The sequence below is a fragment of the Microbispora sp. CSR-4 genome (genome assembly GCF_008033685.1).
In the GTDB taxonomy this organism is placed as follows: Bacteria; Actinomycetota; Actinomycetes; order Streptosporangiales; family Streptosporangiaceae; genus Microbispora.
Genome location: NZ_VJVX01000005.1, coordinates 112,061 through 167,682, shown reverse-complemented (window position 1 = coordinate 167,682; position 55,622 = coordinate 112,061). Strand labels below are relative to the sequence as shown.

The window sequence follows — 55,622 nt, the reverse complement described above, 5'->3', positions numbered from 1 at the left end:
CGGAATCGAACCGTTGACCTTCTCCTTACCATGGAGACGCTCTGCCGACTGAGCTATAGGGGCGGGTCCGCCTGCCGCTCTCGCGCTGCGGACAGGTGTAACCATACACGGCCACGGCGGTGTACGCGAACTCGAATCGCCCCTCCCGCGCAGGGGCTCAGGGCGTCGGCAGCACCCCGGACAGGTCGGCCTCGGGACGCTGCCGTACGGGCACGTCGGCCGTCACGGCGTAGCGGCTGAAGTAGCCCTTGCCCTTGACCGGGATCACGCTGCTCAGCGTCACCGTAGCGGCGTACGGCGCGTCCGCGCACTCGGGCAGGCACCAGGTGCCGCTGATCTTCCCGGCGCCGGTCGCCCTCGTCGGCCCCCACGTCCGCCAGGTGACCCCGCTCATCGTGCTGAACTCCGAGAGCACGAGGTTCGCCGGCCGCTGCTCCGCCCTGCCCCGCTCGGAGTCTCGGAGGTTGAGCACGTACACCGGCGTCTCGGCCACGGAGCCCGTGGTCGCCGACCCGCAGCCGCCCACGGCGGCGCAGAGCGCGATGGCGGTGAAAGACAGTGCGACGAAAGACAGGCAGACAGGCAGACGGACAGGCAGACGGACAGGCAGGCGCATCGATTCCCCCTCGGCATCTGAGTGCCCAGGGGCCACCCCTGTTACGCCTGCGGCCTCCGTGTGACCAGGCTATTTGACGGCCGTACGGGCGTCGCGGGTCCTGACGGGCAGCGGGATCACTTCGCAGAGGTCGGCGAGATCGACATATCGGGCGACCTCCTCGACCGAGAGACAGTCGGCGATCACCTGGCCGTTGCGCCGCACCCGCAGCACCTGCCGGTCACGGCGGTACGCGGGGACGATCTCATAACCGTCCGGTCCCACCCATCGGCTGTCCATAGGGGAACAAGCTATCGGGTTTTCCCCATGGCTACCTCCCGTCCCAGGGGAATCGGTTTAAGCGGAGTCTCAATCGACTCCAAGTGGGGAGCCGCACGATGAGCCCATGTCTGATACTCCCAACCTGCTGGGCTTCCGCATCGCGCACCGGGCGATGCGCACCGACTCCCGGCGCCTCGCCGACGTCACCGCCGAGATCGCCGCCGGCCGGCAGCCGTGCGGCCCGGAGCGCGCCGCTGCCATCCGCGACTACGCGACCAAGCTGTGCCGCGGCATCCACCCCCACCACAAGACCGAGGACGACCGCCTGTGGCCGCTGCTCGTCCGCTCGGCGGGCGCCGAGATCGACCTGAGCGAGCTGAGCGAGGACCACTCCGAGCTCGACCCGCTGTTGGAGGAGATCCAGGCCGTCGCGGGCGACCCGGCCGAGCTGGCCAAGCCGCTGCGCCGGCTGGCCGACCTGCTCGACGAGCACATCCAGGAGGAGGAGCGCACGATCTTTCCGATCATCATGCGGCACGTCTCCGGCAAGGACTGGGAGGAGTTGGAGCAGCACGTCCGCAAGGGTGGCGACGTTCGCTTCGAGCTGCCCAGGATCGAGCAGCACGCGCTGCCGGAGGAACTGGCGGAGCTGCGCAGGCTGGCCGGGCCCGTCCTGGTCGTCATGTTGGCGCTGATGCGCCGCGCCCACCGTCGCCGCGAGCGGCTGATCTTCGGCTCCGCATGAGCGCTGCGTTGTCGGCTTCGCGGCGGGCGGCCTCCTCCCAATGCGGAGAGCCGGCCTGCCGGGCGACCTCGGCGGCCCGCAGATAGTGGGCCCCGGCGTCGCCGGACCGGCCCAGGAACGCCGCCAGGTCGCCGAGCGTGTGGGCGACCGGCCCGAGCGTCACCGAGCCCGAGTGCAACCCGGCCAGCTCGCCGTCGGACGGCAGCAGCAGGCGATAGCACTCCTCGGCCTCCGCCCGGTGACCGAGCGCGATCGCGTTGTCCGCACGGAGGGACAGGAACACGAGCCAGTAGTAGTCCCGGCGGGGGACGCGTGCGGAGGCCCACACCACGCGGGCCTCCTCCAGCCGGCCGGCCCCGACGAGCGCCCGCGTGTACAGCTCGCCGACGTCCTGTGGCAGGCGTTCCCACAGGGCGGCGAGCTCCTCCACCGACTCGTGGACCCGCCCCGCGGCCAGCGTGACCACGAAACGGCCGACCGTCCCCACCATCGCGCCGTTGGCGTCACCGGTGCTCGCCAGCCGCTCGCCGAGCTGCGTGTAGGCGCTCTCGGCCCGCTCGAACTCGCCCCTGACCAGCAGGTGCACGGCGTCGAGGAACGCGAGGATGCCGAGGGCCAGGCCGAGCTGGCCGCTCGTCGACAGCTCCATCGCCTTGTCGGCGTGTCGGCGCGCCGTGGCCCAGTCGTTGCGGCCCAGCGCGGCCATGAGCAGCGAGAAGTGACCGAGCGTCTGGTAGCCGAGGAGCCCGGCGGCGGCCGAGGCGGCCAGCAGGTCGTGCCCGAGCCGCTCCAGGTCGTCCCGCCGTTCCGGGGTCAGGCAGACCCAGTAGCGCCCGTTGAGCGCCATGCACCGCAGGCGTGGGTCGCCGAGGGCGTCCGCGATCGCCAGCGCCTCCGCACTGGCGGCCTCGATGCGCGCCGCGTCGTGTCCTTCGAGCGCGTGGCAGAGGGCGACGAGCATCCGGCAGCGCAGCTCGCCTGCCTCCGCGGGCAGCGCCTCCTCGATCGCCTCGACGAGGTCGGCGTCGAGCACGCGGTCGGGCTGGATGGTCCAGATGACCGGCGCGTCGAGCGAGGACACCGCCCGCGCGACCGCGCCGCGATCCTCCGTCTGGCGGGCCACCGCGAGCGCCTTCGTCCGGTTGCGCACCGCCGTGATCACGTCGCCCGCGTGCGACTGCGCGGACACCAGGCGGCACAGGAGGTCGAGGCGAAGGTCCCGACCGGCGCCGTCCGCCCCCTCGCTCACCAGGTCGAGCGCGCCCAGCGCGCCCTCCAGCAGGGCCGCCGCCTCCTTGTGCGCGTAGAGGGCGGTCGCCTGCCCGGCGGCCCGCGCCGCGTACTCGGCCGCAGTGAGGGCGGTCGCGGTCGTCGCGGCGGCGAGCGCGTGGTGCCCGAGCGCCCCCACGTCGCCGGGGCGCACCCGTTCGAGCGCCGCCAGGGCCTTGCCGTGCATCCGCGTACGGCGCAGCCGCGGGATGTCCTCGTACAGCGTCTCGCGCACGAGCACATGGGCGAACCGGACGCGGCCGGGGCGCGGCTCCTCCAGCAGGCCGGACAGCACACCCGCCTCAAGGCCGTCGAGCACGGACTCCTCGTCGGCCCCCGGCATGGCGATCAGCACGTCCGCATCGGCCTCCCGGCCGAGAACGGCGGCGTTGCGCAGCGTCGTCCGGGCCGTCGCGGGCAACCGGGCGAGACGCCGCCGGATGAGATCGCGCACGCCGGGCGGCAGCGCGTGGGCCGCCGACGGGCCGTCCACCGCGAGCAGCCGGGCCGTCTCCGTCACGAACAGCGGGTTGCCGCCGGTCCGCTCGGTGACCGTGCGCACCGTGGCCTCGTCGACCTCCGTACCGGAACGCTCCGCGAGCAGCCGGGCCACCTCGCGTTCGCCCAGGCCGCCGAGGGTGATGTTCTCCACGGCCTGCACGGCGAGCGCCGCCCTGGTGGCCGTGAGGTCATCGCCCGCCTCGGCCGGCCGGTGCGTGAGCAGGACGAGGACCGGCGTCCGCGTCAGGCGGCCGGCCAGGTGACGCAGGAGCTGGAGCGTCTCCTCGTCGGCCCGGTGCACGTCCTCCAGGACGATCAGCAGCGGTCCCGGTACGCCGTCCAGATAGTCGCCGGCCGCCCGCGCCAGCCAGAACTGCCCCACGGGCGCGGCGTCGTCGGTCAGCAGTGGCGCCAGCCTGGCAGCGGTCCCAGGCTCGGGCGGGCAGGCCGCGGACAGCTCCCGCAGCACCTCGCTCCACGCCCATGCGGGCGGGACGCCGCCGGTCGTCTCGGGGCAGCGGCCGATCACGGTCTGCCAGCCGTCCGCCGACAGGCGCCGCACGAGCGCGTCGGCCAGCGTGCTCTTGCCCGAGCCCGCCTCGCCACCGAGCCAGGCGATGCGGAAACCGGCCCTGGCCCGCTCCGCCGCGGCGGCCAGCCGGGACAGCTCGGCCGTACGGCCCACCATGCGGACGGGCTCGAAATCCCCGGCGGGTGCCGGGGCGGGTGCCGGGGCGGGCACCGGGGCGGGCACGGGGTGCTGCGCCGCCGACGGGACGGGTATCGCGCGTACGGGGGTCGCGTCGAGCGACTCGGCCTGCGCGAGGATGTCCGCTTCCAGCGCGCGCAGGGCGGGCCCGGGATCGATGCCGAGCTGGTCGGCGAGCTGGTCGCGAGTCCTGCGCAGGACCGCCAGCGCCTCCCCTTGCCGCCCGGCCCGGTAGTAGGCGAGCGCGAGCAACCGCACGGCGTTCTCGCGCAGGGGGTGGGCGGTGAGGTGGCGCTCCAGCTCGGGAACGACCTCGCCGTGGCGGGCGAGCGCGAGCCCGGCCTCGGCGCGGTATTCCACCGCGACCGCCCGCAGCTCGTCCAGGTGGACCACCTCGGGGACGGCCCACTCCTCCTCGCCGAACTCCGCGTACGCCTGGCCGGTCCACAGGGCCAGCGCCTCGTCCACGACCTCCAGCGCCCGCGCGTGCCGCCCCTCGGTGAGCAGGCCGGCGGCGGACTCGACCAGCCGGGGGAAGCGCCAGGCGTCCACGTCGCCGGGCTCCAGCGCCAGCCGATAACCGGGGGGAGTGGTGACCAGCACGCGGGCGGCGGCGCGGGGGGCGCGGCCCGGCTCGAGTGCCCGCCTGAGGTTGGAGACGTAGACCTGGAGCGCGCCCAGCGCGCGCGGCGGCGGCTGGCCCCTCCACAGGTCGTCCACGAACCGGTCGGTCGACACCACGTGTCCGCGGGCGCAGACCAGCCGGGCCAGCACGGCGCGCTGGAGCGACGTCCCGAGGTCCGCCGGACGCCCGTCGACCTCCGCCGCGATTCGCCCCAGAACCCGCAATCTCACCATTACGGGGCAAGCATAGGGATCAGGGTCGGTAGTGGTAATAGCCGAGCAGGTCGTCCAACACGGACACGTCGTCCATGCGGATGCGCGTCCCGGTGGCGAACGCGTTGATCATCTTTCCGCCGCCGACGTACACCCCGACGTGGTGCGTCCTGCCGGGCCTGCCGTGGAAGACCAGGTCGCCGGGTTGCGGCACCGCGACCCTGCGCAGCCGGGCGACGTGGGCGTCGGTGTTGCCGGGGCCGAGCACGTCGTCGCCGAACGCCTGGTCGTACACCCAGCGGGTGAACCCCGAGCAGTCGAAGCCGCGCGTCCGGTCGGCCGGGCAGGGCCTGACCGAGCCGCTGTATCCCCGGCAGGTCCCCTTCGAGGGACCCGGCCGGGCCGCGTGTCCCCCGCCCCACGAGTACGGCAGCGCGCCCTGGGCCGCGTACGCGACGGCGACGGCCCTGGTCAGCTCCTCGTTGAGCGGCGCGGATCCCGCGGCGGCCAGTGCGACGATTCCCCCGATCAGGACCAGCCGGCGCCGCAACGTGCGCTCAACCCCCATAAACCGTGACGATAGCCACTCGATTCCGCCGGTGCCACGGAAGCTTTACGTGAGCCGATCGACGCAACGGAGGGGGATTGTTACCCTGGGTGCGGCTCGTACGGTCATCGGCGCGTCGGTCGAAACGCTTCGTCGGTCGCCCCGGACCTCCCCGTCCCGCTCACCCGGTGGTCCCCGGCGCCAAGAAGAGCGAAGGGAACCACCGTGGAGACGTGGACGGCACAACCCCCTTCCCCCACTCGCTGGTGGGTGCTCGGGCTGCGCGGAGAGCTGGATCTCCACGCGGTGCGGCGCCTGCGCGAGCCGCTGCTCATCCAGATCGAGGCCCACGGCCCGTGGCTGGCCGTGGACCTCAGCGAGGTGCGGTTCATCGACACCACGGGCGTGGGGCTGCTCGTGCGCCTGGTGCACAACCTGCGTGACAGGGACGGCGATCTCGCCCTCATCGCGCCGGCCGGCCAGGTGCTGCGGATCCTCCGCTGGACGAACCTGACCCGGCTGTTCCGCGTCCTGGACACGGCCGACGCGCTGACGGACTAGCTGACGGACTAGCTGTGGACTAGTCGTTGGGCAGGACCTCCACCGGCACGTTGTCCCCCGGCATCGGACCGCCGTCGTCCCCTGTCGGGGGCGTCACGGACACCAGGCTCCGGCAACTGTCGCCGCAGCCGCCGAACCGCGCGCTGTCGACCGGCGTGAAGTCGGTCGGCGGCACGTTGCGCAGCGCCCGCAGCATGGTGTCCTTCCAGATCGGGCCGGGGATGCTGGCGCCGAACACCGAGCCGTAGTAACGGCCGCCGATCGTCACGTTGTTCAGCTTGTACTTCGACGTGCCACGGGGGTCGCCGAGGCTGACCGCGCCGGCGAGGTCGGGGGTGAACCCGGCGAACCAGGCGGAGGAGGAGTCGTCGTTGGTCCCGGTCTTGCCCGCCGCGTCACGCCCGATGCCGCCGACCGCCGCCATCGTGCCCTTGGTCAGGACGCCCGACAGGATGTGCGCCGCCGCGTCCGCCACCTCGGGGTCGATGGCCTGACGGCACTTGGGGCTGTAGTTGGTGGTCTTGCCGGTGCTGTCGGTGATCTGGGTGATCGCCATCGGCGCGCAGTACTTGCCGCGCGCGCCGATCGCGGCGTACGCGGTGGCGACGGTCACCGGGTCCATCTCGTTGATGCCGAGCGTGAACGTCTCGAACTCCTTGAGCGGATTGCCGTCGGCCCGGTGGATGCCCAGCGACTTGGCCGTCTTGACCACGTCGCAGAGCCCGACCCGCTGCTCCAGCATCATGAAGAACGTGTTGACCGAGTGCCAGGTGCCGGTCTGCAGGGTCAGCCAGCCCGGTGATCCCTCGTCGTTGGTGACGGTGTGGCTCGGGTCGCCGATGGGCTGGCCCGCGCAGTTCTTGAACGTCGAATAGCCCGGCGCGGTGTAGCCGGCGCCCGCGCTGAACCCGTCGTTGATCTTCATGCCCTGCTTCAGCGCGGTGAGCAGGGTGAAGGTCTTGAAGGTCGAGCCGGCCTGGAAGCCGATGCCGCCGCCGTGCGCGACGTCGGCCACGAGGTTGTAGGACACCTCGTTCCTGGTCTTGTGCGTCCCGTACGGACGGCTCGCGGCCATCGCCTTGATCGCCCCGGTGCCGGGCTGCACCAGCGCCTCGGCGGCCACGGGGTTGTCGGTCGGGTGGACCCACTTCCTGATCGCCTTGTCGGCGGCGGCCTGCATCGAGGGGTCGATCGTGGTCTTGATGGTCAGGCCGCCGCGGTTGAGGAACGCCAGGCGCTGCTTGGCCGTCTTGCCGAAGTCGGGGTTGCTGAGGATCTCGTTGCGCACGTAGACGCAGAAGTACGGATACTTGCTCGACTCACAGCCACCGGGCAGCGGGGTTCCCTTGTAGCCGAGCCGGGTCTTCTTCGCCTGGGCCGCCTGATCCTTGGTGATCTTGTTCAGCTCGGCCATCCGGTCGAGCACGACGTTGCGCCGCTTCAGCAGCCGGTCGCGGCTGGTCTTGCCCAGGTTGGGGTCGGTGGCGTTGGGGTCCTGCACGGCTCCCGCGAGCGTCGCCGCCTGCGGCAGCGTCAGGTCCTTCGCGCTGACCCCGAAGAACCGCTTGGCCGCCGCCTCGACGCCGTACGCGCCCGCGCCGAAGTAGGCGATGTTGAGGTACTTCTCCAGGATCTGGTCCTTGGAGTACTTCTCCTCCACGCCCATCGCGTAGCGCAGCTCGTTGAGCTTGCGGGCGTAGCTGGGCGCCAGCGCCTCGTTCTTCTCCTGCTCGGTCGTGGCGGCGTTGAGCAGCACCTGCTTGACGTACTGCTGGGTGATGGAGGAGCCGCCCTGGGCGACCCCGCCCGACTGCAGGTTCTTGGCCAGGGCGCGGATGGTGCCCTCGATGTCGATCGGGCCGTGCTGGTAGAACCGGTAGTCCTCGATCGAGATGATGGCCGTCTTCATGATGTCGGCGATCTGGTCGAGGGGGACGACCTCGCGATACTGCTCGTAGAACCGCGCGATCTCGTGGCCCTTCACGTCCTGCACGACCGAGACCTGCGCCAGCGGAGGCTCGGTGAGGTCGCGGGGTTTCAGGTCCACGTCCTCGACGGCCGACACCACCCCGACGCCCGCGCCTCCCACCGCCGGCAACGCGATCCCCGCGACCAACACGCCCGCCGCTGCTCCCATGGCGATCAGGCGCAACACCTTCCCCGTGGCGTTCACACGAACCTCCCCCAAATGGCTATAGACAAGGTTATGGGGCCGCAAAACAAGGTCGGCCCCATAACGCGGTGGTTCACGAGAGCCTGCCGAGGCCGCGCGCCAGCAGGGTCGCCGTCCGTGCGACGACCGAGTCCGCGGTGGCGCCGTCGGCCGCCCGGCGGTTGGTGTAGATCGCCATGATGATCGGGGCGGCGTTCCTGGCCGGCCAGATGACGGCGATGTCGTTGGCGGTGCCGTACGTCCCGCCGGTGCCGGTCTTGTCGCCGACGATCCACGTCTTCGGCAGCCCGGCGCGGATGCGCGCGTCGCCTGTCGTGTTGTCGCGCAGCCATCCGATCAGCCGGGACCGGTCCTTCGCGCCCAGCACGCCGCCGGTCGTGAGCCCCCGCAGATCGCGGGCGGCGGACGCGGGCGTGGTGGTGTCGCGCCGCTCCTTGGGCGACCAGATGTTGAGGTCGGTCTCCCAGCGGTCGAGCCGGGACACCGGGTCCTTGAGCGTGCGGAAATAACGGGTGAGGCCCCGCGGCCCGCCGATCCGCTTCAGCAGCATGTTCCCGGCGGTGTTGTCGCTGTAGATGATCGCCGCCCGGCACAGCTCGGCGAGCGTCATCCCGTCCTTCACGTGCTTGCCGGTCTCCGGCGAGTTCGACTTCACCTCGTCGGCCGTCCAGTGGACGACCTTCCGCGTCAGCTCCCGGTCGGTCGTCCGGGCCAGCACCGCTCCCGCGGCAACCGCCTTGAAGGTGGACAGCAGCGGGAACCGCTCGCCCGCCCTATAACCGATCGTCTTCCCGGTCGCCGTGTCGATCGCGTACGCGCCGATGCGGCCCTTGAACGACGCCTCAAGCGCGCGCAGCGCGGCGGCCACGTCCGTCCGGGGCGCGGCGGCGGCCTGGGGTGCGGCGGGTACAGCGGCTGCGGCAGCGGGGCCCGCCGCGGGCACGGCGCCGGCCAGGAGGGCGACCGTGATCGTGGTGGTCTTCAGTGCGACCGGCAGTCTCCAAATCATGACATGTCCTTGCTCTCATGCGTCACAGGGGCGTTAGACGCAGGAGCCAAGCAAAGTGTTCGGAACATGTCCAATATTCATATGGACCACCGACCGATATGCGTTCTCGTATAAAAGCAGCTCACAACGGCGGGGCGAACGCGCGGCCGGTAGCGACGAGATCGTCGACGGCCCGTACGGCGGCGGCCAGCCGCTCCTCGGGCGGCCCGGAGACGACCACGTGCGGCAGCCCGCGCCCGGCCAGCTCCGCGCGCAGCCGGCGGTCCATGCCGTGCCGCACGTGCTCGCCGTCGCGCCAGCCGTCCTGCTCGAACGGCACGCCGTCCACGGACGTGTGGATCCACAGGTCGTGCCGGGCCCGTTCGTGGACGCGCAGGACCTCCGAGCTCACCGTGCCGAGATAGCGCTCGTGCCACAGCGCGGTGGCGAGCGCGTCGGTGTCGCAGAACAGCACAGGAGACCCGGTCCGCGCCGCCGCGTCCTCCCAGTCGAGCTGCCGGTGGGCGATCAGCGTGAACTCCTCCGGCCGCCACTCCAGGTCGTCGAGCCACGGCTCCGGCGCTCCCGCCGCCTTGGCCGTACGGCGGGCCAGGGCGAGCTTCTCCTCGCAGTAGGTCCTGCCGTATTCGGGCACCCACCGGGTCGCGGCCCAGACGCCGCCGCGTGCCGCGTAGTGGGCGGCCAGCGCGCGGGCGAGCGTGGTGGTGCCGGTCGACTCGGCCCCGGTGACGACCACCCGCCGGGCGAGATAGGCGCGTACGGCGGGGCTCAGCCAGGGCCACGCGGACACCGGGTCGTCGCGGACCATCGTCCCGCTGACCGGATAGCGGACCCGGCCCGGATCGACCGCCACGTGCGCGCCGCCGAACCTGCGGGCCAGCTCGGGCCCGTACGTCTCGGAGGAGAAGACGGCGTCGACATCGGGCGCGAGGCCGCCGTGGGCCGACTCCAGCGCGTGCCGGAAGACCTCGACGTGCGCGGCCCAGATCTCCGGGTCGTCGTAGTCGATCTCTATGTCGTCCACGACCGGCGCCACCACCACGTGGGGCTGCGGGTGGGCCTCGCGCAGCCACGCCGTACGCAGGGCGAGCGGGATGCTCTCCACGCTGCTGGCGGCGACGACCACCGTGACCAGCGCGCACCGCTCGGCGGCGGTGTCGACCAGGTGGTGGTGACCGGCGTGGGGCGGGTAGAACTTGCCGATCACCAGCCCGTGCGCGTATCGCGCGCTCATCGCGTCACCACCGGAGCGGCGGCGGGCCGGGCGGCCTCGTCGCGCCGCCACGCGAGCAGCCCGGCCACGCACAGCGCGAGGAACAGCACGTAGAGCACGCTGGTGAGGTAGAGCTCCTTGTAGGCGTAAAGCGGGATGTAGACCAGGTCGACCGTGATCCACAGCCACCACGACTCCACCCGCTTGCGGCACTGGCCGTAGGTCGCCATCAGCGACAGCGCGGTCGTCAGGGCGTCCCAGAACGGCACGGCCGAGTTGGTCCAGGTCGTGAGTGCGGCGGTGAGCAGCGCCGTCGCCGCCGCGCCCGCGAGCACGAGCCATCCCCACTCCGCGCGGCCTGTCCTGGTGACGGTGAGCGTGGTCCGCCCGGCCCCGCCGTACAGCCACTGCCACCAGCCGTACAGGCCGAGGAGCACGTAGACGATCTGCAGGGCCGCGTCGGCGTACAGGCCCACGGCCAGGAAGACGAGACCGAGCAGGACGACGTTCGCGACGCCGATCGGCCAGTTCCACACGTGCTGGCGGACCACCAGCCAGACGGTGAGCGCTCCCGTCGCGAAGCCGAGCAGCTCGGCCCAGCTCGTCGAAACGCCGCCAAGGGTGATCGCGGGCTCCAGGAGGGGCCCAAGCAGATCGGTCAGCGCCACCGCGACCTCCTTAATCGTCACTGTGACGATAACAAGGGATCGTGATCAGGGATAGAGCGGTGGATCATCCGGCGCGCGCGGCGGACGCCCGGCAGCGGGTGCTCCACGACCTGCTCCAGCGATGAGCGGGCTCTTCCCGATCGTGCCGACCAGCACCACCTCACCGGTCTCCGGCACGGTGTCGGTGAAAACCGCGGGCCTCACCCCGGTGACCCGCTCCACGTCGGCCCGCAGGTCGCCCCCGACCCGCGTGACACCGGGGAAGTCGCTCGCGCTGACGACGATCGGAGCCGCCCTGCCCTGGGCCACGAGAGGAAACCGGCCGGCGCCCGGTGTGAAGACGATGCAGGAGTCGGTGCGCACGAGTAAAGGGATGTGAACTTTGCCCGCAGAAGTGGTCAATGGCTATTTCGCGCGGATCGAATCAATTGCGTAACCGACGGCCGCGCCCACCGCGTACCAGAACAGGTCGGGCGCGTTGAACGTCGTGCCGAGCACCAACCGCGCCAGCGTGCTGTGCGCCGACAGCTCGGCCGGCACTCCGGTGAGCTGGGCGAACTCCACCAGCCAGCTCACCCCGAGCGCCACGGCCGCCACCACGAGCGGCCGGGCGCGCGGCACGGCCACGACGACCAGCGCGTACACGAGGAGGGTGTAGAGGAGATCGCCCGCGTACTTGGCGACCGCGCCGGGCAGCAGCGCCCGGATCGCCAGACCGGCGGCCACGACGACCACGGCGGCGGCCAGAGCGGCGATTCTGCGCTTCGGCATCCCGGCACCCTATCGAGAACCCGACATTCCACGATCATCAGGGCATCCAGGTGTCGCCGCCGATACGCCCCCAGCCTTGAGCGTGAAGGTAATAATGCTCGTGAGCTGCGGAGATCAGCTCTTACGTCGTTGCCTCGCCTCCTGGATTATGAGGAGGCCGATCGGAAGGATCATGCCGAGCGCATAGTCTTTCCAGTCGAAACGGCCGACGCCGGCCTCAGTCGGCGAGGGCGATCTGGGCGCGTACGGCGGGGCTGAGCCCGGCCAGCAGACGGGCGGCACGGCCGTCCGTGGTCGCCCGGAGCAGGCCCGCGGTGACCGGCGGCGGCACATACTCCAGCACCTGCCTGGAGACCCCGCAGGAGAGCTTCTCCCCTCCGCCCATGGCCGTGGTCGTCCAGGCGCCGGACGCGCCGCGACGGCTATGCCCCCGCCGTCGTGCCGATCGACCCCACGACCGTCACGCCGCCCGTGGGCAAGCCGGCCGTGACCATCGCGTACGACCTCGACGTCCTCGAGTCGGTCAGCGGCGGCCGGTACTCCGGCAAGGACGTACGGGAGGACCTGCGGCAACAGGGCCTCAGCGAGCTGGCGGACCTCGGGGTGGAGAGCAGCGACGTCCTGCTCGTCAGGGACGGCGTCAAGCCGCAGCGGAGCCGAAAAGCGGATCCTCCGTGCTGTGGATCCTCTTCATCGTGGTGATCGTCCTCGCCTTCGTGGCGGTGGTGCTGTTGATGTGGCGGCCGGCCCGGTTCGACGGCCCGATCAGCCGCCACCGCGGACGACCGTGAGGAGCGGACCGTCATGTGATCGACCTGCGGAAACGGCCCACGGCCGGAGGCCGTGGGCCGTGGCTCGGCGAGCCCCTGCACATGCGTGGTCATGGCGCGGTGGCGAGGCGGCTGACCTGCAAGCTCGGCCACATGCCCACGGTGCTCGGCGAGCACTCCGACGGCATCGCCCTCGTGCCCGGGGTCACCGCCTCCACCTCGCTGGGTGAATCCCCCTGGGAATGTTGTGAGTCCTCGGTGCTTTCTCAGAGATCGAGCGCGAGCGTGGCGAGGTGGCGGGCGATCCCGGCGGTGTCGGTGTTCATCACGTTGCTGAGCACGACCACCTGGATGTCGTCGGCGGGCAGATACATGTTGCTCGCCGTGTAGCCCATGAACAGACCCGGGTGATACCGGAGCGGGTGCCCCTGCAGCCGGTCGACGAGCCATCCGAAGGCGTACGCGGTCGACGGCAGGTTGAGGCAGCCGGTGGAGGGGCACTTCGCCTGCGGCGTGAACGCCAGCTTGACCGTGGCGGGCGGCGCGACCGTGAACGAGCCGAACGCCCGGTCCCAGCGGGCGATGTCGTCGACGGTGGTGTAGAGACCGGTCGCGGAGAACAGTTCCGAGCCGTTGAGGGGCGCGGCCGGCTTCCCGTGCAACAAGTAGCCCTTCGCGAACCCGCGCGGCGGATATGTCGGGCTGTAACCGGTGTGCCGGAGGTTCAGCGGCTCGGTGATCAGCTTGCGCAGCACGACCCCGTACGGCTGGTGCGTCACCGCCTGGATGATCGCGCCGGCCAGGACGTAGCCGGAGTTGGTGTACTTCCAGCTGGTGCCGGGCTTGAAGTCCAGCGGCAGGTTCACGAACTGCTGGATGAGTTTCCGGGGCGTGGTCGGTCGCGAGACATTGGCGAGGTAGCCGGGCAGGTTCTCGATGTTGGGGATGCCCGAGGTGTGCGTGACCGTCATACGGACCGTGATCGGACGCCACGCCGCCGGGCAGGCCTTGATGTAACGCGGCACGAGATAGGGGCAGATCGGGTCGTCCAGCTTGAGCAGCCCGCGGTCCTGCAGCTTCAGCACGAGCATCGAGGTGAACTGCTTGGTGATCGACATGACCCGATAGACCGTGTCGGGCCGGTTGGGGATGTGCCTTTCCTCGTCCGCCTCGCCCGCGGCGAAGCGTGCCAGCACCTGCCCACGCCGTACGACCAGCGCCGAGCCGGTGAACTGGTCTTTTGCGGCCAGATCCTTCAGATACGCCAGCATCGCGGCACTGGCGGCGGCACCGGTCCCGTCCCTGGTGGGATCGTCCTCCGGCCCCGACGGCCCGCCCTCGGGCGTGCTTCCGGATTGGTCCGAATTCTGGACGGGCCGGTTCGTGATGTCCGACAGGCTGTTCTGGTCGCTGACGGAGTTCGCCGTCGCGTCCGTTTTCTGCCAGTTGTACGGCAGAGCCCGGGAATCCGTGGCGCCCTTCTGCATCGGCGTGAGGGCGAGCGTGAGATCGCGGAGCATGTTCTGCTTCTGGCGCTCGCTTTCGTTCCCCGACTGCCGCTGCTTGTTCCGTTGGGCATTGTGCCCGCGCCCGTGCGCCCGGCCACGATCGCGATCGGACGGATGATCGGAATCGACGCCGGTCACGACGGTTTCGCCGCCGGACGCGGCGACGGCGGGAGCGCCCACAGGCATGGCCCCACCGACCAGCGCGGTCCCGAGCATCAAAAAGCCGACAGCATTAGGACACTTGGGCATTTTCTCCCCCGCGAAATGTACCACTGTCCTCAATTCAGACATTTCCCGAATTGATGGAATCCGAGAATGTCCGGCGGACCATTATTTTCGAGGGGGCTGTTTTCCGTTCACCGGCGCCGCAAACGCCGAATGGTGCGGTTTTCCTTTTCCGTTAGAACCTCAATGCGCGGGCTCCGCACGCCAGCCGTGAACCAGCAGGTCGAAAACGGTCTCCACGGCCGCACGCGGGTCGTCCCGGCCTCGCACCAGGGTCGGGATTTCCACGACGAACCGCGCGAGAGCCGCACATTCGAGGTCATCCGCCTCGCGCCCGAGCTCCTCCGCGATCACGGTGCCGAGGGCGGCCGCGTGCCGCATCCACATGCGTTCCGCGTACTCCCGGAGCGCGGGCGTCCGGTCCACCAGCGCGTGGAGCTCGTGCAGACGAGGATCCGACACGACCCGCACCCAGGACTCCAGCGCGTGGGCGCGGAGCGCCTCGATCACACTCTGTCCCTCGGGCCGTTCGCGGACGGCGGCGGTCAGCGCCGCCTCGACCTCCTCCTCACGGTCGAAGACCAGCGCCTCCTTGCCCGGGAAGTGCGCAAACAGGGTCGTCGTCGACACGTCGGCCCTTTCTGCGACGTCGCGGACGCTCACGCGTTCGAAACCGTGCTCCAGGAAGAGCTCCAGGGCGGCGTCGGCGATGGCCTGCCTCGTCGCGGCCTTCTTGCGCTCGCGACGGCCAATGGCCGGAGAGTCGGGCATGGCGTCACCCTACTCCACAACTGGACTGAGACAGAAACTGTAACGGTTGCACTTTTGGACTCGTTTCTGCTTTGGTGGTCCCCGCAGGGGTCCCGCCTCGCCCCCGAGGCACCGGTCGTCGCCGTAGGTCGCCGTACGGCGGTGTCACCGGGCACCCCGCCGACGACGAAAGGGATCGACCATGAAATCTCCGGCACCCGCGAACGCGCGGATCAGCATCATCGGCGCCGGCCCCGGGGGCCTCACCTGCGCCCGCATCCTGCAGCGGCACGGCATCGCGGTGACCGTCTGGGACCGGGATCCGGACGCGGACGCCCGCGACCAGGGCGGCTCGCTCGACCTGCACGAGGAGGACGGCCAGCTCGCCCTGCGTGAAGCGGGCCTGCTCGAGGAGTTCTTCGCGCTCGCCAGGTTCGAGGGGCAGGAGATGCGCCGCCTCGATCCGGCGGGACGCGTCCTCGCCCACCATCTGCCGGCCGAGGGCGAGATGATCAGCCCCGAGATCGACCGCGGGCAGCTTCGCGATCTCCTGCTCCGCTCACTCGCCCCGGGGACGGTCCGGTGGGGACGCACCCTCGAATCGGTGAGCGGGCCGATCGGCGGGCCGCGAACCCTGACGTTCGCCGACGGGACGGCGGTCGAGGCGGATCTCGTGATCGGCGCGGACGGCGCCTTCTCCCGCGTCCGCGCCGCGGTGTCGCCCGCGACCCCGCGCTACACCGGGGTCGGTTTCCTGGAGGCGTGGTTCGACGACATGGACAGCGCACGCCCCGAGCTCGCCGAACTCGTCGGGAGGGGCAGCGCCCACGCCGCAGACGGGGACCGCGGCCTCTTCGCACAGCGCAACAGCGGCGGCCACATGCGGGTCTACATCATGCGGCGCGTCCCCCTGGACTGGATCGCGGCGAACGGGCTCCGCCCCGAGGACACCGAGGGAATCCGCGCGCTGCTGCTTCGCGAGTTCGCCGCCTGGTCGCCACGGCTGCTCCGGATGATCACCGACAACGACGGCCCGTACGTCGACCGTCCGATCTTCGCCCTGCCGGTGCCGCACACCTGGGAGCACTCGCCCAGCGTGACGCTCCTCGGCGACGCCGCGCACCTCATGCCGCCGTTGGGCGTCGGCGTCAACCTCGCCATGCTCGACGCCGCCGAACTCGCGCTCGCGCTGGTCGGCTCCGCCACCGTCGGCGACGCCGTACGCGGCTACGAGAAGACGATGCTGCCGCGCTCGGCCGAGACGGCCAGGCTGCTCGAACCCGGCGCCGAGTTCCTGCTGGCCGTGCCCGACCCCGGCGAGCATGTCAGGCTGGGTGGTCCCGGCTCCATGTGAGAAGGAGCGTGGCCTGGCGCGGAAGGATCGGCAGCATGCCTGACGGATGGGAGTGGGACAGCACCCTGTTTCAGGGATGCGCGTCCTACTACGAGCGCGGCCGGCTGCCGTACGCTCCGGGGCTCGCCGAAACGCTGGCCGCGGCGCTGGGCCTGGACGGGCGGGGCCGGCTCCTCGACGTCGGCTGCGGGCCGGGCACGGTGATCCTCGCTCTGGCGCGGTTCTTCGCCGAGGTGATCGGCGTCGACCCGGACGAGGACATGCTGGCCGAGGCCGCGCGGCAGGCCGGGCGTCGCGGGGTGACCAACGCGCGCTGGGTGGCCGCCCGCGCCGAGGACCTCCCGGCGGGTCTGGGCACGTTCCGGGTCGTGGTGTTCGCCCAGTCATTCCACTGGACCGATCGCGACCGCGTCGCCGCGACCGTGCGGGACATGCTGGAGCCGGGAGGCGCGTTCGTCCACATCAGCGATTTCAAGAACGCCCCCGCCGACCCGGCGCCGGTGCCGCTGCCCGCTCCCCCGTACGCGGAGATCGGCGAGCTGGTGCGCCGATATCTGGGGCCGGTGCGCCGTGCGGGGCAGGGGACGCTCGTCAACGGCACCCCGGATCGCGAGGACCTCGTGCTGGCACGGGCCGGGTTCGAGGGCTTCGAACGCCATGTCGTGCCGGCCGGAGCGGTGGCCGACCGCACCGCGGACGACGTCGTGGCGTGGGTGTTCTCCCAGTCAGGCTCGGCCCCTCACCTGTTCGGAGACAGGCTGACGGACTTCGAGCGGGACCTGCGCGCAGTGCTGCGGCGGACGTCACCCGACGGCCACTTCGCGGAGCGCCTTCCGGCGACCGAGATCATGGTCTGGCACAAGCCGCATGGAGTGCGATGACTCGTGTTCCGCACCCTGACCACGCCGCTCGACCGGCTGCCGCGCCGCACCGTGCTCCAGCGCGTGGTCGCCGACCACCTGAATGCCGGCCGCCACTGGCACTGGCGCCGCGGCCGCTTCCCCATCTAGAGGCGCACCACCCCAGGTTCCGTCTCCCGGGCGGGCGCGCGTAGCCGCGTCGCGAGTTCGCCGGTGGCGCGGGTCGCGTGCTGGTGCATGCCGGGGCCGAAGGTGATGCGTGTCGCGCCCAGCCGGGCCAGGCCGGTGATGGAATCGATCCCCGGCTGGGCTGCCATGTTGATGGGGCCCTCGATGCCCTCCCGCAGTACGGGCAGCACCTCGGGCGGCGCCAGAAGGGGATAGATGCAGTCGGCGCCGGCCGCCAGATACAGGCGGGCCCGTGTCAGGGCGTCGGCCGGATCGCCGGAACCGAACAGGAAAGTGTCGACGCGCGCGTTGATGAAAAGCGCGTCACCTGCGTGTGCGCGGACATCGGCCAGCCAGTCCGCGTGCCGGTGTGGGTCTTTGAGCGTGGCGTTCTCGGAGTCCTCCAGGTTGCAGCCGACGACGCCGGCCTCCAGGAGGCGCCCGACCAGTTCTCCGGGGGCGAGTCCGTAGCCGTCCTCGACGTCGGCGGATACGGGGACGGTGACCCCCCGGGCTATACGCGCTATCGCGTCGAACATTTCCTCCGGCGGGGTCGAGCCGTCCGCGTAACCGAGGGAGGCGGCGATCCCGGCGCTCGGTATGGCGAGCGCGGGAAAGCCGGCGTTGGCGAAGACGCGGGCACTGGCCACGTCCCAGGGTCCGGGCAGGACGAGCGGGTCGCCGGGGGCGCGCCCGTGGTGCAGGGCGCGGAAGGTGTGAGCGGTCATCTTCATCGATGTCCGGGATGGCACATGCATGCCCGCAACACTAGGCATCAAATGGCCCTGGGGTATGGTCCATTGTTATGACAGATTCCCGGGCCAATTCGGCGGCTGCCGCGCCTTCCACCTTCGGCGCCGACCTGCATCTGGAACTGTCCGGGCCTGGGCTGCGGGCCGGGCTCACAGACGCTCTGCGCGAGGCCGTACGCACGGGACGCCTGGCGCCCGGCACTCGGCTGCCGTCGTCCCGTTCGCTTGCCGCCGATCTCGGCATCGCCCGTAACACGGTGGCCGACTCCTATGCCGAACTGGTCGCCGAGGGCTGGCTCACCGCCCGGCAGGGCTCCGGAACCCGGGTGGCCGAACGGTCCGAGCCGCACAGGACGGCACCCTCCGCCCCCCGGACGCGACGGGCCCGTCCCCGTCCCACCTTCGGCCTGCTGCCGGGCGCGCCGGACCTCGCGACGTTTCCTCGCACGCAGTGGCTCGCCGCTGCCCGCCGCGCTCTGACCGCGGCTCCACACGACGCCTTCGGCTACGGCGACGCACGTGGCCGGGCGGAACTGCGCGCCGCCCTGGCGGACTATCTGGCGCGGGCCCGCGGGGTGTACGCCGCGCCGGAGCGGATCGTCGTCTGTTCCGGTTTCCACCATGGCCTGACGCTGATGGCGCAGGTGCTCCGGGCCCGGCGGGTTCGGGCCGTAGCCGTCGAGTCGTACGGACTTCACATCTATCGCGACCTGCTGAGCGACGCCGGCCTGCGCATCCCGCCCCTCTACGTCGACGAACACGGCGCCCGCACCGACGATCTGGCGCGGTTGAACGGGGCCGGCGCAGCACTGCTGACACCGGCGCATCAGTACCCGACAGGGGTCGCGCTGAGCCCGGCCCGGCGCACGGCGGCCGTCGACTGGGCGCGTGCCACCGGCGGGCTGATTTTGGAGGACGACTACGACGGAGAGTTCAGGTACGACCGTCAGCCGGTGGGTGCTCTGCAGGGCCTCGATCCAGAACGGGTGGTGTACTTCGGCACGGCGAGCAAGTCACTGGCTCCGGGACTGCGGCTCGCCTGGATGGTGCTGCCCGAGGAACTGGTCCCGGAGATCGTGGCGGCCAAGGGGCACATCGACTACATGTCCAGCGCGTTGGAACAGCTGACGCTCGCGGAGTTCATCACGTCGGGCGCGTACGACCGCCATGTGCGCTCGATGCGGCTGCGCTACCGGCGTCGCCGCGACCAACTGGTCGCGGCCCTGGCGCAGCGCGCCCCCGGCGTCCGCGTGACCGGCTTGGCCGCCGGGTTGCAGGTGGTCCTGGAACTCCCGCATGGAACCGAGCGCTCGGTCGTCCAGGCGGCGGCCCGGAAGGGTCTGGCGGTCAGCGGGATGGCGCCGTTCCGCCACGACGCGGCGGGCTCCGGCCGGCGGTTGCCCGAGCGGGACGCGCTGGTGGTCAACTACGCGGCCCCCTCGGACAGCGCGTGGGCGGGCGCGCTGGACGCACTCTGCCAGGTGCTGCCGTAGCCGGCCGACAGGCCCGCCCGCTGCCGGGCCGATGATCCACCGTGGTCAGCTCCCCGCGGGCTGCGTATCGGCGTCGAAGGTCTGTTGGTGGCGTCGGATTTCGGCCTGGTTGTCGGCCGACCACGCGGCCAGCGCCAGCACGGTCGAAAGCAACGACGTGCCCAGGCCGGTCAGCTCGTACTCGACCCTGGGCGGGACCTCGGGGTAGGCGGTTCGGCTGACGATCCCGTTGCGTCGCAGTTGCTTCAACGTCAGCGTCAGCATGCGCTGCGAGATGCCGGGGATCGCGGCGGCCAGGTCGGAGTAGCGTGTCGCGCCGTCGGCGAGGGTGCCGATGACGAGCACGCTCCACTTGTCGCCGACGAGGTCGAGAACCTCGCGGATGAAGTCCGCGTCCTGGTCGTCCCAATGGGCGCAGGGTCCCGGCGCGGCGCGCACGTCGGCCCGCACTCCGGTCCTGACCTTCCGTGTCTTCTCCGCCGCCATGCACGCCGCCCCTCTGGCGTAACCGCTTCTACACACATGAATGTGCCTTTTGTACGGGTTTTGATTCTAATGCACGATGTCGCTACGAACAGAAGGTATGTAGCCAGGAAGCGAGGGCGATTCCCGTGAAGATCGAGTTCTGGTCGGACATCGTGTGCCCGTACTGCGGGCTGATGGACCACAGGCTGCGCCAGGCACTGGACCGCTTCGCGCACGCCTCGGACGTCCACGTGGTGCATCGCTCTTTTCAGCTGCATCCCGACCTCCCTCGTGAGGGAGTGACCCAGCGGGAGCTGTTCCGCATGGCCGGAATGCCCGAGGCGACCGGCGAGCAGGTCCTGCGCCGGATCGAGGCGGCCGCCGAGGCCGAGGGACTCACGCCGTACAACGCGCTCGAACGCCGGCTGGGGCCGACCGACTTCGCCCACGAGCTTCTCGCGTACGCCGCCGGCCAGGGCCGTTCGGGCGAGATCTGGTCGGCGATGTTCCGCGCCCACTTCGGGCAGGGCCGCGACCTGTGGACCGTTGAGCAGGTGCTCGACTTCGCCTCGGAGGTGGGACTGGACCGCGACGGCGCGGCTGCCGCGCTGCACGACGGCAGATACCGGGCGCGGGTGGCCGACGACCAGCACACGGCCCAGCGCCTCGGCGCCCGCGGCACGCCGTTCATCGTCCTGGACGGAAAGTACGCCATGTCCGGCGCGATCGGCCCCGGCGAACTGCTCTCGGCCATTGGTTCCGTCTGGGAGGAGGGCCATCCGGCCGCCGTCTCCCCTCTGCCTCCGATAACCGGCGGCGACGGGGTGTGCACCCCGGACGGCTGCGTGGCCCCCGCCCCCAGCGGCGAATGATCCGTCCCGTCTCGCCGAATCCGATCAAAGGGAGAGTCTCATGTCCACAGCGTTCGAACCGATCACCATCGGCCGGCACACCGCCCGCAACAGGGTGGTCATGGCCCCGATGACGCGGAACCGCGCGTACGGGCCGGGAGCGAGCCCGACCCCGCTGATGGCGACCTACTACGCCCAGCGCGCCGACGCCGGTCTGATCATCACCGAAAGCACCCAGCCTTCGCCGATCGGGCAGGGCTTCCCGAACACGCCGGGGCTGCACAGCGCCGGACAGGTCGAGGCCTGGCGGAGGGTGACCGCCGGGGTGCACGAGCGGAACGGCTTGATCTTCGCTCAGCTCATGCACGCGGGGCGGGTCGGCCATCCCAGCCTGCACGGGGGAACGCTGACACCGGTCGGGCCGTCGCCGGTGAAGGCCGCCGGAACGGTGTTCACCATGGACGGCCCGCAGGAGTTCGTCACCCCGCGGGCGCTGGACCGGGCCGGCATCAAGGAGACCATCGAGGACTTCGCGTCGGCGGCGCGCAACGCGATCGAGGCCGGCTTCGACGGGGTGGAGTTGCACGCGGGCAGCGGCTTTCTGCTGCACCAGTTCCTATCGACGAACGCCAACCAGCGTGACGACGAGTGGGGCGGCAGCGCCCGGCGACGCGGCCGGTTCACCGTCGAGGTGGCCAGGGCCGTGGCGGACGCCGTCGGCGCCGACCGCGTCGGACTGCGGATCTGGCCGTCCCACGTCTACAACGACATCGTCGAAGACGGCCACCACGACACCTACCTCGCGCTGCTCGACGCGCTCAACCCGCTCGGCCTGGCCTACCTGCACATCGCCGAAGGACCCGACACGGAGCTCACCCACCGGCTGCGGGAACGGTGGACCGGCACGCTGATTCTCAACCCGTACACCCCCGGCGCATTCACCGGGCCTGAGTCGCTGAAGCTCATCGACGACAGCGCCGCCGACCTGATCTCCTACGCCTCGCTCTTCATGGCCAACCCGGACCTGCCTCGCCGGTTGCGGACCGGCGGGCCCTTCAACGCCCCCGACTTCAGCCGGGCCTACGGCGGAGACCACAAGGGCTACACCGACTACCCGGCCCTGACTTGTCTCCAGGAAAGTGGGCCGTCTACGCTGACTAATAAATTGTGAAGTTAGGTGAGGGGCATGAGGATCTTTCTGGCCGGCGCGTCCGGCGTGATCGGGCAGCGGCTGATTCCCCGCCTGGTCAAGGCAGGGCACGTGGTCGGCGGCATGACCCGCTCACCCGGCAAGACCGAGCTACTGGCCCGGCTCGGCGCCGAGCCGATCCTGTGCGACGTCTTCGACCGCGACGCCCTCGTCAAGGCGGTCCGCGACTTCGCCCCGGACGTCATCCTGAACGAACTGACCGATCTGCCCGACGAAGCGGAGAAGCTCGATGAGCACGTGGAGCTGAACGCGCGCATCCGGACCGAGGGCAACCAGAACCTGATCGAAGCGGCACGGCAGAGCGGATCGCCGAAGATCCTCGCCCAGACCGTCGCCTGGCGGCTCCAGGCCGGCCCCGATGCCGACGCCGTCGCCGAGCTCGAACGCTCCGTACTCGCCGAGGGCGGGGTCGTGCTCAGCTACGGACAGTTCTACGGACCCGGCACCTACAACGAACAGCAGATCCCCGCCGAGCCACGCGTCCAGATCGACCACGCCGCCGACCGTACGGTGGAACTGCTCGACGCGCCGTCAGGTGTCGTCGTCATCACCGACCGGCCCGCGTAGAAATCAGGGGACATCATGCCGCTCTCATTCGAGGGTGTTCTGGCCGATCGGACCACGTGGCGGCTGGACAACTGCTCGATCGGCAGGTCGATGGAGACCATCGGCACGCGGTCGGCGATGCTGATCCTGCGCGAGGCCTTCTACGGCACGACCCGGTTCGACGACTTCGTACGGCGGACGAAGATCGGCGACGCGATCGTCGCGGCACGGCTCAAGGACCTGACCGACATCGGGGTGTTCACCAAGCAGCCCTACCGGGAGCCGGGCAAGCGGACCCGCTACGAATACCTGCTGACGGAGAAGGGCAGGGACCTGTTCCCTGCCGTCTTCGCGCTCATGCAGTGGGGCAACAAGTACCTGCAGGGTGAGGACGGCGGCCCGCTGCGTCTCGTCGAACGGGGCACCGGCGAGCCGGTCGTGATCGGCCCGCGCACCGTCTCCGGCAGGGATGTCGGCCCCGAGGACCTCGCCATCGTGGCCCACGGTGACTGGGCCGACCCGCAGAGAGGCTGATCGTGCGTCAGGCGCTGTTCGACACTCCAGGCGGAACGCCGGCGGAGTGGCCCGGAAATCCCCTGCGGAAATGGCCCATGCCCGGCATCCGCCGGACGCGTTAGCGTCTCCGCATGCCGATCCGTGCCGTGCTCTGGGACATCGACGACACTCTGTTCGACTACGCCGGCGCCGACCGCGCCGGCCTCCGCGACCATCTGGCCGCCGAAGGGCTCGCCGCGCTGTTCCCCTCCGTCGACGACGCCCTTCGTCACTGGAAGGCCCAGACAGAGCTGCACTGGGCGAGATTCATCGCGCAGGAGACCGACTTCCAGGGACAGCGCCGCGCGCGTGTCCGGGGCTTTCTCGGCGTGGACATGGACGACTCCGAAGCGGACGCCTGGTTCGATCGCTACGTGGCCCACTTCGAAGCCTGCTGGGCGCTCTTCCCCGACAGCCTCGCGACCTTGCACGAGCTCGCCACCGAATTCCGTCAAGCCGTGCTGTCGAACTCCAGGCTGGACTACCAGGAACGCAAGTTGCGCATCCTCGGCGTGCGGGACCATTTCGAGACCGTCCTGTGCGCCGCCGAACTCGGCGTGTCCAAACCCCAGGCCGCCGCCTTTCACGCGGCGTGCGACGCGCTGGAGCTGCCCCCGGGCGAGGTGCTGTACGTCGGCAACGAGCCCGACATCGACGCGGGCGGTGCGATGGCCGCCGGGCTCGCCGCGGTCTGGCTTGACCGGGACGGCGTCGGCGGGCGCTCCGATCTGGTGCGGATCACCGATCTCGGCCAGCTTTCCCGGTTGCTGACGCCGGGACGATCCTCATGGAGCGCCGGGTAGCGCCGGCGGTGACGGGCACCGCCGGCCCCAGTGAACGGAGAACGTGAGCGGCGAACGCTCAGTCCGCCACGATCACTTCATCTCGAACTCGGCACGATGGACGCTGCCGTCGGCCAACGTCACCGTGAAGGTGCGCCGGCTCCCTGCCCACGACCGCGGCGTATCGACGTTGAGGTGGTAGGAACCGAGCGTGCTGATCCAGTGATAATCGGCACCCGGCGCGTCGAACGTGGCCGACACGACCGCCGGCTCACCGTCCATCTCGCCGCCGATCGTCCACTTGATCGGGATGGTCCGGCCGGCGTTGACGACGGTGACGCCGTCCGCCTTGACCGGGGGCCTGAACCCGCCGAACGTCCCGGGCGCCGGAAGGGTGACGGTGACGGCGGCGGACCGGGATGCGTCGGCGGTCGAGGTGGCGGTGACCGTCAGAGTCCGCGCCTTCTCGTCGGACGCGACCGTCAGCAGTCCCTCGCCGTCGATGGTCGTGCCGGTGCTCGCGTTGCCGCTCACGCTCCACGTCACGCTCTGCGCCGGGTGGCCGTCGCCGGTCACCGTGGCGGTGAAGGAGCGCTTCTCACCCCTGGAGACGGTGACGACCGAGGGAGTGACCGACACCCCGGTCACGACCGGCGCCGGAGGCGTCGCCGTGAACGAGAAGTTGGTGTCGTCCCAGAAGTAGCCCACTCCGGTGTTGGCGTTGACGCCCCCGAAGTAGCGGTTGTCCGGGTCGTAGAAGACCGCTTCGAAATACTGGGACTGCGCGGAGTTGCGGTAGACCTCGTAGTCCATGTGGCCGTCGTCCTGCAGGTCGATGACCGCGATCGACATGGGTCCGTGGCCCAGGCCGATCACGAGGTGACCACGCACCCAGGCCGCGCTCTGGACGACGTCGTACGCGCTGTTGATGTGATAGGTCGCCAGGAGGTCCCAGGTGCCGTTGTACTCCCCGGCGGCGGCCGGGGCGTAGACGCCGTAACGCCCGTGCTCGATGCCGGTGGCCGGCTTGATCGTGCGTACGGTGGTTGCCGTCGTCGGTCAGCATCACCGCGACGCCGGGCTGGTCGGTCCAGATCACGTTGCACTTGGCGCCGAAGTCATCGGGGACGTCGAAGGCGGTGGCGTGCACGCCGTCGAGCGTGTTCGTGCCGTCGAGGTCGATGTTCGACGCCTTGACGACGTAGAACGCCGGCGCCTGGGTGTAGCTGCTGGATCCGTTGCCGAAGATCAGGTCGCCGCTCGCCTCGTCGTAGGAGAACGAGTTGAGGTGGCCGAAGTTGTGCGTGAACGTGTGGACGAGGGTGGCCGTCTTCGCGGCGTAGTCGATGTCGTAGACGTACACGTGGCCGTTCGCGACCGTGTGGCTGTCGTCGCCGGCGGCGCCGATCCACAGCTTGCCGTCGACGACGTTGCCGCCCTGCTCGTCGTGCATCCCGGGGATGGTGAACTGCGGCGTGATGGTCGAGGCGTTCACCTTGTAGTCGTCCCGGGGGTCCAGCACGACCGTGCTGAGCGTGACCCAGACGCTTCGCTCGCTCATGTCGATCGGCCGCACCGAGCCGGCGGCGTCGTGGCTGAGGACGTACGAGATCTTCGCGGTGCCTGAGGGGATCATGTAGACATACGGCGAGGCCAGGCTCTTCCAGCCGGACGACGGCGGCAGGAAGGTGCCGTCGGCGTCGTAGGCGAAGATCGTCACCGAGACGTCGGCGCCCTTGGGGCCGCCGTCGAACTTCAGCGCCTGCCAGGAGCGATCGACGGCGACCGGCGCCTTCAGGCGGATCCGCGTCGCGACGTCGCTCGCGCCGTCGCGCTTCTCCCCGGTCGCCGAGGCGATCGTCCCCTGCTCGAAGTCGTTGAACGCGGGGTCGCTCGTGGAAGGCGGAGCGACGGAATCGGGCACGACGCCGAAGATCGGCTGAAGGAAGATGAATCTTCACGAACGGGACGCCTGTGGGCCGGAACCTGCGGAGGGGTTAGCGGTGTAGAGGTAACGACCACGTACGCCCCCCTGAGGAGTCGTCCATGCTTCGCACCACGCTGACGCCGATGCTGACCTTGGCCCTGGCCTGTTCCCTGCTCGCGGGGTGTGCCGGGCAGCCGTCCGGCGGGTGTCCCGACCGGTTGTCACCGGCTCCGCTGCCCACCTGGGCCCGCACGGGATTCCACCCGCCCGACCAGGCGATGCCGTACGTCCTGGGGGACCGGGGCGACATCGTGGCCGTGCTGTTCGGCGATCGGTTGCTGTCGCCGCCGGAGGAAAATCGCGGCAACAAGATCCTCTGGGTGTCGCGGGTGTCCCAGGACGGGGATCCCCTGCGGATCGAGGCGCGCCTCGACGGCTCGGGTGCTCCCGTCGTACGCGAGGTGCCCGGCGGGCCCGGCCCGTCGGGCGTCGACCTGCCGAAAGCGGGCTGCTGGCACCTGACGTTGCGCTGGTCGGGCCACGTCGACACCCTCAGGCTGCGGTACGTCCATCCGTGAACGTGGGGCGGCGGACGCTGTGCGGCGCCCGCCGCCCCGAGGGGATTACTGCGGGGCGGGCTGGAGCGCGCGGCCGCCGCCGAACGCCTTCACGCGGCAGGTGTCCTGGATCTTGGCGATGTCGACGTCGTCGCCGGGGACGCTCGCGTACCGCCAGCCGATCTTGGCGGGGGCGGGCGCCTTGACGAGGTGGACGTCGAAGCCGTGGTCCTGCAGGCACTTGGCCTCGATGCGGACGCTCTTGGCGTAGTGCGGGTTCTTGGCCGGGTCGAGCTCCGGCGGCAGCAGCGGCCGCAGGCGCTCGCAGGCGGCCCGCGCGGACTTCTCGGCCGCCTTGGACCAGGTGCCCTTGCTCGGCATGCCGTGCTTGGTCAGGCACCGGGCGTACGCCTCGCGGAACTTGCGCACCTCGGCGGCGGAGCTGTTCAGGCGCAGCTGCGCGCGGGACTTCGTGGTGTGGGCGGGCTTGGGCTTGGACACGGTCTGCGCCGCGACCGGCCGGGCGGCCGACGCGTGACCGGCGGAGACGGGAGCGGGGGTGCCGGGGGCCCCCGCAGCCTCGGCGGTACCACAGGCGGTGAGGACGCCGCAGGCCAGGGCGGCGAAGGAGATCGCGGTGACGTGTCGTGCGGACATGCGCCGCTCGGTTCGGTTGCTCATGCCGGAGACAATGGCCGAGCAATGTCAGGAACTTGTCAGGAACCTTTGGCCGGCAGATGAGCAGGGGCGAGGCGGTCCTCGGGCCCACCTACTATCGCCAACTGTGGGTGCATATGTCCTGATAGCAGAGGACGACGTCAAGCAGGCCGAGCTCATCCGCCGCTATCTGGAGCGGGAGGGCCACGAGGTCGACGCCGTCCATGACGGCCGCGCGGCCCTGGATGCGGTACGCCGGCGGGCCCCCGACCTGCTGGTGCTCGACGTGATGATGCCCAAGGTCGACGGACTGGACGTCTGCCGCATCCTGCGCGCCGAGTCGGACCTCCCGGTGCTGATGCTGACCGCCCGTTCCACCGAGGACGACCTGCTGCTCGGCCTGGACCTCGGCGCGGACGACTACATGACCAAGCCGTACAGTCCGCGCGAGCTGATGGCGCGCGTCCGCACGCTGCTCAGGCGCGCCCGTGCCGTCGCCGTCCCGGCCCGGCCGCCCGCGCCGGTGCTGAGGGCCGGGGCCCTGGTCGTCGACCCCGACCGCCACGAGGTCAGCGTGGACGGCGTGCCCGTCGAGTGCACCCCCGGCGAGTTCGCGGTGCTGGAGCTGCTCGTCAGCGAGCCGGGACGGGTGTTCACCCGCGAGCAGATCCTCACCCGGCTGCACGGGTTCGACCGCTACATCACCTCGCGCACCGTGGACGTCCACATCATGAACCTCCGCCGGAAGATCGAGCCCACGCCGCGCCGTCCCGTACGGCTCCTCACCGTCTATGGGGTGGGCTACAAGCTCGCCGACGACCGGCGGGACGCGCGCGATGCGGACTGACGTGCCGCTGCACCGCAGCCTGCTGGTGCGGGTGCTCGCGGTCTCCGTGCTGGTGTCGGTCTGCTCGATCGCGGCCACGGCCTGGCTGACCGCGCGGAGCACCACCGTGGCGATCAGGCAGGAACAGGGACAGGCGCTCACCGACGACGCCCGCACGTACGACACCCTGCTCGGCTACGCGGCCGCCCACCCCGGCTGGGACGGCGCGGGGAAGATCGTGCAACAGTTGGCGCGCGAGACCGGCCGCCGCGTCACGATCACCACCGAGCAGCGCGTGCCGCTCGTGGACTCCGACACCGGGCCGCCCGCGACCCTGCCCGCGCGGCCGACCGCGTCGATCGACCCGCTGCACATGGACACGGCCCTCGCGGCCGCGTCCGGTTCGTCCCTGACCACCGGGTACTCGGACGCATCGCAGGGCGAGGCCATGGCGGCCGTGACCGACCACATCGACCCGCGCGCCGTTGGCCCCTTCCTACTGCCGCGCAAGGAACGCGACGCCCTGCGCGTCGCCGCCGAACGGCGTGCCGCCTGCCTGCGCGACGCCTTCGGCACCGTCGCCACGATCGCCTACAGCCCGAGCGGACGACCGGTGCTCGACACCCGGGGCGCGCGGCCGTACTCCGATACCCGGTGCCCGAGCACCGTCCTCGACCGGCCGACCGCCACCGAGGCCAAGGCCCTCGCGGCGCTGCAGAAGCTCGTCGACAGTTGCCTGGAGCGGCGGCACGAGTCGAACGTGCGGCTCAACCTCGACTTCAGCTGGACGCGGGTGCCCGGAGCCGTGCCCGCCCAGGCGGCGGACGACGGCCCCCGCGGCGGCGTCGTCCCGGAATGCGTCGCCGGCAGCCGCCGCGAGCAGCTCACGCCGTACGTCGCCCCGCCCGCGCTGCTCTTCCTCAGCAGCCGAGGCGGCGACACGTCCACCGTCTTCGACCTGTCGCCGGAGAACCAGGCCCGCATCGCCGGCGTCGCCGCCCTCGTGCTGCTGATCACCGTCACCGCCAGCGTCATGGCCGGCACCCGGCTGAGCCGCCCCCTGCGGGCGCTCACCGACGCCGTACGGCAGATGGAGGAAGGGCGCGCCGCCCGCGTGGAGGTCAAGGGGAAGGACGAGATCGGCAGGCTCGCCGCGGCCTTCAACGCCATGGCCGAGCGGCGCGAACGACTGGAGGAGCTGCGCAAGGCGATGGTCGGCGACGTCGCCCACGAGCTGCGGACGCCGCTGAGCAACATCCGCGGCTGGCTGGAGGCCGCCCAGGACGGGCTCGCCGACCCCGATCCGGAGCTCGTGGCGTCGCTGCTGGAGGAGGCCCTCCTGCTCCAGCGCGTCATCGACGACCTCCAGGACCTGGCGGTGGCCGACGCGGGCGAGCTGAGAATGCACACCGAGCCGGTCGACGTGGCCGACCTGCTCACCCAGGCCGCGACCGCCCACCGGGGCGGCGCGGAGGCCGCCGGCGTCACCCTGCTGACGAAGGCCGACGGCCGCCTCCATCTGGTCGCCGATCCCGTACGACTGCGCCAGATGGTGGGCAACCTCGTCTCCAACGCCGTACGGCACACCCCGCCCGGCGGCACCGTGAGCCTGCTCGCCCGCCATGACGGCGGCGACGTGGTGATCGACGTCGCCGACACCGGCAGCGGGATCGCGCCCGGCGACCTCCCGCTGGTCTTCGAGAGGTTCTGGCGGGTGGAGAAGTCGCGCAGCAGGCGGAGCGGTGGCAGCGGGCTCGGCCTGCCCATCGCCCGCAAGCTCGCCGAGGCCCACGGCGGGTCGCTCAGCGCCACCAGCGTCGTCGGCGAAGGTTCCACCTTCACCCTCCGGCTCCCCGCTTGACCGAAGTCCGCCCGGCTTTGACTAACGTGGCACCTGTGACCACCGATGATGAGCGTGACGCTCTGGCGCGGGAGCTGCTTCGTCTGAGCCTTCCTGAACTGGTGGACGTACTCCGTCGTGTGCTGCCCGCTCACGCGGAACACGGCACCACCATGCCCTCTACGCTGGTCCTCGCCGAAGTCTCCCGGCCACCAGGCGGAGACTCGTCATCGGCTCAGCCCTTCATCGAGGCAGTCGCCTGGCCGGACCGGGACTACTACGACGGTGACTTCGGGCCGAATGCGGCGAATCTCGAGCAAGGCAGCTGCCCCGACTGCGGCCTGGAGGCGACGTCCACGGCCAAGCTCGCCTTCTGTCCGCTGTGCGGGACACTCTGCCGGCTCACCTAGAGCGGCTCGCGTCGGTGGACGCCGACCGGCTCAGGGAGGCGTAGTCGGGCAGCTCGAAGTGGCCGCCCGCCATCTTCTCCCCCATCTTGGCCATCGACCTGAGCAGGAAGCTCCGCTTGAACAACTGGTTGCGCAGCCACAGACCCTTGCGGGTGCGCGGTGCCAGGAAGGGCCCGGCGTTGTTGCCGTCGGCGGCCTTGATGAACGGGCGCATGGTCTTCTCGTAGCGCTCGAAGGCCGTACGGTGGTCGGCCTGGCTCAGCTCGCCCGCCAGCACGTAGGCGCCGACCAGGGCCAGGCCGGTGCCGACGCCACCGAGAGTGTTGGCCGCGGCGGCGTCGCCGAGCAGCACGATCCTGCCCTTCGAGAAGCGCTCGATCGCGACCTGGGCGATGGCGTCGACGTACACGTCCTTCGAACGGGCCAGCTTGGCCAGGATCTCGGGCACCCGCCAGCCCCCATCGCGGTAGGCGTCGATCAGGATCTGCTTCTGCTCGGCCGCCGAGTAGCGGTCGTAGGTCAGCTGAGGCGAGGCGAAGCAGAAGAAGACGGGCGCCTTGGGGCCGCCGATGGAGACGAGCCTGCCCGGCTCGTTGTACATCACCGGCTCGTCCACGACACGCTCCATGTCCACCAGCGCGTAGTAGTGACCCATGTGCTTCACGTAGTTCGACTCCGGGCCGAACGCCAGGCGGCGCACGTTGGAGTGGATGCCGTCCGCGCCGACGACCACGTCGAAGGTCCGGGGCGCGCCCTTTTCGAACGTCACCTGGACGCCCGAGGCGGTCTCGGTGAGCGAGGTGATCGAGTCGCCGAAGATGTACTGGCAGGTGTCACGAGTGCGCTCGTAGAGGATCTCCGCCAGGTCGCCGCGGAGAATCTCCAGGTCGCCACCGGTGAACCAGCCCGGCATGACCGTGATCCGCTTGCCGTACGAGTCGATGACCGTCTGGTCGGTGCCCCCGGTCTGGCGGCGCTGGATCTCCTCCAGGATGCCCATGCGGCGGAGGAGCTCCATGTGGGTCTCGCCCTTGAAGTCGATGGCCTGGCCGCCGGTGCGGAGGGCTGGGGCCTTCTCCACAACGGTGACCTGGGCGCCGGAGCGGGCCAGCCAGTAGGCGAGGGCGGGGCCCGCGATGCTGGCGCCGGAGATGAGGACCGAGGTGTGCTTGTTCGTCATGGCTCTACCTTCGGAAACCCCGCTGACGACTCACCGACCATCCGCTGACGACCGCCTGACCCCCGACGTCCGTGCGGGGTGGCTCTGGTGCGTACGCAGCCGGGCCTCGGCGTGCTTGCGGAAGGCGGTGACCAGGCGATTGCGGTCGCCGGCCCGGGTGGCGAGGACGACCTGGCTCGGCTCGACGTCGCGCAGCGGGATGGTGGTCAGCCCGGGGTGCAGGCCGGTGGCGTAGTCGAGGGGCGGGCCGATGGCCACAGCGGCGCCGGCGGCGATGAGCTCGTGCTTGTCCTCGAGGTCCTCGACGAGCGGGCCGTCCGGGGCCGGGCTCCCGTCGGGGCGCGGGTCCACGCGCCAGTAGGCGTTGAGCAGCGGATCGGACTGGCGGACGTGGGGGATCGGCTCGCCGGCGATGTCGTCGAGGGTGACCCATTCGCGGCCGACGAGAGGGTGGTCGAGCGGGACGACCAGGACGCGGGGCTCGTCGTAGAGGACCGTGACGTGCAGCTGGTCGGTGGCGAACGGCAGCCGCGTGACGACCGCGTCGACGCGATGGTCGAGGAGCGCCGCTCGTGAGTCGTTCCAGGCCAGCAGGCGGGTCTTCACCTCGGCTTCCGGCTCGGCCTTGCGCAGCGCGCGTACGGCGGGGGTGATGAACAGGCCGCGGGTGTAGCCGATGGTGATCTCGCGCGGCCGGGCGGCGGCCCGGGTCTGCGCCATGGCCTGGCCGGCCGCGCGCAGCAGCCCGGTCGCCAGGGGCAGGAAGACCTCGCCCGCCTCGGACAGGTGGGTGCCGCGCGTCGTACGGTCGAGCAACCGCACGCCGAGCTGCTGCTCGAGCCGCCGGATCTGACGGCTCAGCGACGGCTGGGTGGTGTGCAGGGCCTCCGCCGCGCGGCCGAAGTGGCGATGCTCGGCGACGACGACGAAGCACCGCACCAGTCTCAGGTCGAGGTCGACGGGGGCGGGGAGCACACCAGCAGGCTAGCCCACCTGCGGTGATACGGGGATCGTATTACCTGTTGCGCAACTTTCATTGGACGCGCCGGTGACCGCGAACGCATGGTCGATCTGCCGAGCCCGGCTCCTCAGGCCGGGCGATGACCACCGTTCACGGAGAAACCGAAAGACCATGCAAGCAGACACGGCTCGCCACGACGGCGTCCAGCCGTTCCATATCCACATCCCGGACAGCGCGCTGGCCGACCTGAGAGAGCGGCTGGCCCGGGTACGCCTGCCCGACCAGGAGACCGTGCCGGACGCCGCCCAGGGCGTGCAGCTCGGCCGGCTCCGGGAGCTCCTGCACCACTGGGCCACCAAATACGACTGGCGCACGATCGAGCGGCACCTCAACGACCTCGGCCAGTTCCGCACCACGATCGACGGCCAGGGCATCCACTTCACGCACGTCCGCTCACCGCACCAGAACGCGACACCCTTGTTGCTGCTGCACGGCTGGCCCGGATCGTTCCTGGAGTTCCTGAAGGTGATCGGCCCGCTGACCGATCCGGTCGCGCACGGCGGGGACGCGCGGGACGCCTTCCACGTCGTCGTCCCGTCCATGCCCGGCTACGGGTTCTCGGACATCCCCAGCACCGGCGGCTGGACCCCGGACCGGATCGCCGCCGCGTACGCGGTGCTGATGCGGCGCCTCGGCTACGACTCCTACCTGGCGCAGGGCGGCGACTGGGGCGGCGTGGTGGCCACCCGCATGGGGAAGCAGCGCCCTGACGGCCTGCGCGCCGTCCACCTCAACTTCCCCGAGTTCCTCGCCCTGCCGCCGGTCGGCGACGAGCCGACCAGGGAAGAGGCCGCGGCCCTGGCCCAGGGCGAGGCGTTCGCCCGCGTCCACTCCGGCTACCACCTGCTGCAGCGCACCCGGCCGCAGACCATCGGCTACGCCCTGACCGACTCCCCGGCCGGTCAGGCCGCCTGGATCTACGAGAAGTTCCTCGACTGGGCCGCCCCCGGCGCCTTCACCCTGGACGAGATGCTCGACCATATCTCCCTGTACTGGCTGACCGGGACGGCCACCTCATCCGCCCGCCTCTACTGGGAGTACGCCCAGGAGCCGCTCGGGCTGACCGAGCTGGACCTGCCGGTGGGCGTGAGCGTCTTCCCGAACGAGCTGACCCGCACCCCGCGGATCTGGGCCGAACGCGCCTTCCACGACCTGCGCTACTTCAACGACGACATCCCCGCCGGCGGCCACTTCGCGGCGTTCGAGCAGCCCGGCCTGTTCGTCGAGGAGGTACGCGCGTTCGCGCGGGCGATCGGGGAGTCCGCATGAGGTGGGTCACGTACCGCTCGTCCGACGGGTCGGAGCGCTGCGGGCTGGTGCAGGGAAACAAGATCCTCGGCCACACCCCGGGAATGACCTTGCTGGACGTGCTGCGCTCCGGTGAGGGCCTGGAGGCGGCCGCCGCCCTCGTGACGTCGAACCCGGCCGAGATCGTGGACCTGGCCTGGGCGGACCTCCTCGCGCCGATCCCGGTGCCGCCCTCGGTCCGCGACTTCGCCGCCTTCGAACGGCACGTCGCCGGCGCCGCCGGCGGCACGATCAGCCAGGTCTGGTACGACGAGCCGATCTTCCACTTCTCGAACCCGGCCGCGATCCGGGGCCCGCGCGACGACGTCCCCGTCCCGGCCGCGACCACGGCGTGGGACTACGAGGTCGAGGTCGCCGCCGTCATCGCCGACGACTGCTCCGACCTGGACCCGGCCACCGCCGAGGACCACATCGCCGGGTACGTCGTCTACTGCGACTGGAGCGCCCGCGACCTTTTCGCCCGGGAGATGGGCTTCGTCTTCGGCCCCTCCAAGAGCAAGGACGCCGCCACCAGCCTCGGCCCGTACCTGGTCACGCCCGACGAACTGGAGCCCCACCGGTCGGGCAAGGGCTACAAGCTCGCGATGAACGGCTACGTCAACGGCGAGCTGTACGGAGGAGGCGGCTGGGACGAGATCCACTGGTCGTTCGGCGAGCTGCTGGCGCACGCGTCGCGGGACACCACGCTGCGGGCCGGCGACATCATCGCCAGCGGTCCCGTCGGCACCGGCTGCATCCTGGAGCTGGCCGGGCGGCGCGACTACCTGGCGCCCGGCGACACCGTCCGGGTCGAGGTCGAGCAGCTCGGCGCGGTCGAGGCGCGGATCGTCGCGAAGGGCGACACGCGCGTACCGGAGATGAAGATCTCGCGGAGCATCCTGATCGCCGCTCCCGCCGCCGCCGTGTTCGACGTGATCGCCGACCCCCACCGGCACCACCACTTCGACGGGTCCGGCACGGTCGCGGGCACGATCACCGGTCCCGCCCGCCTCACCCTGGGCGCGGAGTTCAGCGTCTCGATGGTGCTGTTCGACGTGCCGTACGAGGTGACGAACACCGTGGTCGAGTACGAGGAGAACCGCCGCATCGCCTGGGCGCACCCGGGCCGGCACCGCTGGCGCTACGAGCTGGAGGAGGCCGAGGGCGGCACCTTGGTCACCGAGACCTGCGACTTCACCACCTCGCCGCAGGGAGAGCGCGTCGCGGGATCCGCCTGGGGCCGGCGGGATGCCGAGGCCATCGAGAAGACCCTGCCGCGGCTCAAAGCGCTGGTCGAGAACGGCCGCCTTCCTGGCAGGCCATGACATCGGAGAGGAGTTTTGTGAAGATCGGCATCGGACTTCCGAACCAGGTGCGCGACGTCACCGCCGCGACCATTCCGCGCTGGGCGGCCCTGGCGGAGGAGGCCGGGTTCTCCACGCTCGCCACGACCGGGCGGTACGCGTACCCGGGGGTGAGCGACACCGTCGCGCTCGCCGCGGCGGGGGCCACCACCACGATCGGGCTGCTCAGCGCGGTCCTGCTGGCCCCGACGTGGCCTGGCGCCCTGCTGGCCAAGGAGGTCCGTTGATGGAGCCGGAGGCGATGCCCTGGCAGTCGGCGGGCACGCCGGTGCCGGCCGCCAGGGACAGGGGCAGGAAGATCAGGGCCATACCGACGCCGATGACGACGGACGGGCCGAGGATGTTGACGAGGTAGCTGCCCTGGGGTCCGGACAGTGCAAGCAGAGCCATGCCGACGGTGGCGTGATGGCGCCGAAGACGACGGTGAGGCGCATGCCGCATTTGTCGACCCACTGGCATCGGGCCACTCAGGGCTGCCTCTGGCTGCATATCCCTGAAATGCAGAAGAGGCCCCGGAGGGCCTCTGAGCTGCTGTTCTGCTGGTGGCAGGTCCAGGGTTCGAACCTGGGTAGGCTGAGCCGACGGTTTTACAGCGCGTGACCATTCCAGGTTGCCCGACGCTCTTGACCTGCGCCGGAGCCCGCTCGCCCGGCCCTGATCGTCAAGATCATTGCACGCATATTGCACAGCGGCCTTTCTGCCCGTGCGGCGCCGCACGCTCCTCCCCCGTCCGCGCATCCCGTATGCCCTCGACCCGCTGCGGAGCAGCAGCAGGCCGGCGACGGAGGGGCAAGCCCGTCTTCGCGTGTACGTCAACCGGTCGCTGTTCCTCGGTCATCGGACGCCAGGGGTCACAGACGGGCTTGAGCCGTAGGAGCTGGTCTGCTGGGCTTGCCCGGGTCGATGGCAGAAGGGACGCGCGGACTCCTACCTCAGCCACCTACGGCCCGCACTCCTCAACTTGGCGGTCATCCCGGAGCCGGAGCGCCCCCGCCGGAGGCGTCCTTTCGAGACTCGTCGCGGCGCTTCTTGAACTCGTTGAAGCGCCCGGTAAAGACGTACAGGTAATCCATCAGAGCTTCGGCCAGGTCGAGCGCATCTTGTGCGTCCTGGCGAGCTACCGGGCGGCCCGTATAGTGTGCTGCTTCGTTTCCAAGCACTCGTAGCTCCTGAGCCCACTCGAGTAGTCGGCCTTCAATCAGCCCCTGGCGCTCCATCTCTTCGAGTGCACTGACCAGGTTCTTGACCTTGATGTTATGGTCGGTACACACCCCTTCTAGGGCGCGTCGAACCATGACGACAGTGGCCGTGTATGCGTTGGCGTTGAAGCATAGTTGCGCTTCTTGGTGCTCTCTGCGCAGATCATGGGGGATGGCGCGTGAGCGATCTTGCCCTCTTTGATCTGAGTAGGGCCAGATCACGTCTGCGCGCGTGGACCGTACGACCTCTTCCTCTGCGTAGTCGTCCCAAATGAGCTGCTGGTAGAGGGCTACGGGCGCGAAGCAGTTATTGCAGGTGGCGATAGCTAAGCGGATCTTTTGCTCGTCGTTCTCACCGGTTTGGCCAGTCACGAACTCCGCACGCTCTTCTGCGGCCTGGTCCTCGGCGCACGCCCAGCAACGAATCTCGTATTGGAAGGCCGATGTCACGATGACACCGTAGCGAGAAGTGATCGCTGGATGACAGTAGTTTGCAGCGATGCGGTTCGAGCCGTCGGCGGCCGGGACCGGCCCCCAGGCCGCATGCCCGGCCGCCGAGCGGGCGAGGGGCCGCGAGGCGGCGCGCAGCGCCGCCCTTGATCCCTATGAGAGCAATTCGGCAGCTCTACAGCTCTGGAGTCAGAGCCCGCTGTATCGCATCGTGCATCGTGTCCACATGCGATCGACGCAAGGTCCCATCTTGCTTCAATCCCCAGACGGTAAAACCCTCAGTATCCACCTGGGTCACCTCGTTCTCGAACTTACCTTGCGAGATAAACCGCACCCAAAGTTGACCCGCTACGTTGCGAACGGGGCGGATAGAGAGAAGTTTGCGACTCGTCTTGTCCGCGAGAAGGTGGGAGGCCGTCGTATCTAACGCAAACACGTGATCCCCCGACCAGACTAAGAAGTCGGGGTAGAAAGTGCGCGTCTTCCCCATAGTAATTAGCGGAATCCCATATCCGCTACGACTAGGGTTCCGACACCAGGGAAGGCCGAACCCATCTAAGGCGCGGGCGAATGGTAACTCTAAGCTAGGGTTCAAGTCGCTGTAGCCGTCATGCAAGCTGTTCTCGAACGTTTCGAGACTGTCCGCCCGCACGAACATCGCCCCCACTTCGTAGGGATTTGGCTTTTGCTGTTTTAGAACGACATTGTCTACGTAAGCGTCTACGACGTCAGCCGCGACTCGCACCACATTCGCATACGCCGGCGAGCCAAATCCCACGAGAGCATCGAACTTTCCTTCGTGAGTCATGGCAACGCCCAAAGCGCCTTGGAAGCGTCGACCAACCTCCCTGCAGAAGACCCACCTCGCAGACACTTGGTTGGTGTGCTCAAAGTCCTCCCACACCAACTCAGGCTGACCAGAGGTAGTTTCTCCCACGGCGCGCTGTACGATGCTGCGCCCGCCGGTTGCCCGAGTGTTCCTCCCGTCGTCCTTCCGGTAGTCCGCGAGTGTCTTCATGATTTTTGAGATAGGCTCTGCGGCATACGAGGCGTCAATTGCGGTCTTGTAAATATACCCTCTTTCTCGTGGCTCTAATGACGTGACGGCAGCTTTGCCAGGGCCGCTCGCCATAAGACGTACCTCTGGCGCTTCTGCCTTTAATTTCAGCGCTACCGCTGACAGTATCTCACTGAAGACGTTTCGCTTGTCCACGCGCACGTAGAAGTGTGCTGTGTTCAACCGCTCGGCCGTATAATGCTGCGCACCTGGTTGCCGAAGCAGGCGGCCGATTACCTGCTCGATTGCTACATTCGACTCCATACTTTTGTCAACGTATGCGAAGTAGCAGCGAGGGTCATCCCAGCCCTCTTGAAGGCTGAGGTTGAAGATGACGTGCTCATAATCACCCTCGGCAAAATTGACATAATCCTTTTCACCTCCCGAGAATAGGTTGAATTCGACAGGAGGGGGAAATTGCCGGTCGAACTTGAGGGAGCAGTAGACAGCGACCTTAGCGGGATCGACTTTGCACGTTTCTACAAGGTAGCGCCATATTAGGATCGGTGGCGCTTCCCGTGCGACGAAGGGCCGCTTTGGATCATCCGTGCGCTGCGCATCGCCTTCTACGATGTTGGTCTTGCACACATAGATCGCTTTGGGAGATTCGAGCTTTAGGAGTTTCGCCTGAGCCGCGGCGTCCCTCATGTCAGCCAGCATGGCGGAGACAGTCTCCTCCATGGGAGCCTCATAGCCAGCCAGCAGGACAGTGCTCTTTATTAGGCCCGCCTCGACCACTGCGGTAGGCTCTATCGCAGTGACGAGGTCTTCGTCGCTCCAGCCTTCTTTCTTGAGTTCATTGATCTCGTCCGAGAGACGTGAAGGCAGTCGCATGGTTGCGCTAGCCACCAAGAACGCGTCGGGCTGCAATTCCAAGAGAAGACTGGTTTGCTGGTCCGATAAGTTGTGACCCTCGTCGTATACGATAATGAGTGGCCTGCGAACATCCTCTGAATTGAGGCGGACCTTAAGCAGGTCCCACGTGCTTGATTCTGCCGTATCTATGTCACATTTGAATATTAGGCGGTCGCCGCGTTCCTTATCACGCTGATTAAATGTCCCCACTGTAGCAAAGAAGAGCGATGCACTCGTGGCGCCCCTTACGATTTCCGGATCATATTCAGCCAGCGTTGCTACGTTCGTTTCCCCTAATAGGTGGTGATACTTGCCCCCAGCCGATAAGTTGGCGAGCGATTGTTCTACTACCACACGCCCCATACTGAGCCATAAGACGACCGGCGCGACCGGGAGGGCGGCAGATATCCCGGCGACAGCATCGGCTAGGATGACTGTCTTACCAGAAGCGGTAATCGAGGCGAGCGCCTGAAAGAACGGAACTACGCGTGATGATGTAATCTTGCCGCGCATAGGCGGATCTGCGTAGTAGCGAGCGAAGCGTTCCACGATCCTCGTAGAGGCCGCCTGCTGAAAGTCTTTTAGCTCAAGCATGTACACCCTCGCGTGTAGTGCCGTTAATGCGATACTCTGGGCTTATTCTTCGCTGAATGGTTCGCCGCGGAGGTCGAGCCCGAAATCCCTGAGAATCCTGTCCGGGATTTGATAAAAAATCACATCATCTGTCTGGAAGAGATACAGACGTGCGTACACGTGGTACAGAGGCTTAAGCTCAGCCGCCACAGCCTCTTCTACTAGCTCCTCGTAGACATCTTCAGTTAGGTTAGTGTTTTGATCAGGGCCATCCCAGATTAGGAAGAAGCCCTCGTTCTCACTATTGCGCCCTACCAGATAGCGGTACTTCCCAGGCGTCTCATAAGTGAGACCTGGTCCACGGCGCCGGTTGGAATCGAAGTGTGAAGCAATGACGGTGTCAGTCATCTCTCCACGTTCCATGCCAAGAAGAGCTGTCGCATCCACCTTACGATCGAGTGTCATAAAGCGGAAACCGCCGCCTAGTGGTTCCTCCCTCCCCCGATGCCACTTGCCCTGAGCCGCTCGCTGAAGGCGGTTCGAAAGCAGAGAGCGTGCGTAGCTGTCCCCGCGCTCTGGCCGACCCTGCTCGATCGCAATGAAGCGTCTACTAGCATTTGTTTCGCTGTTGAGATAGAGAACAGCGTGCCCAGTGGTACCTGAACCAGCGAAAGGATCTAGGACGAGCCCATCCGGGGGGCACCACAGGTTGATGATTTTTTCGATCAGCTTGAGAGGCTTGACCGTATCGAACCCATGATGCGGTCCCACCACCGCGTCCAGTTCGCTAATGCCGGTCTGGCTATGACCTGACTCCTCGTGTCTCCAGGACACGGTACCCAGTACAGTCAGCTCTGGTTCGAAGTCCTCATGTGCCCAGAACGTCATGGGAATACGTCCTTGCTTGACGTCTTCGAGATAATTTTTCAGCTGGGGTCGCCCAGTACCTTGGAGTCCGAAGTAGAGTTGAGGCCAGACGCCGGCCTCCAAGGCTTCTTCTGCCGCCCTCCTGGCCTCAGGAAGAGACGTCTTGAGCACTAAGCCTTTAACACGAGGAACATCGGACGCCTCAATCCCGATGATCTTTGCTCTTTCAGCGGCATCATCGAGATCCTTAAGTTCGTATTCAGATCCCCACTCCTGGATCCAAGCTAGGAGCTGTCTCTGTGCGGTCCGCCAGCAGCATCCGGGTTGTGGGTAATGCAGTTCCCCAGTAAACGGCGACTGGATTGCGTACACCATGGTCTGGTTCTTGATTGCTTTCGAACCCGACGCATCCTTACTCTTCCAGAGCTTGGGGTCGCCATCTGGTGACTTGTATCGGTCGTTCATTTCTGCCGTACGAGGCAGCAAGGCAGTATGAGTACGGGCCTCGTCTTTAGCGTACACAAGAACATACTCAGTAGCTGTACTGACATGCCGCTTGTCGTTACGAGGAGCGTACGATTTCTGCCAATTGATAATTGCTAAACGATTCTGTTCGAAGAAGAGCTCGTCAAGCATCTGCCCAAGTCGAAACAGCTCTCTATGGTCGATGCAGACGGCAAGGACTCCTCCAGGCTTGAGCATTGACTTCATCATCTGCAGCCGGGGGAGCATGAATTTCATCCACTTGGAATGCCGGGCACCATCCTCGGCGCTCACAATGTCGCCTAGGCCCGGGTCGTTGGGATCCGTATCCCAGCGATCGTTATAGCGGAAGTCCCGTCCCGTGTTGTATGGCGGGTCAGCAATAATGAGGTCAACTTGACCTCTTTCTTTGTAAAGCGTCGCCATCGTCTGGAGATTGTCCCCCTCGACGACCAGATTCTTCGCGCGTTCAGTTTCAGGGCCGAATCCGTAAGTCTTGAGCTCACGCAGGACCCGAGGGCGGACTTTACGACCAATCTTGCGGGCGTTACTTTTTCCAGGAAAGCTTATTCGAATTCCTGCCTCTTGCTGAGCCTGGATGAGCTCAATGAGCTCTGCACGGGTTAGTTCGTCTAGGGTGGGGCTATCGATGAAGGGGGTGCCGGGCTCGCTCATGTTTGCCAAGCTTAGGTCTAGCCACCGACAGTTTGGGGGTATTCAACCGTTTCCAAGTGACGGCGACTGGTCACAAGATGATCACGGAGAGAGGCTCTCCCGACATGAATCGGAGAAGTTGCTGGTAAGGGCGTATATGTGAGGATCACCCGTGAAGCTGGACGACGCCCGGAGTGGTTATGGCGCAGCACATCGAGGCCCGTGTCACTGCTAGCAGCAGAGATGAGGCCGACCGGATCTGTTCAACCCTTGTGGCGCGTCGCTTGGCTGCGTGTGCGCAGGTAGTTGCACCTATCTCTTCTACCTACTGGTGGGCTGGTGAGGTTCAGCAGGCGGAGGAGTGGTTGTTGCTCATGAAGACGACCGCCGATCGCTTCGAGGAGCTTGCGGCATGCGTGCGTGAGCTGCACTCCTACGAGGTGCCTGAGATCGTCGCAATTCCGATCGTGCAGGGGACGCCGGACTACTTGGAGTGGATCAGGCGGGAGACGGCCCCAGAGCGCGGCGAGTAGCGCGTATGTCGCCGAGTAGTTCGCGGGCGGCATGGTCGGGCCGGGCGGCAAGGGCCTTCTCCACCTTGGCGAGGTGCTGCATGCCCCAGGTGGATTCGGTGCGCTGGGCCGCTTCGAGGGCGCGGCGGGCGTAGGCGACTCCCTCGGTCACGTCGCCGATCTGGAGCTGTGCCTGTGCGATGTCGGCGTAGACGACGGACACGCGCTTTTGGTCCTCGTCCTGGCCGAGGGCGGCAAGGGCGGCTTGGCCGGCCTCTGTCACGTGCTGCTCGTCGCCGAGCCGTACGTAGGTCGAGAGCTGGAATGCAGCCATGCGTCCGGCGTCGAGAAAGCGGGTCCATGCGCGCTCACGGTGGGGCCGGGCACGGGTGTGGGCTTCCTCAGCTCGCTGCAACAGTTCGACCGCCTGGCCGTCGCCGAGTCCGGCCAACTCTTCGGCTTCCCGGGCCAGCAACCACGCGCGCGTTGCGTCGTCGCCTTCGGCCGGGAGGAACTGCTGGGCGCGTCGAATGTGCTCGACGGCCTCGGGGCCGGTGACGGCGTACGACCGGTAGGCGTACGTGCATGCCTGGATGACGCGGTGCCCGCTCTCCTCGGCGGCCAGGGCGGCAACGCGCTCGAATGAGGCCGACTGCGCGGGCTGCTTGAGGTCCCAGGCAATCCAGGACGCCAGCGTTGCGGCTTCGCCGGCTGTTGCCGCCAAGCGGCGCCGGTAGCGCTCGGGCGGGCCGCTTTGAAGCAGGGTGCTCAACTCGTTGATGTGCGTCGTGAGCCCCTGGTAGATGGCTCGGGCGGGCATGACGTATTCGAGCCGGTGGAAGCCGATGGTGCGCGCTTCGAGCCGTTCAATCGTGTCGTCGTCGAGCATCTGCGGCCCCCTCAGCGCACGGGAAAGGCGCTCCCAAGGGTCCGCGATGGAGGCCGCGGTTTCGGCGGTCATTCCGGCCGCGAGGAGCAGCATCGTTCGTCGGTCCATACGGGCATCCAGCCTTCCCACTACCCAGGCCAGCGTCAGAAGGTCGACATCCCATGGGTCGTCAGTTGGACGCGGGCCGATCACCACGCCTTCGACGCTAAGGAGCTGACTCGCTGGCATCCCATCCCGAGAAGGGATAGCGCGACGGGATGAGGCGGCCTCGATGATCTGGGAACGGCCGGAGGCGCGGGGGGCGAGTCCGAGAGCGAGCCGGGCCGGGTCGGGCATGCGCAGTCCATCGGCGATCCGCTCGAACACATCCAGTGCGGTGACCTGCGCGCTTCCGCGCATGATCTCGCTGACCTTGCCCTGGCTGAGATTCACGGCAATGCCAATGCGAGTCTGACTCACGCCCGCGTATTGCCTGATAAGCCGGAAAACCTGCCCGATGTTCCGTTTCTTCAGGGCGTCGAGCATTTCGGGGCGCTGCCAGAGGTCGGGCGGGATCATGACCGGTTCCGCCGCTTCTGCGGGCATAAGGCGCTTCCCCTTGCGTCTGCTTGACTGCCTGTATTTCCAAGCTTCCGGGTTGGGGTTAACCCGTCAAGGGATATCGGCATGCCCGGCCGGAATATCGGCGCGGGATGGGTTGAGCGACCTGCAATTACGACCCTTGCCCCATGGTTACGGAGACGGAGAGGTGCGGGGCCTGCCGGGGGAAGGGCTGGCGGCTTGTTCGGCGGGCGTCGGCGGATGCCGAGTACCGGCTCAACGGCATGATCGTGGAGCTGTCCACGGTCGAGTGTTTCGAGTGCTCGGGCTCGGGCCGTAGGGCGGTAGCGTCATGAGCGCCGATCGGCTCGTGGCGGGCCGTCGCCCCCTGGCCGTCACCGCTGCCCAGTGCGCCGAGCGGCTGCGCCTGGAACTGGAGCAGTACGGCGTGACCGCCGACGTCCACGAGGGGTACGGGCTGGCGCTGGTATCGGTATGGGTCGAACTGGTCGTCTGGACCGATGGCCACTGGTTCCGCTGGCGCTCGGGCCGTACCTCGACCAGCGGGCGGCCCGTCTACGCCTTCGCCCCGGCCTCCGACGTCGTCACCGCCGCGCGCCGGGTGGCTCACCGGTACGGGCAACTGCGCCAGCAGTACCCCCGTCCGCCGTACCTGGCGGGGGATGCCTCGTGAACGACCTCGACGAGCCGGACCGCCTGCACAGCGCACACGTCCCAATCCGCCGGGGATACTTCCGCAAATTGGAGTGGTGGAAGCCCACACCTGCGCAGCGGGTCCTGGTCCTGGCCTGGACGTGTGACTGTCAGGCCAGGTTCTACGAACTGTGCCAGTCCGGCGGGCTGGCCTACATCCGCCGTACCGTCCAGAAGGACGAAGAACCGGAGATCGCCGAGACTCACCGGTGGTCGGTCCGGCAGGGCTGGGCGACCTGGTTCGACCTGCTGACGGGTGAGGTCCGTTAGGGGCCGGCAGTCCGCTGCCCTTGGGTTACGGGCTCCTGTCGGCAATGGGCCTTCGCACGACACACCTGCACTGCTAGCCTGCTTGGCTAGACAGGCATGTTGAATGCGGGGCTCTGATGTCATTTGAATACACTCCTCCCAAGTACGCCCAACTCATCGCCGAGCTTGAACGGCGCATCGAATCAGGCGAATATCCGCCCGGCTCACCGCTGCCGAGCGAACACCAACTCATGGCCGAATTCGGCATGGCGCGGCCCACGGTGGTCAAGGCGCTGGGCGTACTCCGAGATCAGGGGTGGATCGTCACCCATCAGGGCAAGGGCCGATTCGTACGCGGCCGTCCCGCCATCGCCTCCGGACGGCAGGTCCGCACGGGCCGGGAACTGCTCGACCGCAAAGAGACCCGGGTCGGAAGCTCGCTGCTGTCCGCTGGGCCGGTGCCAGCCCCTAACCGCATCGCGGCCTACCTCGACATCACGCCCAAGTCGGCGGTCGTCCTCCGCAGGACCCTCGTCACCCGCGACGACGAAGCATCTGAGATCTCCTCCACCTGGGTGCCGGCGGACGTGGCCGAAGGTAGCCCGCTGGCAGAGCCCGAAGATCTCAAGCAGGGCGTACGGCGCTACGTCGAAGCTGCGGCCGGTGTCGAGCTGGACCACATCGTCGAGCATGTGACCGCACGCAACCCCACTCAGGAAGAGCGCGACCTCCTCGGCGTCAAGACCTCGGCCGCTCTGCTGGCCGTCTATGCCGTCGCCTGCGATGCGACCGGCAAGCCGTGGGCCGTCGTGGAGACGGTCCTTCCCGGCGATCGTCACGAACTTGAGGACGCCTACCCGATTAGGTAATCCAACTTTCCCGCCCGAACCCACTTGGACTGCTTGACTAGCCAAGTGGGTTCAGTGCTTAATGGAGACACAACTTGGTCAGTCAAGGTGGCTGACCGTACAAGAAGGGAGGGCGGTAATCATGGCTCTACAGGGACCCATTCCGATCAGCTTCGGCCAGATCTTCCCGTACGGCTGCTACGCAGTGGGCGAGGTCGAGCCGGTCAAGGACTTCGAGGCGTCGAGCAACGGTCGCTTCGTCCAGGCGCGGGACAAGCAGACGGGCGAACTCGTCTGGCAGATCCCCGTGATGGACGCTGACCCGTCGCTGAAGGCGGCGCAGAAGACCGTGGCCGTCAAGATCCTCGCTCCGGTCCAGCCGGTGCCCCCGGCCCCGGTTGCGGGCCTGCCGTTCACGCCGGTCGAGTTCGACGGACTGACCGTGACCCCGTACGTCAACGGGTCCGGACGGCTCGCCTACTCCATCAGGGCACGGGAGATGCGCGCTCCTCGCGCTCACGCCAAGGCGGCCAGCAACGGCAAGGAGGCGGCGGCGTGAACTGGCGGCCGTACACGCACCTGTCGATGTCGGTCGATCCCGGTGAGCGTCCCCGTATCGGCGTCTCGTTCTACGGCTCGATCACTGCGGCCAGCGCGCGAGTGCTGGAGTCGGGGCGGCCGTACCTGGTCCTGGAGTCCGGCGAGGCGGACGTGACGGTCTCGGCCACCGGGGCGGCCAGTCCGGTCACCGCCGAAGACCTGGACATCGCCCGGCAGATCTTCAACGCCGCCGCGCGGTACCTGGCCGACTGCGAACGCCTGCACGCCGACCACACCGAACACGCGCAGGCCACCGGCCCGGCGGCCTGACCCAAGGACGGGGCCGCTGGAACTGGCATTCCAGCGGCCCCCCGATCTCTCACACACGCCAATGCCTGAGAGGACACCAAGCCTAATGTTCAAGAAACTTCCCGGCGACGAGGCACGCAACCTCGTCTCCACCACACCAGACACGGCCGTGGTCTTCCGCCCGGCCGTCATGCAGACCCCCGCCATCGTCACCCTGGTGATCTGGCTGTCGCGCCTGTTCGCGGGCCTGGTTCGCCTCGTCGTGCGGCATCCGGTCGCGGTGGCCGTGCCGGTCGGACTCGGGGTCATCTGGACCCTGTACGGCTGGCGCCTGGCCCTGGTCATGGCCGGGTTCCTGCCCTCGGCAGGCCTGTCCTGGGCGCTGCTTGATCGGGCCTCGTTCCTAAGGTTGGTCGGCTGGCCCCTACTGGCCTGGTGGCGGCTGGTCGCCGTCTACCGGCGGCACTGGCAACCGGTCATGGTCGTCTCCGGCCTCGGGCGGCACATCCGGGGCCGCGACTACCTGCCCCGCCTCGTGCGGGTGGAGTGCGACGGCTGGGCCGACCGCGTCTCGGTGAAGATGCTCAACGGCCAGGCCGTCACCGACTGGGCCGACCGTATCGAGCACTTGGCCCACGGCTTCGGCGCGCCCTCCTGCCGGGTGGCGGTCGCTCGGGCCGGGCGGCTCGTGCTCACCTTCCCCCGCCGTGACCCGCTCGCCGAACCCCTGCCCGCCCTTCCGGTTCCCGAGGTCGCCTCGGTGGGGCCGGTCGAGATCGGCCGGTGCGAAGACGGCACACCGCTGCGGCTCAAGGTTCACGGCACCCATGTCTTGATCGCCGGGGCCACGGGCGCGGGCAAAGGCTCCTACCTGTGGTCGACAATCCGCGGCCTCCTCCCCGCGATGCGGGCGGGCCTGGTTCAGGTGTGGGCGCTCGACCCCAAGCGGATGGAGCTGTCCTTCGGGCGTGCGCTGTTCGGCTCCCGGTATGCAGCCGATCCGAAGGAGTGCGCCGACCTGCTCGATGAGGCGGTCTCGGTGATGCAGGAGCGGGCCGACCGGTTCGCCGGCCTCCAGCGCTCCCACACCCCGACGCCTTCCGACCCGTTCGTCCTGGTCCTCGTGGACGAGGTGGCGTTCCTGACCGCCTACCAGCCCGACAAGGGCCTCCGTCAGCGCATCACGGCGGCCCTGGCGACCCTGACGACCCAGGGCCGGGCGGTCGGCCTCGGGGTCATGGCCGCGTTGCAGGACCCGCGCAAGGAGGTCATGAACATCCGCAACCTGTTCCCCGACAAGATCGCGCTCCGGTTGGACGAGTCGGAACAGGTGGACATGGTCCTCGGCGACGGGGCACGCGACCGGGGCGCACTGGCCGACCACATCTCGCCGGTTCCTGAGCTGGGCGCGGGCGTCGGCTACGTCCGTCTCGAAACCAGTCCTGATCCGGTGCGGGTGCGGGCCGCGTACGTCTCCGACACCGATATCCGGGCGATGGTCGCCGAGTTCGCGGAGGAGGGCCGATGATGCGCCTGGCTCACATCCTCGACGGCCTGCGCTGCTCGGGCTGCGGTGCCCTGGATGTGCTGTGGCTCGACCCGGTGCGCGGCATCGTCGAGTGCCACGAATGCGGCGAAAAGGCCGCCGTCATGGTCGACGGTCTCGGCCCGGCCGACCTCCTCGACCCCGCCGGCTCCTGGGACGGTGACCGGTGACCAACCCGCACGACCGCTCCACCCCTCGCGCCGTCCGAATGGCTCAACCGCTGGCTCGTGAGGTCGTGGAGGAGATCGCCAAGCAGTACGGGGTGTGTATCCGTCCGGTTCCGCTGCGGCGGCAGGACATCCTCACCGGGCAGGTTGAGGTCATCGACGTGCCGTGCGGGGCGACGCTGGAGAGCAAGTGCCCGCCGTGCGCGAAGCGCAACCGGCAGCTTCGGCGGGCGCAGTGCCGGGAGGGCTGGCACCTGGAAGCCGAGCCCGTGAACCTGCCCGACAACGCGGACGAGTATCAGCGTCACCTTGTCGAGCTGCGGGCCGACGCCCAGGCGTGGCGGGACGAGGTGGAAAAGGCGGGCGGCGACACCACCGACCTCGATGCGGCCATTGAGGACTTGGACGAGGAGATCAACCGGGCCGGGATGCGCGGCAACGTCCTCGGCCGAGCCTCGGGTAAGCGCTCGCGGTCGACGAAGCGGCGGCAGGACGCCCCGGATCTGCCCAAGCGGCAGATGACCAAGACCACGCTCGGGCGGACCTTCACCGGCGCGGACGGCAAGACCTACCGGCCCTCGATGTTCGTCACGCTCACGCTCCCGTCGTATGGGCGCGTGCTGGAGGGTGCGCCCCCGGACCCGGACCGGTGCGACTACGTGCGGGCGGCTCGGGACGCGCTGCACTTCTCCAAACTGGTCGACCGCTTCGTGCAGAACCTCCGCCGCGTGGCGGGCTATGACGTGCAGTACTTCGCCACCGTCGAGCCTCAAAAGCGGCTCGCACCGCACCTGCACATGGCGATCCGCGGCACCCTCCCGCGTGCGGAGCTGCGGCAGATCATCGCGGCCACATATCACCAGGTGTGGTGGCCTTCAACGGATGTAGTCCGTTTCGAGGGGAAGCACCTGCCCGTGTGGGAGGACGGGGCCGGCTACCTCGACCCAACCACGGGGGAGGTCCTGCCGACCTGGGAACAGGCACTCGACGCTCTCGACCAGGACGACGAGGCCGAACCCCTGCACGTGCTCCGCTTCGGCGACCAGCTCGACATACAGAGCGTCCTCGCCGGAACGCCCGACGCCGACCAGCTCATCCAGTACCTGTCGAAGTACCTGACCAAGAGCCTCGGTGACGCCCTCGGCACTGACGACCCTCGTCGAAAGGCACACGCCGAACGGCTGCTGGAGGCGCTGCGGTTCGAGCCGTGTTCGCCGACCTGCCCGAACTGGCTGCGGTACGGGGTGCAGCCCAAGGGCGCCAAACCGGGGATGGCTCCGGGCCGGTGCAGAGGTAAGGCGCACAAGCCCGATCACCTCGGCTACGCGGGCCGCCGCGTCCTGGTCTCCCGGAAGTGGTCGAACAAGACCCTGACGGAGCACAAGCAGGACCGCCGGACCTGGGTCCTTGAAGCCCTTGGCCTGCCTGACGAGCCGGTCGACCCTCACCGCTACATCTGGCGGCCGGTCAAGCCCGGTGATCCCGACCTGGCCCCCATCGGCGTGCGCTTGCTGCGCTCGGTCCATGAACGGCAGCGCTGGCGTAATCACCTGGCCCGGCTCGAAGCCGAGGCAGACGGCCAAGATCTAATGACAAATAACGAGTTGCCTGTGTGGCGACTCGGGACTGGTAGCCGCCAGCAGGTGAGCACCCCCAAGATCTGGACCCCGAGTCCTATCGAAAGACCGTGCCCCTCGTTGGTAGCCGGGTGAGTTGATCGCTGATGGGATGTCGTGCCCGCTGACCTGGGCGTGAGCACTGATTCATTAGGTCGCCGACCCCTCCCTCACAGGCTGCCAATGGTGATCGATATCCGAGACAGGAGACGTGTTGCTGTTCGTCGGAGACGACTGGGCCGAAGACCACCACGACATCGAACTAATGGATGCCTCAGGCCGCAGACTGGCCAAAGCCCGGCTCCCGGAGGGCGTGGCGGGCATGGCCCGCCTGCACGCTCTCATCGCCGAGCACTTCGAAAGCGACCTGGGCGAAGACGCCGACCAGGTCTCGATCGGAATCGAAACCGATCGCGGCCCGTGGGTCCAAGCGCTCATCGCCGCTGGTTACCGGGTCTTCGCAATCAACCCCTTGCAGGCCTCGCGTTACCGGGATCGGCATGCGGTCTCGGGTGCCAAGAGCGATGCCGCCGATGCTCATGTGCTGGCCGACATGGTCCGCACCGACTCCCACCAGCTGCGCACCGTGGCCGGCGACAGCGCCGAGGCAGCAGCAATCAAGGTGGTCACCCGCGCACATAAGACGCTGATCTGGGAACGCACGCGCCACCTCCAACGCCTCCGACATGCGCTACGCGAGTACTTCCCTGCCGCGCTGGAGGCGTACGACGATCTGAGCGCCAGCGACGCACTGGAACTCCTGGCGCTCGCGCCGGATCCCGCCTCGGCCGCGCAGCTACCGATCGCGCAGATCACCGCAGCGCTCACCCGGGCCCGCCGCCGCAACCTGGCTGACAAGGCCGCCGCCATCCACGCAGCACTGCACGCCGAGCACCTGGGCCAACCCCAGGCAGTGACAACCGCCTACGCCGCCACGGTCCGCGCCTCGATAGCCGTCCTGACCGTCATCAACGAGCAGATCGCCTTCCTCGAAGAACAGGTGGAGGCGTCCTTCAGCGAGCATCCAGCCGCCGAGATCATCTTGTCGCAGCCGGGTCTGGGACCAATCGTCGGCGCACGTGTGCTCGCCGAGTTCGGCGACGATCCCACTCGATACGCCAATGCGAAGGCCCGCAAGAACTACGCCGGCACCAGCCCGATCACCCGCGCCTCCGGCAAGAAGAAGGTCATCTTGGCCCGCTACGTGCACAACGACCGACTTGTCGACGCCCTCGGCACCCAAGCGTTCTGCGCCCTGCGAGGTTCCCCAGGCGCCCGCGCGTACTACGACCGGCTACGCGCCCGCGGAGCGGGCCACCACACCGCACTGCGCCAACTCGCCAACCGACTCGTCGGCATCCTCCACGGCTGCCTCAAGACCGGCACGCCCTACAACGAGGCCACTGCCTGGGGACACCACGCTGCGGTCGGTGGCGCTTGACTCCCCACATCCTGGGATGTCTTTCGGCAACTGAAGGGAGGGCGGCATGAAGAAAGACGACAAGCTGATGACGGTCCCCGAGATCCTCGACGAACTCGGCGGCATCTCCCGCCGGACCTTCTACCGGTGGCGTGAGATCGGCAAGGCTCCCGAGGGCCTCAAGCTCCCCAACGGCGAGATCCGCATCTACCGCAGTGAGTTCGACGCCTGGCTTGAGAGCCTGCGGGAGGCTGCGTGAACGCCTCCTATGACGTGAAGTTCTTCGAGACCTACCGGAACAAGTCGAGCAAGACGCCGTCCTACGTCGTTCGATGGCAGGTGGCCGGCAAACGGTCTTCGAAGACCTACCGGACCAAGGCTCTCGCCGAGAGCTTCCTGTCGGACCTGCGCCAGGCGGCCAAGCGGGGAGAGCCGTTCGACGTCGAGAGCGGCCTACCGGCCTCCATGATCAAGGCCAAGAGCGCACGGACCGTCTTCGACTTCGTCCGGGCCTACATCGACATGAAGTGGCCCCACGCTGCGGCGAAGACCCGCGACAGCATCTCTGACGCGCTCTCCACCGTGCTCCCAGCTCTGACCAAGGATCGTGCGGGCCGCCCTGACGCCGAGGCCCTACGGACCGCGCTCCGTAAGTGCGCCCTCATCCCGGCGGACAAGAGGCCGGAGCCGTCCCCGGAGATGGCGCGGGCGGTCCGCTGGCTCGAAGGTGCGTCCCTCGACCTGGCCGACCTGAACGAGACGAAGACCGTGCGACTTGCTCTCGACGCGCTCGCGCTTCGCCTCGACGGTCAAGCCGCCAGCGCCAACACCATCAGGCGGAAGCGGGCCGTCCTCCATGCGGTCCTGGAGTACGCCGTTGAGCTGGAAGAGCTGCCATCCAATCCGCTCCACAAGGTCAAGTGGAAGCCCCCGAAGACGACCGAGACCGTAGACCCGCGCGTCGTCGTGAATCCGCGGCAGGCCGAGGAACTGTTGACCGCTGTGACCTACGTGGGCAAGCGCGGCCGGGGCCGGCGACTCATGGCCCTGTTCGCCTGCATGTACTACGCCGCACTTCGGCCGGGTGAGGCCGTCGCCCTCCGGCAGCAGGACTGCCATCTTCCGGCAATTGGCTGGGGCCGACTCCTCGTCGACGTGTCGCGTCCGGAGGTCAACACCCAGTGGACCGACAGCGGCGACGCTCACGAGGAACGCGGGCTCAAGCACCGGGGCCGGGACGACGTACGGCCGGTGCCCATCCCTCCGGCCCTGGTGAAGATCCTTCGGCAACACATCGAAGAGTTCGGGGTCGGCTCGGACGGGCGGATCTTCCGGAGCGAGCGCGGTGGAGTCGTCGCCTCGACGGCCTACACGGAGGTGTGGCAGGAAGCCCGCAAGCTCGCCTTCACTCCCGCTCAGGTCGCCTCTCCCCTGGCTCGTCGGCCGTACGACCTCCGGCATGCGGCCGTCTCCCTCTGGCTCAACGCGGGAGTCTCGGCCCCCGACGTAGCCGAGCGGGCCGGGCACAGCGTTGACGTCCTCCTACGGGTCTACGCCAAGTGCCTCGACGGCCAACAGGAGATCGCCAACCGGAGGATTGATGACGCCCTGGCTGCCTAACTCTCCGCATCCCTCCCCTTGGGCAGAAGGCAGAGATACGATCCACCGCATGTCAGACACAACGGTTAGTGAGTACGCATATACGCACGCATCACCTACCTCACGTCGCGCCGACGGTAGCGAGTGCGTGTGGTACCGCTCGCACGATGGCTCTTTCGACCTGATCCGTCTGGGCAAAGACGGTAAGCGCCGGTATCACGTCTTCGATGCCCAGAGCGGGGAGCATCTAGAACAGTTCACGAGCTGGGAAGCCGGCCGTCAGTGGATCGCGGAGCGCCTGCGATCAGCGTGATCACCGAAGTCCATAGGGTCCCGGAAGCCAGCCGGGACCCTTCGCCGTTTCGTAGGCTCGTCTCGTCGCCCTCACGAGGCCGAAAAGCTCGGCGCGACCTGCGAAAACGCGCCTAAGATCATTGCACGCATATTGGTGGACCGGCGACAGACAAGGGCTCAGAGTGGCCTACGGCTGCACAGGGCCGGAAAGCAGAAGAGGCCCCGGAGGGCCTCTGAGCTGCTGTTCTGCTGGTGGCAGGTCCAGGGTTCGAACCTGGGTAGGCTGAGCCGACGGTTTTACAGACCGCTCCCTTTGGCCACTCGGGCAACCTGCCTTGTCTTCCGCTCGCCGCGGCGACAGGTAGAAGAATAGCGGACTTCCCGGGTGCACGTGACATGGGTTTCGCCGCGCCCCTCACGTGGCCGGCGGCGGGTGCCGGAACCCGAAAGCGGGCGCGGCGGTGCACCGGTCATAGTGGAACGGTGATCAGACAGGCCGAGCCGGCGGACCTCGCGGTCCTGGCGGAGATCGAGAAAGCGGCGGACGGGATGTTCGTGCCGCTCGGCATCGTCTTCCCGCCGGGCACCACGGTCATCGAGGAGTGCGATGATCCCGGGCGGGTCATCGTGGCGGGCCGGCCGCCGATGGGGTTCGCCCTGCTCGGGGTGGTCGACGGCCTGACCCATCTCGACCAGATCGCCGTACGTCCCGATCATGGCGACCAGGGCATCGGAACGCGGCTCCTCGATGCCGTGTGCGCGGCGGCCACCAGGGCCGGCAGCGCCGCGGTGACGCTGACGACCTTCCGGGACGTGCCGTGGAACGCCCCCTGGTACGCCCGGCGCGGCTTCCGGGTCGTACGACCTGACGAGTGGGGGCCGGAGCTCACGGCGCTGGTCGAGCACGAGCGGGCCCTGGGCATAGAGGTGGCGCCTCGCGTCGTCATGAGGAAAGACCTCTGATCACATCGTGGGCCACTAATCTCGAAGGGCAACGGAGAGAGGACACGGACACCGATGGCCGACAGCAGTTTCGACGTGGTGAGCAAGATCGACCGGCAGGAGGTCGACAACGCCCTGAACCAGACGGTCAAGGAGGTCGGGCACCGCTTCGACTTCAAGGGCACCGGCGCGAGCATCTCCTGGTCGGGGCAGAAGGACATCGAGATCAAGGCGAACAGCGAGGAGCGGGCGAACGCGGTTCTCGACGTCTTCAAGGAGAAGATCGTCAAGCGCAACCTGTCCCTCAAGATCCTGGACGCGGGCGAGCCGAAGCTGTCCGGCAAGGAGTATCGCCTGATGGTGTCCCTCAAGGAGGGCATCGACCAGGAGAACGCCAAGAAGATCTCCAAGCTCATCCGGGACGAGGGCCCGAAGGGCGTGAAGGCGCAGATCCAGGGCGAGGAGCTCCGGGTCAGCTCCAAGAAGAAGGACGACCTCCAGCAGGTCATCTCGCTGCTCAAGGGCAAGGACCTCGACATCGCCCTTCAGTTCGTCAACTACCGGTGAGACGCATCACAGCGCGACACTGACGGAAAGGCCCTGACCTGCGGGTTCAGGGCCTTCGTCGTTTCCGCACGCCACCCGGCCATGACCATTTGGTTGCCCGGAGCAACGATCAACATATGATTGCTTAGGGAAACTAAGTTTGATCACATCGGGAAGGACTTCGATGGCGACAGCGAGGACGAGGGAGACGCCGCCGGACACGGCGGCCCCCGCGATGACGCACCGGGAGATCCTGGAGGCGCTCTCGGGGCTGATGCTGGGGTTGTTCGTCGCGATCCTGTCGTCGACCGTCGTGTCGAACGCGCTCCCCACGATCACGGCGGAACTGCACGCGAACGAGACCACCTACACCTGGGTGATCACGGCGACCCTGCTCGCCACGACGGTGTCCACCCCGATCTGGGGCAAGCTCGCCGACCTGATGAGCAAGAAGATCCTCATCCAGCTCGGCCTCACCGTCTACGTCATCGGCTCGGCGATCGCCGGTCTGTCGCAGAACTCCGGCATGCTGATCGTGGCACGAGTGATCCAGGGCCTCGGCGCCGGCGGCCTCACCGCGCTCACCCAGGTCATCATGGCGGCGATGATCTCGCCGCGGGAGCGCGGCCGCTACTCCGGCTACCTGGGCGCGGTCTTCGCCGTCGCCACGATCGGCGGCCCGCTCGTCGGCGGCCTCATCGTCGACACCTCGTGGCTCGGCTGGCGCTGGTGCTTCTACGTCGGCGTGCCGTTCGCGGTCCTCTCGCTGATCGTGCTGCAGAAGACCCTGAACCTGCCGGTCCTCAAGCGGGACGTACGCATCGACTGGGGCGGCGCGACGCTGATCACCGCCGCGGTCTCGCTGCTGCTGATCTGGGTCTCCTTCGCCGGCACCAAGTACGACTGGCTGTCGTGGCAGACCGGCGCGATGGTCGGCGGCGCGGTGGTGCTCGCGCTGCTCTTCCTCGTGGTCGAGTCGAAGGTGAGCGAGCCCATCGTCCCGCTGCGCCTGTTCCGGACCCGTACGGTCAGCCTCAGCGTGATCGCCAGCGTGCTGGTCGGCGTCGCGATGTTCGGCGGCACGACCTTCCTCAGCCAGTATTTCCAGCTCGCCCGGGGCGAGACGCCCACGGTGGCCGGCCTGATGACGTTGCCGATGATCCTCGGCCTGGCGATCTCCTCCACGGTCTCCGGGCAGATCATCACCCGCACCGGCCGCTGGAAGGTCTTCCTGGTCTCCGGCACCTTCTTCCTCACCGCCGGGTTCGCCCTCATGGGCACGCTGCGGTACGACACCGACTACTGGCTCGTCGCGATCTTCATGTTCTGCGTCGGCGTCGGCATCGGCATGAGCCAGCAGAACCTCGTCCTCGCGGTGCAGAACCAGGTGCGCGCGGAGGACCTGGGCGCGGGCAGCTCGGTCGTCTCGTTCTTCCGCTCCCTCGGCGGCGCGATCGGCGTCTCGGCCCTCGGCGCCCTGATGGGCGACCGCGTCAAGCACTACCTGGAGGACGC

Annotated in this window: 58 protein-coding genes and 2 tRNA genes (2 of these 60 running past the window's edge); 34 read left to right on the top strand and 26 right to left on the bottom strand. The window is 68.5% G+C overall.

Going from position 1 to position 55,622, the window contains the following annotated elements:
• The 3 genes from FLV34_RS07650 to FLV34_RS07640 form a co-directional block, all read right to left on the bottom strand.
• Positions 1-63 (bottom strand) — tRNA-Thr (locus FLV34_RS07650) (it extends 10 nt beyond the left edge of the window).
• Positions 64-157: 94 nt separating this feature from the next.
• Positions 158-493 carry a hypothetical protein gene (locus FLV34_RS07645; protein ID WP_147942709.1) on the bottom strand — a complete coding sequence of 112 codons (336 nt, stop codon included), beginning with the start codon at positions 491-493 and terminating at the stop codon, positions 158-160.
• A gap of 192 nt (positions 494-685) precedes the next feature.
• Positions 686-895 (bottom strand): transposase, encoded by a 210-nt coding sequence (locus tag FLV34_RS07640; RefSeq protein ID WP_142651310.1) that lies wholly within the window; start codon positions 893-895, stop codon positions 686-688.
• 106 nt (positions 896-1,001) lie between these two features.
• Between FLV34_RS07640 and FLV34_RS07635 the strand changes: the two genes are divergently transcribed.
• Positions 1,002-1,622, top strand: a complete 621-nt coding sequence (locus tag FLV34_RS07635; protein WP_147942708.1) for a hemerythrin domain-containing protein — start codon at positions 1,002-1,004, stop codon at positions 1,620-1,622.
• Here the strand turns inward: FLV34_RS07635 and FLV34_RS07630 are convergent.
• A complete protein-coding gene (locus FLV34_RS07630) occupies positions 1,558-4,959 on the bottom strand; it encodes a BTAD domain-containing putative transcriptional regulator (protein ID WP_147942707.1) in 3,402 nt (1,133 codons plus the stop codon). The two genes, FLV34_RS07635 and FLV34_RS07630, sit on opposite strands and share 65 nt — an antisense overlap.
• Before the next feature lie 19 nt (positions 4,960-4,978).
• On the bottom strand, positions 4,979-5,506 hold the full coding sequence (locus FLV34_RS07625) for a C40 family peptidase (protein ID WP_147942706.1): 528 nt from the start codon (positions 5,504-5,506) through the stop codon (positions 4,979-4,981).
• 204 nt (positions 5,507-5,710) lie between these two features.
• On the opposite strand from FLV34_RS07625, the gene FLV34_RS07620 reads away from it, so the two are divergent.
• A complete protein-coding gene (locus FLV34_RS07620) occupies positions 5,711-6,046 on the top strand; it encodes an STAS domain-containing protein (RefSeq protein ID WP_187280565.1) in 336 nt (111 codons plus the stop codon).
• A gap of 19 nt (positions 6,047-6,065) precedes the next feature.
• On the opposite strand, the gene FLV34_RS07615 is transcribed toward FLV34_RS07620, so the two are convergent.
• The 7 genes from FLV34_RS07615 to FLV34_RS40265 form a co-directional block, all read right to left on the bottom strand.
• Positions 6,066-8,219, bottom strand: a complete 2,154-nt coding sequence (locus FLV34_RS07615; RefSeq protein ID WP_260617502.1) for a transglycosylase domain-containing protein — start codon at positions 8,217-8,219, stop codon at positions 6,066-6,068.
• A 73-nt stretch (positions 8,220-8,292) separates the two neighbouring features.
• The gene (gene bla / locus FLV34_RS07610) at positions 8,293-9,228 is read right to left on the bottom strand and encodes a class A beta-lactamase (RefSeq protein ID WP_147942704.1); all 936 of its coding nucleotides are present in this window, start codon (positions 9,226-9,228) and stop codon (positions 8,293-8,295) included.
• Between the two features lie 121 nt (positions 9,229-9,349).
• Entirely contained in the window at positions 9,350-10,462 is a 1,113-nt protein-coding gene (locus tag FLV34_RS07605) for an AAA family ATPase (RefSeq protein WP_147942703.1), read from the bottom strand.
• Complete coding sequence (gene pnuC / locus FLV34_RS07600; RefSeq protein ID WP_261985695.1) at positions 10,459-11,130, bottom strand: nicotinamide riboside transporter PnuC; 672 nt, start codon at positions 11,128-11,130, stop codon at positions 10,459-10,461. The genes FLV34_RS07605 and pnuC overlap by 4 nt, the downstream gene beginning before the upstream one ends.
• Before the next feature lie 24 nt (positions 11,131-11,154).
• Entirely contained in the window at positions 11,155-11,472 is a 318-nt protein-coding gene (locus FLV34_RS07595; protein ID WP_185949079.1) for a hypothetical protein, read from the bottom strand.
• Positions 11,473-11,514: 42 nt separating this feature from the next.
• Positions 11,515-11,880, bottom strand: coding sequence for a DUF2809 domain-containing protein (locus tag FLV34_RS07590; protein ID WP_142651317.1), 366 nt, complete (start codon positions 11,878-11,880; stop codon positions 11,515-11,517).
• 217 nt (positions 11,881-12,097) lie between these two features.
• Complete coding sequence (locus FLV34_RS40265; RefSeq protein WP_168066480.1) at positions 12,098-12,265, bottom strand: hypothetical protein; 168 nt, start codon at positions 12,263-12,265, stop codon at positions 12,098-12,100.
• A gap of 53 nt (positions 12,266-12,318) precedes the next feature.
• On the opposite strand from FLV34_RS40265, the gene FLV34_RS07585 reads away from it, so the two are divergent.
• Positions 12,319-12,582 carry a hypothetical protein gene (locus tag FLV34_RS07585; RefSeq protein ID WP_142651318.1) on the top strand — a complete coding sequence of 88 codons (264 nt, stop codon included), beginning with the start codon at positions 12,319-12,321 and terminating at the stop codon, positions 12,580-12,582.
• A 334-nt stretch (positions 12,583-12,916) separates the two neighbouring features.
• Here the strand turns inward: FLV34_RS07585 and FLV34_RS07580 are convergent, their stop codons facing one another.
• Together FLV34_RS07580 and FLV34_RS07575 are read right to left on the bottom strand one after the other, a co-directional pair.
• Positions 12,917-14,170, bottom strand: a complete 1,254-nt coding sequence (locus FLV34_RS07580; RefSeq protein WP_187280564.1) for a serine hydrolase — start codon at positions 14,168-14,170, stop codon at positions 12,917-12,919.
• 396 nt (positions 14,171-14,566) lie between these two features.
• Positions 14,567-15,154 (bottom strand): TetR/AcrR family transcriptional regulator, encoded by a 588-nt coding sequence (locus FLV34_RS07575; RefSeq protein WP_147942701.1) that lies wholly within the window; start codon positions 15,152-15,154, stop codon positions 14,567-14,569.
• Between the two features lie 181 nt (positions 15,155-15,335).
• Here FLV34_RS07575 and FLV34_RS07570 point away from each other — a divergent pair, with 181 nt between their 5' ends.
• The 3 genes from FLV34_RS07570 to FLV34_RS40260 are packed head-to-tail and all read left to right on the top strand — an operon-like array spanning position 15,336 to position 17,497.
• On the top strand, positions 15,336-16,487 hold the full coding sequence (locus FLV34_RS07570) for an NAD(P)/FAD-dependent oxidoreductase (RefSeq protein WP_147942700.1): 1,152 nt from the start codon (positions 15,336-15,338) through the stop codon (positions 16,485-16,487).
• A gap of 35 nt (positions 16,488-16,522) precedes the next feature.
• Positions 16,523-17,368: a class I SAM-dependent methyltransferase gene (locus tag FLV34_RS07565; protein WP_142651322.1), complete on the top strand. Its 846-nt coding sequence runs from the start codon at positions 16,523-16,525 to the stop codon at positions 17,366-17,368.
• A gap of 3 nt (positions 17,369-17,371) precedes the next feature.
• The gene (locus tag FLV34_RS40260; RefSeq protein WP_205831016.1) at positions 17,372-17,497 is read left to right on the top strand and encodes a hypothetical protein; all 126 of its coding nucleotides are present in this window, start codon (positions 17,372-17,374) and stop codon (positions 17,495-17,497) included.
• On the opposite strand, the gene FLV34_RS07560 is transcribed toward FLV34_RS40260, so the two are convergent.
• Positions 17,494-18,243 (bottom strand): isocitrate lyase/phosphoenolpyruvate mutase family protein, encoded by a 750-nt coding sequence (locus FLV34_RS07560; protein ID WP_147942699.1) that lies wholly within the window; start codon positions 18,241-18,243, stop codon positions 17,494-17,496. The genes FLV34_RS40260 and FLV34_RS07560 overlap by 4 nt on opposite strands.
• Positions 18,244-18,320: 77 nt before the next feature.
• Here FLV34_RS07560 and FLV34_RS07555 point away from each other — a divergent pair, with 77 nt between their 5' ends.
• Positions 18,321-19,760: a PLP-dependent aminotransferase family protein gene (locus FLV34_RS07555; protein WP_147942698.1), complete on the top strand. Its 1,440-nt coding sequence runs from the start codon at positions 18,321-18,323 to the stop codon at positions 19,758-19,760.
• Positions 19,761-19,805: 45 nt separating this feature from the next.
• On the opposite strand, the gene FLV34_RS07550 is transcribed toward FLV34_RS07555, so the two are convergent.
• A complete protein-coding gene (locus tag FLV34_RS07550; RefSeq protein ID WP_142622504.1) occupies positions 19,806-20,246 on the bottom strand; it encodes a helix-turn-helix domain-containing protein in 441 nt (146 codons plus the stop codon).
• Positions 20,247-20,371: 125 nt separating this feature from the next.
• Between FLV34_RS07550 and FLV34_RS07545 the strand changes: the two genes are divergently transcribed.
• From FLV34_RS07545 to FLV34_RS07525, 5 genes are all read left to right on the top strand, one after another.
• The gene (locus FLV34_RS07545) at positions 20,372-21,097 is read left to right on the top strand and encodes a DsbA family protein (RefSeq protein WP_142651325.1); all 726 of its coding nucleotides are present in this window, start codon (positions 20,372-20,374) and stop codon (positions 21,095-21,097) included.
• Positions 21,098-21,137: 40 nt separating this feature from the next.
• Entirely contained in the window at positions 21,138-22,247 is a 1,110-nt protein-coding gene (locus tag FLV34_RS07540; RefSeq protein ID WP_147942697.1) for an alkene reductase, read from the top strand.
• Between the two features lie 15 nt (positions 22,248-22,262).
• On the top strand, positions 22,263-22,853 hold the full coding sequence (locus FLV34_RS07535; protein ID WP_142651327.1) for an NAD(P)-dependent oxidoreductase: 591 nt from the start codon (positions 22,263-22,265) through the stop codon (positions 22,851-22,853).
• Between the two features lie 15 nt (positions 22,854-22,868).
• Entirely contained in the window at positions 22,869-23,366 is a 498-nt protein-coding gene (locus FLV34_RS07530) for a helix-turn-helix domain-containing protein (protein WP_142651328.1), read from the top strand.
• A gap of 128 nt (positions 23,367-23,494) precedes the next feature.
• Entirely contained in the window at positions 23,495-24,190 is a 696-nt protein-coding gene (locus tag FLV34_RS07525) for an HAD family hydrolase (RefSeq protein WP_222709437.1), read from the top strand.
• Between the two features lie 72 nt (positions 24,191-24,262).
• Here the strand turns inward: FLV34_RS07525 and FLV34_RS07520 are convergent, their stop codons facing one another.
• Together FLV34_RS07520 and FLV34_RS07515 are read right to left on the bottom strand one after the other, a co-directional pair.
• A complete protein-coding gene (locus tag FLV34_RS07520; protein WP_147942695.1) occupies positions 24,263-24,808 on the bottom strand; it encodes a PxKF domain-containing protein in 546 nt (181 codons plus the stop codon).
• Positions 24,768-26,093, bottom strand: a complete 1,326-nt coding sequence (locus tag FLV34_RS07515) for a hypothetical protein (RefSeq protein WP_147942694.1) — start codon at positions 26,091-26,093, stop codon at positions 24,768-24,770. Before FLV34_RS07515 ends, FLV34_RS07520 begins: the two co-directional genes overlap by 41 nt.
• Positions 26,094-26,215: 122 nt before the next feature.
• On the opposite strand from FLV34_RS07515, the gene FLV34_RS07510 reads away from it, so the two are divergent.
• A complete protein-coding gene (locus tag FLV34_RS07510) occupies positions 26,216-26,674 on the top strand; it encodes a hypothetical protein (RefSeq protein WP_222709436.1) in 459 nt (152 codons plus the stop codon).
• 45 nt (positions 26,675-26,719) lie between these two features.
• Here the strand turns inward: FLV34_RS07510 and FLV34_RS07505 are convergent, their stop codons facing one another.
• Positions 26,720-27,334: a hypothetical protein gene (locus FLV34_RS07505; RefSeq protein ID WP_142651331.1), complete on the bottom strand. Its 615-nt coding sequence runs from the start codon at positions 27,332-27,334 to the stop codon at positions 26,720-26,722.
• A gap of 103 nt (positions 27,335-27,437) precedes the next feature.
• Here FLV34_RS07505 and FLV34_RS07500 point away from each other — a divergent pair, with 103 nt between their 5' ends.
• Genes FLV34_RS07500 through FLV34_RS07490 form a run of 3 tightly spaced genes read left to right on the top strand, consistent with a single transcriptional unit; the run spans position 27,438 to position 30,386 of the window.
• Positions 27,438-28,157: a response regulator transcription factor gene (locus FLV34_RS07500; RefSeq protein ID WP_142651332.1), complete on the top strand. Its 720-nt coding sequence runs from the start codon at positions 27,438-27,440 to the stop codon at positions 28,155-28,157.
• Positions 28,147-29,997 carry a HAMP domain-containing sensor histidine kinase gene (locus FLV34_RS07495; protein WP_147942693.1) on the top strand — a complete coding sequence of 617 codons (1,851 nt, stop codon included), beginning with the start codon at positions 28,147-28,149 and terminating at the stop codon, positions 29,995-29,997. Before FLV34_RS07500 ends, FLV34_RS07495 begins: the two co-directional genes overlap by 11 nt.
• Positions 29,998-30,032: 35 nt before the next feature.
• Entirely contained in the window at positions 30,033-30,386 is a 354-nt protein-coding gene (locus FLV34_RS07490; RefSeq protein ID WP_147942692.1) for a hypothetical protein, read from the top strand.
• On the opposite strand, the gene FLV34_RS07485 is transcribed toward FLV34_RS07490, so the two are convergent.
• Both FLV34_RS07485 and FLV34_RS07480 read right to left on the bottom strand, forming a co-directional pair.
• Entirely contained in the window at positions 30,379-31,566 is a 1,188-nt protein-coding gene (locus FLV34_RS07485; protein ID WP_147942691.1) for an FAD-dependent monooxygenase, read from the bottom strand. The two genes, FLV34_RS07490 and FLV34_RS07485, sit on opposite strands and share 8 nt — an antisense overlap.
• 30 nt (positions 31,567-31,596) lie before the next feature.
• A complete protein-coding gene (locus tag FLV34_RS07480; protein WP_142651336.1) occupies positions 31,597-32,541 on the bottom strand; it encodes a LysR family transcriptional regulator in 945 nt (314 codons plus the stop codon).
• Positions 32,542-32,698: 157 nt separating this feature from the next.
• Here FLV34_RS07480 and FLV34_RS07475 point away from each other — a divergent pair, with 157 nt between their 5' ends.
• From FLV34_RS07475 to FLV34_RS07465, 3 genes are read left to right on the top strand one after another with little or no spacing between them, the layout of a single operon-like run.
• Entirely contained in the window at positions 32,699-33,856 is a 1,158-nt protein-coding gene (locus FLV34_RS07475; RefSeq protein WP_142651337.1) for an epoxide hydrolase family protein, read from the top strand.
• Positions 33,853-35,199: a fumarylacetoacetate hydrolase family protein gene (locus tag FLV34_RS43210; RefSeq protein ID WP_142651338.1), complete on the top strand. Its 1,347-nt coding sequence runs from the start codon at positions 33,853-33,855 to the stop codon at positions 35,197-35,199. Before FLV34_RS07475 ends, FLV34_RS43210 begins: the two co-directional genes overlap by 4 nt.
• A 17-nt stretch (positions 35,200-35,216) precedes the next feature.
• Positions 35,217-35,465, top strand: coding sequence for an LLM class flavin-dependent oxidoreductase (locus FLV34_RS07465; protein ID WP_222709435.1), 249 nt, complete (start codon positions 35,217-35,219; stop codon positions 35,463-35,465).
• A gap of 741 nt (positions 35,466-36,206) precedes the next feature.
• Here the strand turns inward: FLV34_RS07465 and FLV34_RS07460 are convergent.
• From FLV34_RS07460 to FLV34_RS07450, 3 genes are all read right to left on the bottom strand, one after another.
• The gene (locus tag FLV34_RS07460; protein ID WP_168066484.1) at positions 36,207-36,887 is read right to left on the bottom strand and encodes a DUF4145 domain-containing protein; all 681 of its coding nucleotides are present in this window, start codon (positions 36,885-36,887) and stop codon (positions 36,207-36,209) included.
• A gap of 175 nt (positions 36,888-37,062) precedes the next feature.
• Entirely contained in the window at positions 37,063-39,348 is a 2,286-nt protein-coding gene (locus FLV34_RS07455; protein WP_222709434.1) for a hypothetical protein, read from the bottom strand.
• An 87-nt stretch (positions 39,349-39,435) separates the two neighbouring features.
• A complete protein-coding gene (locus tag FLV34_RS07450; RefSeq protein ID WP_147942689.1) occupies positions 39,436-41,397 on the bottom strand; it encodes a site-specific DNA-methyltransferase in 1,962 nt (653 codons plus the stop codon).
• A gap of 179 nt (positions 41,398-41,576) precedes the next feature.
• On the opposite strand from FLV34_RS07450, the gene cutA reads away from it, so the two are divergent.
• Complete coding sequence (gene cutA, locus FLV34_RS07445) at positions 41,577-41,909, top strand: divalent-cation tolerance protein CutA (protein ID WP_147942688.1); 333 nt, start codon at positions 41,577-41,579, stop codon at positions 41,907-41,909.
• Here cutA and FLV34_RS07440 read toward each other — a convergent pair.
• Positions 41,875-43,335 (bottom strand): helix-turn-helix domain-containing protein, encoded by a 1,461-nt coding sequence (locus FLV34_RS07440; protein WP_261985694.1) that lies wholly within the window; start codon positions 43,333-43,335, stop codon positions 41,875-41,877. The genes cutA and FLV34_RS07440 overlap by 35 nt on opposite strands.
• Before the next feature lie 334 nt (positions 43,336-43,669).
• Here FLV34_RS07440 and FLV34_RS07435 point away from each other — a divergent pair, with 334 nt between their 5' ends.
• The 11 genes from FLV34_RS07435 (at position 43,670) to FLV34_RS07385 (ending at position 52,346) form a co-directional block, all read left to right on the top strand.
• Positions 43,670-44,011: a hypothetical protein gene (locus FLV34_RS07435; RefSeq protein ID WP_147942687.1), complete on the top strand. Its 342-nt coding sequence runs from the start codon at positions 43,670-43,672 to the stop codon at positions 44,009-44,011.
• Positions 44,008-44,301, top strand: coding sequence for a hypothetical protein (locus tag FLV34_RS07430; RefSeq protein WP_142651341.1), 294 nt, complete (start codon positions 44,008-44,010; stop codon positions 44,299-44,301). Before FLV34_RS07435 ends, FLV34_RS07430 begins: the two co-directional genes overlap by 4 nt.
• Before the next feature lie 116 nt (positions 44,302-44,417).
• The gene (locus FLV34_RS07425; RefSeq protein ID WP_142651342.1) at positions 44,418-45,149 is read left to right on the top strand and encodes a GntR family transcriptional regulator; all 732 of its coding nucleotides are present in this window, start codon (positions 44,418-44,420) and stop codon (positions 45,147-45,149) included.
• 121 nt (positions 45,150-45,270) lie between these two features.
• A complete protein-coding gene (locus FLV34_RS07420) occupies positions 45,271-45,687 on the top strand; it encodes a plasmid replication, integration and excision activator (RefSeq protein ID WP_142619338.1) in 417 nt (138 codons plus the stop codon).
• Positions 45,684-45,998 carry a hypothetical protein gene (locus FLV34_RS07415; protein ID WP_142651343.1) on the top strand — a complete coding sequence of 105 codons (315 nt, stop codon included), beginning with the start codon at positions 45,684-45,686 and terminating at the stop codon, positions 45,996-45,998. The genes FLV34_RS07420 and FLV34_RS07415 overlap by 4 nt, the downstream gene beginning before the upstream one ends.
• 85 nt (positions 45,999-46,083) lie before the next feature.
• Positions 46,084-47,505 carry an FtsK/SpoIIIE domain-containing protein gene (locus FLV34_RS07410; protein WP_147942686.1) on the top strand — a complete coding sequence of 474 codons (1,422 nt, stop codon included), beginning with the start codon at positions 46,084-46,086 and terminating at the stop codon, positions 47,503-47,505.
• On the top strand, positions 47,502-47,693 hold the full coding sequence (locus FLV34_RS07405; protein ID WP_147942685.1) for a hypothetical protein: 192 nt from the start codon (positions 47,502-47,504) through the stop codon (positions 47,691-47,693). Before FLV34_RS07410 ends, FLV34_RS07405 begins: the two co-directional genes overlap by 4 nt.
• 38 nt (positions 47,694-47,731) lie before the next feature.
• On the top strand, positions 47,732-49,402 hold the full coding sequence (locus tag FLV34_RS07400; RefSeq protein ID WP_261985693.1) for a helitron helicase-like domain-containing protein: 1,671 nt from the start codon (positions 47,732-47,734) through the stop codon (positions 49,400-49,402).
• Positions 49,403-49,520: 118 nt separating this feature from the next.
• Positions 49,521-50,747: an IS110 family transposase gene (locus FLV34_RS07395; protein ID WP_142652760.1), complete on the top strand. Its 1,227-nt coding sequence runs from the start codon at positions 49,521-49,523 to the stop codon at positions 50,745-50,747.
• A 46-nt stretch (positions 50,748-50,793) separates the two neighbouring features.
• A complete protein-coding gene (locus FLV34_RS07390) occupies positions 50,794-50,985 on the top strand; it encodes an AlpA family transcriptional regulator (protein ID WP_147942684.1) in 192 nt (63 codons plus the stop codon).
• A complete protein-coding gene (locus tag FLV34_RS07385; protein ID WP_142652264.1) occupies positions 50,982-52,346 on the top strand; it encodes a tyrosine-type recombinase/integrase in 1,365 nt (454 codons plus the stop codon). Before FLV34_RS07390 ends, FLV34_RS07385 begins: the two co-directional genes overlap by 4 nt.
• Positions 52,347-52,869: 523 nt before the next feature.
• On the opposite strand, the gene FLV34_RS07380 is transcribed toward FLV34_RS07385, so the two are convergent.
• Positions 52,870-52,954: transfer RNA gene (locus tag FLV34_RS07380), tRNA-Tyr, on the bottom strand.
• A gap of 148 nt (positions 52,955-53,102) precedes the next feature.
• On the opposite strand from FLV34_RS07380, the gene FLV34_RS07375 reads away from it, so the two are divergent.
• The 3 genes from FLV34_RS07375 to FLV34_RS07365 all read left to right on the top strand — a co-directional run.
• Positions 53,103-53,582 (top strand): GNAT family N-acetyltransferase, encoded by a 480-nt coding sequence (locus FLV34_RS07375; RefSeq protein ID WP_261985692.1) that lies wholly within the window; start codon positions 53,103-53,105, stop codon positions 53,580-53,582.
• Between the two features lie 54 nt (positions 53,583-53,636).
• On the top strand, positions 53,637-54,128 hold the full coding sequence (locus FLV34_RS07370) for a YajQ family cyclic di-GMP-binding protein (protein WP_142619740.1): 492 nt from the start codon (positions 53,637-53,639) through the stop codon (positions 54,126-54,128).
• Between the two features lie 163 nt (positions 54,129-54,291).
• Positions 54,292-55,622 carry the 5' portion of an MFS transporter gene (locus FLV34_RS07365; RefSeq protein WP_222709433.1) on the top strand. The gene runs 1,315 nt beyond the window's last position, so the window shows 1,331 of its 2,646 coding nt (coding positions 1-1,331); the start codon lies at positions 54,292-54,294; its stop codon lies off the right edge, out of view.

Coding starts and splice junctions, on each gene's coding strand:
- FLV34_RS07435 (WP_147942687.1), top strand. CDS start 43,670: ATGAGCGCCGATCGGCTCGTGGCGGGCCGTCGCCCCCTGGCCGTCACC.
- FLV34_RS43210 (WP_142651338.1), top strand. CDS start 33,853: ATGAGGTGGGTCACGTACCGCTCGTCCGACGGGTCGGAGCGCTGCGGG.
- FLV34_RS07630 (WP_147942707.1), bottom strand. CDS start 4,959: ATGGTGAGATTGCGGGTTCTGGGGCGAATCGCGGCGGAGGTCGACGGG.
- FLV34_RS07440 (WP_261985694.1), bottom strand. CDS start 43,335: ATGATCCCGCCCGACCTCTGGCAGCGCCCCGAAATGCTCGACGCCCTG.
- FLV34_RS07475 (WP_142651337.1), top strand. CDS start 32,699: ATGCAAGCAGACACGGCTCGCCACGACGGCGTCCAGCCGTTCCATATC.
- FLV34_RS07505 (WP_142651331.1), bottom strand. CDS start 27,334: ATGAGCAACCGAACCGAGCGGCGCATGTCCGCACGACACGTCACCGCG.
- FLV34_RS07485 (WP_147942691.1), bottom strand. CDS start 31,566: ATGACGAACAAGCACACCTCGGTCCTCATCTCCGGCGCCAGCATCGCG.
- FLV34_RS07535 (WP_142651327.1), top strand. CDS start 22,263: ATGAGGATCTTTCTGGCCGGCGCGTCCGGCGTGATCGGGCAGCGGCTG.
- FLV34_RS07540 (WP_147942697.1), top strand. CDS start 21,138: ATGTCCACAGCGTTCGAACCGATCACCATCGGCCGGCACACCGCCCGC.
- FLV34_RS40265 (WP_168066480.1), bottom strand. CDS start 12,265: ATGGGCGGAGGGGAGAAGCTCTCCTGCGGGGTCTCCAGGCAGGTGCTG.
- FLV34_RS07390 (WP_147942684.1), top strand. CDS start 50,794: ATGAAGAAAGACGACAAGCTGATGACGGTCCCCGAGATCCTCGACGAA.
- FLV34_RS07450 (WP_147942689.1), bottom strand. CDS start 41,397: ATGAGCGAGCCCGGCACCCCCTTCATCGATAGCCCCACCCTAGACGAA.
- FLV34_RS07580 (WP_187280564.1), bottom strand. CDS start 14,170: ATGCTCCGCGATCTCACGCTCGCCCTCACGCCGATGCAGAAGGGCGCC.
- FLV34_RS07625 (WP_147942706.1), bottom strand. CDS start 5,506: ATGGGGGTTGAGCGCACGTTGCGGCGCCGGCTGGTCCTGATCGGGGGA.
- bla (WP_147942704.1), bottom strand. CDS start 9,228: ATGATTTGGAGACTGCCGGTCGCACTGAAGACCACCACGATCACGGTC.
- FLV34_RS07400 (WP_261985693.1), top strand. CDS start 47,732: ATGGCTCAACCGCTGGCTCGTGAGGTCGTGGAGGAGATCGCCAAGCAG.
- FLV34_RS07530 (WP_142651328.1), top strand. CDS start 22,869: ATGCCGCTCTCATTCGAGGGTGTTCTGGCCGATCGGACCACGTGGCGG.
- FLV34_RS07575 (WP_147942701.1), bottom strand. CDS start 15,154: ATGCCCGACTCTCCGGCCATTGGCCGTCGCGAGCGCAAGAAGGCCGCG.
- FLV34_RS07560 (WP_147942699.1), bottom strand. CDS start 18,243: ATGACCGCTCACACCTTCCGCGCCCTGCACCACGGGCGCGCCCCCGGC.
- cutA (WP_147942688.1), top strand. CDS start 41,577: ATGGCGCAGCACATCGAGGCCCGTGTCACTGCTAGCAGCAGAGATGAG.
- FLV34_RS07605 (WP_147942703.1), bottom strand. CDS start 10,462: ATGAGCGCGCGATACGCGCACGGGCTGGTGATCGGCAAGTTCTACCCG.
- FLV34_RS07640 (WP_142651310.1), bottom strand. CDS start 895: ATGGACAGCCGATGGGTGGGACCGGACGGTTATGAGATCGTCCCCGCG.
- FLV34_RS07550 (WP_142622504.1), bottom strand. CDS start 20,246: ATGGCGGCGGAGAAGACACGGAAGGTCAGGACCGGAGTGCGGGCCGAC.
- FLV34_RS07510 (WP_222709436.1), top strand. CDS start 26,216: ATGCTTCGCACCACGCTGACGCCGATGCTGACCTTGGCCCTGGCCTGT.
- FLV34_RS07495 (WP_147942693.1), top strand. CDS start 28,147: ATGCGGACTGACGTGCCGCTGCACCGCAGCCTGCTGGTGCGGGTGCTC.
- FLV34_RS07420 (WP_142619338.1), top strand. CDS start 45,271: ATGGCTCTACAGGGACCCATTCCGATCAGCTTCGGCCAGATCTTCCCG.
- FLV34_RS07410 (WP_147942686.1), top strand. CDS start 46,084: ATGTTCAAGAAACTTCCCGGCGACGAGGCACGCAACCTCGTCTCCACC.
- FLV34_RS07590 (WP_142651317.1), bottom strand. CDS start 11,880: ATGCCGAAGCGCAGAATCGCCGCTCTGGCCGCCGCCGTGGTCGTCGTG.
- FLV34_RS07565 (WP_142651322.1), top strand. CDS start 16,523: ATGCCTGACGGATGGGAGTGGGACAGCACCCTGTTTCAGGGATGCGCG.
- FLV34_RS07635 (WP_147942708.1), top strand. CDS start 1,002: ATGTCTGATACTCCCAACCTGCTGGGCTTCCGCATCGCGCACCGGGCG.
- FLV34_RS07425 (WP_142651342.1), top strand. CDS start 44,418: ATGTCATTTGAATACACTCCTCCCAAGTACGCCCAACTCATCGCCGAG.
- FLV34_RS07405 (WP_147942685.1), top strand. CDS start 47,502: ATGATGCGCCTGGCTCACATCCTCGACGGCCTGCGCTGCTCGGGCTGC.
- FLV34_RS07555 (WP_147942698.1), top strand. CDS start 18,321: ATGACAGATTCCCGGGCCAATTCGGCGGCTGCCGCGCCTTCCACCTTC.
- FLV34_RS07570 (WP_147942700.1), top strand. CDS start 15,336: ATGAAATCTCCGGCACCCGCGAACGCGCGGATCAGCATCATCGGCGCC.
- FLV34_RS07370 (WP_142619740.1), top strand. CDS start 53,637: ATGGCCGACAGCAGTTTCGACGTGGTGAGCAAGATCGACCGGCAGGAG.